Here is a 57,671-nt window from a genome sequence, read left to right as displayed (position 1 = left end):
ATGTCAACGGCAAGCGCGAGGCCATGGGCCGCTACATAGCCGGAAAGAAGAACGGCCTCTGGGACCATTTCAACCAGGAAGGGATGCTTGAGTCGCGGGGCAACTACACCAACGACCGGAAGACCGGCAAGTGGTCATTCTTCGACAAGACCGGCAAGGTATCAGAGAAGAACTTCGACTAATCTATAATGAAACTGGTACTCATAGGGCCGCCCGGCTCGGGCAAGGGGACCCAGGCGCTGAAGCTGAAGGAACGCTACGGTATACCCCATCTCTCCTCAGGGGATATTCTCCGCGCCCAGGTAGCCGCCGGCACTGAATTCGGGAAAAAGATAAAGGTATACATGGACCGGGGCGAGATCGGCCCTGCGGAGCTCATCACCGAGGTGATCCTCCACCACCTGGCCGAAACCTGCCCCGATGGATTTATCCTGGACGGATTTCCCCGGACCCTGTACCAGGCCGAAAAGCTCGGCGCGTCCCACAGCGTCGACGCTGCCCTCTTCATCGACGTGTCAGAGCCCGAGATCGCGTCGCGCATAACCGGCCGCCGCACCTGCAAATCCTGCGGCGCTATCTATCATATGAAAACAAAACCGTCCAGGGCCGAAGGCCTGTGCGACGCCTGCGGCGGCCCCCTCTTCCACAGGGCCGACGACAACGAGGAGACGGTTTTGAACCGCATCCGCGTATACAAGACTGAAACAAGGCCTGTCCTCGATTTTTACCGTGGCTCCGGCCTGCTCAGAACCATAAACGGCGAGCGGGAGGCGGAGGAGATATTCGCAGATATTGTCGAGCTGCTGGGATAATCCAAATCATCTTTTACTTCAACCCTTTGTGAGCCCTCACCCGCCCCTCCGGGGCACGCCGAGCGCTTTTTGGCCGTCCTGGCCGCGCTCGGCACTGCGACCTCCTGTCGGGAGCCTCTCCCATTAAGCTTGGGAAAAAGGAGAGGGTTTTCGTAAGAATATATATACTAATGCTCCCCCTCTCCTTTCTTAACTTTTTAATGGGAGAGGGGGCCGGGGGGTGAGGGCATATAACCCGCGGAGCGCGGGTGAGGATCCTACAGAAAATCCGCCAGCTCCAGCACGAACCGCTCCGAATCCTCCCACCCGAGGCACGCGTCGGTAATCGACTTGCCGAACTCGTTGCCCGACGGGTCCTGGGCGCCCTCAAGGAGATAGCTCTCCACCATGAAGCCCTTCACCATCTTCCTCAAGAGCTCGGAATACTTCACGCTCCTCATCACCTCCATGATGATGCGCGGCTGCTCCCGGTACTTTTTGCCCGAGTTGGAATGGTTGGCGTCGATGATGATCGACGGGTTCTCCAGGGACCGGTCCAGGTACATTTCCGTAAGGACGATAAGGTCCTCGTAGTGATAATTGGGGAAATGGTTGCCGTAGCGGTCCACGGAGCCGCGCACCACGCCGTGGGCCAGGGGATTGCCGCTGGTGGCGACCTCCCATCCGTTATAGACGAAGGTATGGGCCTGCTGGGCGGCGTAGATCGAGTCTATCATGACACGCAGGTCCCCCGACGTGGGGTTCTTCAGGCCCACCGGGACGTCCAGGCCGCTCACGGTGAGGCGGTGCTCCTGGTTTTCCACGGAGCGGGCGCCCACGGCCACGTAAGACAGGATATCCGCCAGGTACGGGTAATTGCCCGGGTAGAGCATCTCGTCCGCCGCAGGCAGATGCGATACGGACAGGGCCTTGATGTGCATTTCGCGTATCGCCAGCAGGCCCTTGGTCATGTCCGGCTTCTCGCGGTGATCCGGCTGGTGAAGCATTCCCTTGTAGCCCTTGCCGGTGGTGCGCGGCTTGTTGGTGTAGATGCGCGGCATCAGCACCAGCTTCTCCTTAACGCGCTCCTGGAGCCTCGACAGCCTGGATACGTACTCGTACACCGCTTCCGCGTGGTGGGCGGAGCAGGGTCCTATCAGCAGGAGCATGCGGCTGTCGCCGCCGGTAAATATGTCGCGTATCACTTCATCGCGCTTTTTCTTGACGTCCCGAAGGTCCACCGGAAGGGGGTTGCTTTCCAGGATCTCACCGGGCGACGGATACTTTCGAATGTAATTCAGACTCATCTTGTTTCCTCCTTGTAAAAAGAACGGGGCCACCCCGAGCCTGTCAAAGGTGACCCCTCTGCCGCGGGCTATGCTTCGACATGCTCAGCATGACCGCGTATGGTATTATGTTCTCACATGCCGAGCATAACGGTTTTCCTAACTAAAATACTCCACTGCGTTCTTAAATATGATAAAACCGTCCGACTCCTCCGGAATATCCTTTCCCTCCCGCGTAAATTGTTCGCGTATACAGGTCCAGTCGTCGCGCTGGGTAAAAAACATCCCCCGCTCGGGGTGCGGCATCATTCCCATGATCCTCCCGGTGCGGTCGCAGATCGAGGCTATATCATTCAGGGAGCCGTTGGGATTATAGGGAAATTCTCCCGCAGCGGGGCCGCCTCCGGGCTTCACGTAGCGCATGGTGACCAGCCCGTCCTTTTCGATGCGCCGCAGCGTTTCCTCCGGCGCGAAGAAATTGCCCTCGCCGTGGGCCACCGGGATGTGGAGCCGTCCGATGCCGCGCGTGAACACCGAGGGCGAGCCCTTCTCAACGGCCAGGTCCACCCACCGACACTGGTAGCGGAAAGTCCTGTTGTGCTCCAGGGCCGCCTCCGCGTCGCCGGTGAAACCGTCCAGGGCGGGGATCAGGCCGATGTTGGTCATGACCTGGAACCCGTTGCATATGCCCAGGATAAGGGTGTCGCGATCGGCGAACCTCCGCAGCTCCTCCATCAGGTTGTTCTTGATCCTGTTGCCCAGGGCCTTCCCGCTGCCGGTGTCGTCGCCGTAGGAAAATCCGCCGGGGAAGGCAAAGACCTGGAACCGGTCAAGGAGGGCGCGGTTCTCGATCAGGTCATTGACATGCACGATGTCCGCGTCGGCCCCGGCCTTTCTGAACGCAAATGCGGTCTCGTCATCGCAGTTGATGCCGTATCCGGTTAATACTAATACTCTTGGCTTTGCCATAAAATATTTTTCCATCTCCGCGCCCCCTCCGGGGGACGGGGGGCTAAAAATCCTTGAACAATCCCTTGTATGCCGCCATGAGCGACTCAATATCGGTTCGGATAATCGTATTCTTTTTTAACCCGGCAATTTCAATGACAGGCTTTTCCATGACAGCTCCGATCAGGCCCAGGGGCAGACCGGTGAAAAGCCCCTCGAATTCTTTCTTTTTTTCAGGATCGACCGAAACCAGGACCCTCCCCTGCGACTCGGAGTACAGCACCGTATCGTTCCTGCCGGCATCCGACGGCACCGCGGAAAGGTCCGCAGAAAGGCCGAGCATCCCGGCAAGGGCGGATTTCGCCAGCGCCAGGCCCAGGCCGCCCCGCTCCACGCTCAGGCACGATGACACGAGGCCTCCGCCGATGGCCTTTTCCAGGGCCCGGTAAGTATCGATAAAGCCCTCCGCCGGGACCTCCGGCACCGAATCGCCGATATAACCCCGGCCGGACAATTTCTCGCCGCGGTAGGCAAGGTATTCGCTTCCGCCCATCTCGTCCCTGGTCATCCCGATGATATAGACCAGGTCGCCGGGAAACTTGAAGTCCATGGTCTGGCACTTCCGAATGTCGTCGACCACGCCGATGGACGAGACCAGCAGCGTGGGCGGAATGGATATCAGTTTCTCGTTGAAGTTCTCGTCGTATCCGCGGAAATCGTTGAACATGCTGTCCTTACCGGAAATGAAGGGCGTCCGGTAGGCGACGGCAAAATCGCGGCACGCCCGGGCCGCCTCGCGGAGCTGGCCGAGGCGCTCCGGGTTGTTGGAATCGCACCAGCAGAAATTGTCCAGGATGGCCAGCTTCTCCATGCGCCCGCCGGCAGAAACGGCGTTTCGAACCGCCGTGTCGATCGAACAGGCCGCCATCCAGTAGGTGTCGATGTCACTGTAGGAGGGGTAGAGCCCCTGGGAGAGCACCACGCCACGGTATGAATCGAGGACGGGCCGTATCACGGTGGCGTTACCGTTGACCCCGCCCCGTCCCTGGAGCGGCTTTATCACCGAGTTGGCCTGAACTTCGTGGTCGTACTGCGTCGAAATGAAGGCAAAGCCGGCGGTGTTGAGCCGCCCCGCCATGTCGCGGAATATACCGGACATCTCCCCCGGATCCGAAAAGGCCGGATAGGGATGTTTTTCTTTCGTATAGGATGATGTGAGCTTTTTCCTGGGGAGGCCGTCATGAAGGAACGACATGTCCAGGTCGAATATGACCTTGCCGTCGTACCGGACGACGCCCCGATTTCCCTCCCTGAAGGTGCCGATCGCGGTGGCCTCGACGCCGCGGCGTCCCATGAGGCCGATGAACTCGTCGAGCCTGTCCAGGGGAATGGACGCGGTCATCCGCTCCTGCGACTCGCTCACCCAGATCTGCCAGGGAGCCAGGCCCGGGTACTTGAGGGGCACCTTCTCGAGGTCCACCTCAAAGCCGCCGCATTCCCGGGCCATCTCCGCCACGGAGCAGGAAAGTCCGCCGGCGCCGTTGTCGGTTATGGAATGGTACAGGCCCCGGTCGCGGGCTTCCTTCACGATCGCGTCGGAGAGCTTTTTCTGGGTGATGGGGTCACCGATCTGCACGGCTGTGGCCGGGCTCCCCGACGAGAGGGCCTCGGACGAGAAGGTCGCGCCGTGGATGCCGTCGCGGCCCACGCGGCCCCCGATCATGACGATGGCGTCCCCCGCCATGGCCTTCTTGGAGCAGGACGATATACCGTTAACGGTCTTCGGCATGAGCCCCACGGTGCCGACAAAAACCAGGGGCTTCCCCTTGTAGCGCTCGTCGAAATAGACGAAGCCCTGGGGCGTCGGTATCCCCGAGGTGTTGCCGCCGGCGTTCACGCCATGAATCACCCCTTCCATGATGCGCCGGGGCGAGAGCATCCTGCTTGCCCGGTCCCTGCTCTTGTACAAAGGCCTGGTATCGAAGGGATCGGCATAGCAGAAGCCGTAACGGTTGGCCACGGGCCGCGATCCCATGCCGAAGCCGATGGAGTCGCGGTTGACACCCACGATGCCGGTAATGGCTCCGCCGAAGGGGTCCAGTGCACTGGGGCTGTTGTGCGTCTCCACCTTGTCCGATATTATATAATTCTCGTCAAACTCGATGCCGCCGGCATTGTCCGTGAACACTGACACGCAGAAATCCTTATCGCCGAGATCGCGGCGGATCCTCACGGTCGCCTCCCGGATGTAGCTGCGGAATATCCCTTCAGGCATATCATCGTCCATTTCAGCTGCAAAGATGGTATGCTTGCAGTGCTCGCTCCAGGTCTGGGCGATCGACTCGAGCTCGATGTCTGTGGGATTTCTCTTTTCGGTCCCGGAGAAGTACTCGCGGATCGCGTTCATGGAGGCCATGTCCAGGGCCAGGGGCCCGCGCCGGGACCCGTCACGCTCCCTGATCCCGTCACGCGCGATCTTCCGGAGCTCATCATCGGAGACGCCGAGGTCCACCTCGTCGGCGTCGGGCCGCTCGTGGATGCTCACCACGGGCAGTTCCCTGCCCATGCCGGACTGGCGCATGTAGTCGGCCGAGGAAAGCAGCTTCCTCCTCTGTATGAGGGGGTTGTACAGCTCCGTGCTTATGCTTGCCACGTCGCTTTCCGAAAGGCCGCCGGAAAAGAAATAGGTGATCGTGGAAAAGACCGACTTATCGATGTCAAGATGGACCTTTAACAGGTCTTCGATGGATTCGCGCACGGTATGGGCTATATTGTCGGTGACGCCGGGAAGGAAGCCGATTTCAACGGCATAGTCGAATCCTTCGGGCGTATAGGGCCTGTTCACCAGGAAATCCTGTATGACCGGCTGGACCAGGAGACGCGCCACAGCCGCCGCATGGCCGTCGTCGATGGCGGCGTTGATGAGATAGTTATCGGATATGTGGACGGCGGTGATGGGAAACCCGAGGCCGGCCAGCTTTTTACGCACGACCTCGCAACGGGGATCGCTGGTCCTGTGAAAAACTTCAATGCGGTACGTGGCGCTTATCATTCATAATCCTCGGATGTGGAACTGCTAAAGGATGAGCCCCGAATTGTCCAGAAATATTTTTTTTTAACAGCCGCCACGCCGCCTTCGGCGGCGCGGCGGCTGTCAGGGACAATAAAAAAGGGCCCGGAGGCCCTTTTTTTTAGTCATACTTAACAGGCAAGCGTACGCTTAATCGGCGTCAGCCGGATAAAGATTGTCGATTTCTTTCGCGTATTTGGACTCGATTATCCGCCGCTTGACCTTCTGGGTGGGAGTGAGCTCTCCTGTCTGCTGTGTCCACTCCGCGTCGAGGAGCTTGAATTTCCGGATCTGCTCCACCCGGGCGTACTGCTTGGTGTATTTCTCTATCTCGCCGGCGATGAGGTTCCGCACCTCTTCCCGCTCGATCAGGTCCTTATGACCGGTGGCATCGAGGCCGTTTTTCTTCGCCCACTTCGTGAGGGTGTCGAAGGCCGGGATGACCAGAGCCGTCAGGTACTTCCTCCGATCGCCGATGACCGCTACCTGCTCGATGAACTGGGAGGTCTTCAGGCTATTCTCGATGTTCTGCGGTGAGATGTTCTTTCCGCCCGCGGTTACGATGATGTCCTTGATCCTTCCCGTTATCTTCATGAAGCCCTCGTCATCGATGGCCGCGATGTCGCCGGTTCTGAAATAGCCGTCCTTGGTGAACACTTCCTTGGTCGCGGCCGGATTCTTGTAATAGCCCTTCATGACCTGCGGGCCCTTGATAAGGAGCTCGCCGTCATCGGCGATCTTGACCTTGGTCTGCGGTATCGCGTGTCCGACGGTTCCGGGTTTTATATTACCGGGCCGGTTGAAATGGGTTACCGGGGTCGTTTCCGTGAGGCCGAATCCCTCCAGGATCGTCACGCCCATGCCTATGAAGAATTCCGCATCAGACACCGACAGGGGGCCGCCGCCGGAAATGGCAAAGCGGAGCTTGTTAAGACCGATGGCCTCCTGGAGTTTTGAGAACACGAGCTTATTCGCCAGGTTAAACCGCTTCGCGAAAAGACCTGTGCGCGGTATATTCTTGCACTGGTACGGAAGGTTTTTGGCAGCGGTGGCCATGGCCCAGTTGAAGATGGCTTTTTTCAGGCCCGATCCGTCGGCGACCTTGGCCAGGATGCCGGCATGAACCTTTTCGTAAATCCGCGGTACACTGATGATGATCGTGGGCCGCACTTCCTGGAAGTTCTCCATCAGCTTGGAAATATCTTCGGCGAAGGCAACCTTCGAGCCGACAGTGACCGGAATGTAATAACCGGCCGTCATCTCCAAAGAGTGCGACAGAGGCAGGAATGACAGAAAAACATCATCAGGAGTTATAAAATCTTTCACCTCATTGTAGATAATCGACGCGTTGGAGACGAAATTGGAATGCATCAGCATGACGCCCTTGGGGTTCCCGGTGGTTCCCGAGGTGTATATCAGTGTCGAAACATCATCCGGCTTGATCGCCGCCAGGCGCTTGTCGAATTCTTTCTTGTTCTTGTATCCCTGGCCGATCTTATAGGCCTCGTTGATATTCAGGACGTCTTTTATCTTCTTGTTAATATCATCGAACACGATGACCTGCTTCAGCTTTTTGAGCTTCGGCTTTACCTTGAGGATCCTGTTCAGGTGGTCTTCGGTGCCCACAAAACACGCCCGGGAATCGGAATTATCGATTATATACAGGCACTCCTCCGACGAGTTGGTCGCGTAAATGGGAACGCTGATCGCGCCGATGGAAAGCGTTGCCTGGCTTGCCACCCACCATTCCCACCGGTTCGGCGAGAAGAGAGCGATCTTGTCGCCTTTTTTCACGCCAATGGAAAGCAGGTAATACGCGAGATCATGGATCATGCGGTTCATATCGGTCCATGATATGTCCACGTACCTGCCGCCCTTCTTATAAGCGACGCAGGCCTTATTGCCGAGCTTTTCAGCCTGATTCTGAAAAATCGCCGGCATACAGGTTTCTTTTAACTTTGCCATGAAGACCCCCTTTTTTTATTGTAAATTAGACATGCAAAAAAATATGAACGGCAAAAGAAACAGGTTCTTTTGCTACCGTTGCACCGCAACTTTTATCATTGATATCAGCATTTAAAAAAGCAATTATACAAAGCGGCCCTGATAATCTGCGCAATAATTATGTTTCAGCGCCCTAAGCGCAACAATGCATATTCAACAGTATCTTATCAGATGTTCATATTTTGACATGCGCTAAAGAACCATTGAGAGAATTGGTTCCTTGTTGATTTTTTCTGCCATTAATAATTTAAAATGTCAACTTAAATTAATCATAAAATCCCAATTTTGCTGACACATTGTACAAATTATTGCAAAGCCCATTCAATGGACAACAGCCATGGCGGTCTGCGGGAGCCGCTTCCCGCCCCCCTGTCGCATCCTGTGATAACAACGAGGCGCCCCGGAGATGGTTACCGCACCAATAATATACCCCTCAGCAAGCTAAGGGGTATTTAGCAGCATAATGTTGTGCGCTCACATATAGGCGGAACCTGGCTCCGGATTTTGAAAGCGCTGCGATCAAATCAACCGTTACACCGCTTTTGCCGATCTAAAATACTTGACAGCTTCTATCGTAATCAACACCATACCTATAATTCTATCAGGAACGTTTTTTTATTTCCAGGAGCAATCCCTTGGCCACTACCAGGAATCCGAAGCCGGAAAAAACGGAAAACCCGGCTGAAAAAAAGAAAAAACCAGCCCCGAAGAAAAAGGCTGTCGCAAAAAAATCACCAAAAAAAACCGATACGGCGCAGGCGCCGGTCGTGACCGAAAGCGTTAAAGCTCCGGAATCACAGCCCAACCAGGTCATCAACCCCCTGACGCAGATAAAAGAAGCGGTTAAAAGCCATCCCGTCATAACCGCGGGAACCGTGGGCATGTCGACCCTTGAGCGCGTTATACATTTTTTCGCCAGGCATGACGACTCCGATAAAAAGGTCCTGAAATCTGAAACCGACGAAGAACCCGACGAAGTCGATCCTGAAGCCCTTAATCGCGGCGACATCCCCATGAGCTTCGTCGATCACCTGGACGAGATCAGGTCCAGGATACTGATAACCCTCATAACATTCATCATCCTAACCGTGGCGGCCTTCGTTTTTTCCGATGAACTGCTCTACGTCATCAATAAGCCCTTTATCGATACCGGCCTGAAGCTCAACGTTTTCAAGCTCGCCGAAGGCTTCATGATGCGACTCAAGGTTTCGGCCATCGCGGCATTCATCGTGACTCTGCCCTTCCTCATTTTCCAGGTTTGGCGATTCATCCTTCCCGCCATAACGAAGAAGGACCGCATGTTTTCGCGCGTGGCCCTCATAGCGTCCATCCTGCTGTTTTATTCCGGCGTGTCGTTCGTGTATTTTCTCCTGATGCCCTTTACGGTCAAGATGCTCCTCAGCTTCGTCGCCAAGGACATCACCAGCGTCATCGGGGCCAGCGAGTATATCAGCTTCGTGTTCCTGTTCTGCTTCTTCATGGGGGTGATATTCGAGTTCCCCATACTGATCATGATTCTCACCCGTATCGGCATGATAACGCCCTATCTTCTCTCAAATAACAGAAAATGGGCCATCGTCGTCATTTTTATCCTCTCCGCCGTGGTAACGCCGACAACGGACATTTTGACCCAAGCCCTTGTCGCGATACCCCTGTATTTCCTTTTCGAAGCGTCAATCGTGGTTTCAAAAATGACCGCCGTCCGCAAAAAGAAAAAGGAGCTCGAGAGCGAAAATTAATCTTGACCTGTTCACCTGATGGATGAAAAATATAATGGGCCCGCGGCGGTATCCCGGCCGCGCCCCCGCAATAAATGTTACGAGGTGCAGCGATGACAATCAAGTATATCAACAATCTGGACATCAAGGGAAAGCGCGTCATGGTCCGCGTTGACTACAACGTCCCCTATGACAAGAGCATGAATATCAAAGATGACACGCGGATAACCGCGACCCTGCCGACCATCAACCATTGCCTCAAGGCCGGCTGCAAGATCATACTTGTCTCCCACCTGGGAAGGCCCAAGGGCAAGCCGGTCCCCGAGATGAGCCTGAAGCCCGTTGCCGAGCGCCTGAACAAGATCCTTGGCAAGAAGGTGCTCTTCATAGAAACGCCGCTCGGCGACGAGGTCAAGAAAATCATCGACGGCCTCAAAGACGGCGACATAGCCCTTCTGGAGAACATACGGTTCTATCCCGGCGAAGAGAAGAACGACCAGGAGCTTGGCAAACAGCTCGCCTCCCTCTGCGACGTCTACATCGACGACGCCTTCGCGGCCGCCCACCGCGGCCACTCTTCCAACGACGCCATCACGAATTATGTCAAGGAATGCGCGGCCGGGTTCCTCCTTGAAAACGAGATCGAATATTTTAAAAAGGCCATGGGCAATCCCCAGCGGCCCCTGGGCGCGATCATCGGCGGCGCCAAGGTGTCGACGAAGCTCGACGCGCTGAAGAACATCGTCTCGAAAGTCAACTACATCATCATCGGCGGCGGCATGGCCTTCACCTTCATGAAGGCCAAAGGCATGAACGTGGGGAAGTCACTCCTCGAGGCCGACCTGGTGGATTCGGCGAAGGAGATCATGGACGAGGCGGCCAAGAAGGGCGTGGAGATACTCCTGCCGGTGGACATTATCGCCGCGCCGGAATTCGACAACAATTCGCCCAGCGCCGTGGTGCCAGCCGACAAGATACCTGACAACATGATGGGACTCGATGTCGGGCCCGCGTCGGTCAAGCTCTTCAATGAAAAGATAAAGTCTTCGAAGACGGTCATCTGGAACGGCCCCATGGGCGCCTTCGAGATGCCCAATTTCGCCGGCGGCACCAATGCCGTGGCCAAGGCCCTGGCCGAATCGGGGTGCCTGAGCATCGTCGGCGGCGGCGACAGCGTATCCGCGGTCAACCAGTCCGGCGTGGCCGACAAGATATCGTACATCTCCACCGGCGGCGGCGCCTGGCTGGAGCTGCTAGAGGGAAAGACACTGCCGGGTATAGCGGCGCTGGATAAGTAAAGATATACACTCCTCCCCCTCGATGGGGAGGATATGTGGGGGTGTCTAACATAAATTCACCCTCACCCGCGCTCCGCGCACCCTCTCCCATGAAGCTCAAAATAAAGTAGAGGGTTTCCGCATTAAAGATTTTCATCTTAGTCCCCCCTCTCCTTTCTTCAATTCTTAATGGGAGAGGGGCCGGGGGTGAGGGGACCTTATAGCACAACAACTTCCTTTTGGGAGCTTCCCATCATGGAAGGGGAAATAACGTATCATTCTAAAATGGTAACAAAAACTAAAATCTTCGGGATGCCTCTCATCGCCCTCGGCATGAAAGAGCGCGGATTCATCTCCATCGGCATGTATGCCCGCGGGTTCATCGCCATTGGCTGGGTAGGAAAGGGCTTTATTACCATCGCCCAGTTCGGATTCGGCGCCATCGCCTTCACCCAGTTCGGATTCGGCATCATTTCCGTTTCGCAGTTCGGATTCGGCGCGGTGTCCATGGCACAGTTCGGCCTGGGCCTGATCCTTGCCGTGGGCCAGGGCGTCCTCGGTTTCATCGCCAATGGCCTGAACGCGAAGGGCTACTACGCCCTGTCCGGTCCCGGGGTCTTTGGCCGGTTTCCGGAGCTCTATTCCATTGTCATGGCGGATCCCCTTCCCTTTTATATATGGTCCGGCGCATGGGCCGCCGTATTCGCCTTTCTATGGTCCCAGCGGGATAAGTTCGCCCTTGGCATGGCGGCGGGCGACCTGTTCAGGAACCGTCGCAGGCACCGGGTTGACCGGATCAGGGCCAGGGCCGTATCAGCCATCACTGACCAGGAAGAGCTCCTGAACATCGTCATGAAGGACCCTTCCGATACGGTGAAAATGGCGGCGCTGAAGAACATCGCCGATCCCTCGGCAATGGCGCTGATTGCGAAATCCACGATGAGCGAGGAGGTCGCGGGCTATGTCATAGGAAAGATCGATGACAGGGAAACGCTCCTTGATATCGCGCGGTCGGCGGCGACGGCCGCGGTAAAAATTGGCGCTGTCAGCAGGATCGCCAGGTCCGACCCTGACCGTCTCGTGGAGCTGGCCTGCTCCGAGAAGGACCCGCAGGTGATCCAGGAGATAATAAACCCCATAAAAAACCGCGCGTCCCTGGAAAAAATCATCCATAGCGCAGCCGCTCCACAGGCGAAGATAGCGGCGATCAACAACATCGGGAAGCCTGACCATGAATTTCTTTTCGGCATTGTCAAGGCCGAGAAGGACGCTGCCGTGTCCAAGGCGGCCGTGTCCCTGATCAATGCCCCGGACATTCTCGCGGAGATCGTTCGCGGCGATTACGATTCGGCGGTGAAAAAAGCCGCCGTTGAGCGGATCGAAGACAAGAAGGTCCTCAGGGAGCTGGCGGACGCCGGCGTTCCCGATGATATCAGGGAAGCGATCAAACGCCGCCTTAAGGCAATTAGGCCGCAGTATTATTCTCTCAAGGTCGAGATCAGCTGCCCCTTCTGCAGCCAGCCGGTCTTTGTCAACGGGCCAGCAAAAAAAGCGAAATGCCAGTCATGCCTGCGAGATACAGGCCTTCCCGGACCGCTGTGGGAGAAAATCGCGCGCTCCGATTTCGGCACGATTGAATATATGGACCAGCTGAGCCTCATCGTCGAAAAGGCGGGCATCAAGGCCCCGCTCTGCAACTCCTGCGGCGCCTCCCTTGATACGGATGACATAGAAACCGGCGCGCGGACCATGCCGCCCTGCCCCTCCTGCAAGACGTCCCAGTCCACCTTCCCCCTGCCGGAATGGCTTCCATGGTCACAAAACGCGGAGCAGGTATTCTGCGCCGACGAAGAGGGAGTCCCTTCCCCGCCCATAAAGGGAATCAAGCCGGTTGCCATATCCTGCATCAAGTGCGGGGCGCCCCTCGAGATAACAGTGGAAACGCCGCGGAACGCGACCTGCCAATACTGCAACACGGTCCAGTACCTGCCGGACCCGCTCTGGCTTTCCCTCCACCCGGTGAAGATCAAGCAGGCCTGGTACGTCCGCTGCAATTACCGCGAGCGAGCCGGGCGGGAAGCCTGATCGCGCCGGCCGCTCCCTCAGTTGACGTCAAGAACGGCAAGGGTAATATCGTCTGCAAAGATCTTCGAGCCAGTAAAGCGACGGAGCTCATCGAGAAGGAGGCCGCAGAAATCCGCCGGCTCCAAATCGGTGTGGGCCACGATAAAATCCTTCAGCCGGGAAATCCCGAACATCACCCCCCTGCCGCTGAAGCATTCGGTGACGCCGTCGGTATAGAGCACCAGGCGGTCGCCCCGGCAGAGAGTAACCTCTACTTCGCATATCCCGGGATCATCCACCCATCCCAGCGGCTTGCCGGGTGATTGAATCTCCTCCACGACATTGTCGCCGCGCCGGTACAGGAGCGGCGGGAAATGGCCGGCCCTGGCGCAGCGCATCACCCGCTCCTGGCGGTTAACGATGCAATACACGGCTGTGACATAGTTGTTGTGGACCGTTGACCGGAGAACCGCCTTGTTCAATCGGCCAAGGACCTCGGCCGGGTAGCCGCCGGGGCGCTCGTACCGGAAGGCCATTTTCGTGATGGTCGCCAGAAACGCGCTCGAGAGGCCGTGGCCTGAAACATCGGCCACGAAGATGTCCACCGCGTCATCGGTCACATGGTAATCATAAAAATCCCCGCCCACCTTTTCCATGGGTATATACACGGCATGGATGGAATATTCCGGTATCACCGGCAGGTCCCCGGGAAGCAGGCGCATCTGCAGGGCGCGGGCAATCTCGAGCTCGTCCTCCACCCTGGCGCGTTCCTTCCGGAAATTGTCTATGATGATCTTGATCATGAAGCCGGTCACGAGGATCCACGCGGTGCAGTTGATGATAAAATCTATCCACCGCTCCTGGGGGCTGCGATAGTGCTTGAGTGGTATGACGCAAAAGCTCTCGACAAGCGTCAGGACCGCGATGACCACCGGCACCATCAGGAAAAAAACGATACGGCGCCGCCCCTCCAGCGACAGAAGTATGAAGAGCGTTATGAACTGGTAAAAGAGATGCACATACCCTACGGTCCCGTAGCCGGTGAACCAAATGATCGAAAGGGCCACGGTCCCGGTTATGATGAGGAAATACACGTTGGTGATGCTATGAAAACGCGAGAGGTAATACAGGTAAAACCCGGAAACGGTGATAAACAGGATCGTCGCCACGTGGAATGGCCCGATATCCAGTATGAATATCAGGGGCATGATTAATATCGTCGTCAGGGGTGTAAAAAACGTGAGGGCGTTGTAAATCCTGTTTTCAAGCCTTGTCTTGTTCGGATCACCGATAATCGTTGCAAGCGTAAGCTTCATTCCATGAAGCATATCCGATTATCGCGATCTGTCAATCGCTATTTTGACCGGCCCAATGGGCCCGCCTTCGTAAATGTTCGCCCGCTGCGATAGTCACGCTCCATGGGAAGAGCCTCGGGTTTCCAGGATGCTGAAAACGGTGATCGATACGATGATAATGGCCCCGCCGGCAACGGCCCATTCCCCGGGGCGTTCGCCCAGGGCAATGAATACCCAGAGAGGATTAAGTATCGGCTCAATGACCGGGATGAGTATCGCGTCCAGGGCCGGAACGTGCCTGATGGCGCGGGAATAGAGAAGGTATGAGAGGCCGAGCTGGAACACGCCGAGCAGCGCCAGGGATATGATGCCGGGCATCGGCGGCAGGGGCGCTGACATGCGGGGCGCGCAGACAAGGACCGTGAGGAGGTTGCCCAGAAGGATCGATTCGGTGGGAGAACCGTGCTTCTGCATGCGCAGGCATATTATCATGAACGCCATGGTGACGCCGCTGGCCAGGGCGAGCATGTTCCCCCGGAAGCCGTCGGGCGTAAGCCGGTCGAAAAAGAACAGGACTATTCCCGCCATGGCTACGACGACCATGATGCCGGCCCGCCGGGAAACCCTTTCCTTCAGGATCAGGGCGCCCAGCAGCGCCACATACACGGGGCACACGTACTGCAGCACGATGGCGTTGGCGGCCGTCGTCATCTTGTTGGCCAAGACGAAAAGTATGACCGTGGCCGAGTAGAAAACGGCGCCGCCGATCAGCGGAAAGGACCACGCGAGGCGGGGACGGCGCAGGTACGCCATCACCACCATGGCGGCGATGGCGCTGCGGGTCCCGGCTATGGCGAAGGGGTCCCAGTCGACGGATTTGATAAGCAATCCGCCTGTGCTCCAGAGAACGGCCGCCGCGATCAGCATCGAGACCGCCCTGCCGCGGGAACTGTCAGCGGGCCTAACTGTAAGCATTTGATCCAGCCATTTCTTTTGATCCCCACATTCTCCAAACAGAAAAGCAATAATGGATATTACCGCTGGCCGGCGCAAGGAGTTTTTTAATTTGTCGAGGCACGGGCGTTGTAACCGGACAATCCCGGCGGATAAATTTATTCCTTGATTATTTTCACCCTTCCGGAACAATGTGAAATAATGTGCCGGGCTATAGATTGAAGGATCCCATGCAACGCCTTCACGGCTCAACCGCCACGGCGGATTCAAGGCCCGGCAGAATCATACAGTGACCCGGAGAAGATAGATGCCTGCTAAAAAATCATCCACGAAGCTCATAGTCGTCGTCCCCGCCTACAACGAGGCGGAGCGCATCGGCGACACGATCAAGGCGCTGCGGGCCATCAGCGGAAAAATGAAGAAGCAGGAAATTGATTTTCAGGTATACGTGGTGGATGACGGATCGAAAGACGATACGCGCGCCATTTCCCAGGCGGCCGGCGCGAACCGCATCCTCCGCCATAAGATCAACCAGGGCCTCGGGGCGGCCATCCGCACCGGCCTCACGGCCGCCGAAAAGGACGGCGCCGATATCGTTATCAAGTTCGACGCCGACCTCCAGCACGATCCCAATGACATATTCGACCTCATCAAGCCGATCCTCGAGGACTCGGCCGACGTGGTCTACGGCAATCGGTTCAATCGCATCGAGTACCGCATGCCCATGGTTCGCCATATCGGCAACAAGGTCTTCACCGGCCTCATGCGCTTCCTCACGGGATGGCCGCTGAAAGACAGCCAGCCCGGCATTTTCGCCATCAACCGTGATTACCTGAGTGTATTCAGCCTTCCCGGCGACTACAATTACACGCAGCAGATCCTTCTCGATTCGTACCACAAGGGGATGCGCTTCGCCCACGTGGACGTCAGCTTCAGGAAGCGCGTCACCGGGAAATCCTTCATATCCCTCAAGTACCCCTTCAAGGTGGGGTTCCAGATCCTCATGGTGCTGGTCATCGTCGAGCCGATGAAGATATTCGGGACCATCGGCCTTCTGTTCCTGTCCACCGGGCTCATCGTTTTTCTCGCGGAGCTGGTCCTCTACATCCTGGGGTACAACCTGAAGCCGGTCGTTCACGTCAACGCGGTGCTGGGGTGCCTCTTCATGGGGCTGCAGACCTTCTTCTTCGGCCTCCTGGCGGAGATCATAAAAAAAATAAGCCGCAACCGGTGACGCGCGGCAGACCCATGGAAGACAACAGGCCGGCCCCATCAACTCCCGATGAGATAATACGCGAGCGAAAGCGGCGGATTTTCAGCGTCAAGACCCTGGTCTTCCTCGCCTTGTCTCTCTTCCTGGTGTGGTTTCTCCTCCGGAAAATCGATTACCGGCGGACCTTCGAGACCTTTCTCCTGGCGCGCATCGACCTGGTTTTATACTCCTGTGTTGCCTACACCTTTGCCAATATCTTCAAGACCCTGCGTTATTCCCTGCTGCTGAAAAGCCTGGGCCTCGGATTTTTCGATCACTTCACCGTTTCGAGCTACCAGAACTTCTTCAACCAGATACTGCCGGCTCGCACCGGAGAGCTCACTTTCGTGTATTACCTGAAAAAATTCAGCAGCGCCCCTCTTAGCACGGGGCTTCACATCCTCCTCCTGACCCGCATTTTCGACTTCATCGTGGTTTCGGCCTTCTTCGTGGGCTCGCTCTTTTTATACTACGGCAGGCAGACGTCGGGCAACCTCCTCATGGCGGGAATTCTCTTTTTCATTTTCTCCGTGGTCATGCTGTTCAATCTTAAATGGGTGGTCATCCTCTGCGCAAAGGTTTTTTCCGTAACGGTGCGCACCCTCCGCATCGGGTCAGCCGGGATCGTTAAAAGGATCGAATCGAAAATCGACCCCATTGTCGAGGAATTCTCCCGGTTCGAGACGATGCGGCACATTCCCGGCCTGGCCCTGTCAAGCCTGCTCGTGTGGACCGCGCTGTATCTTTTTTCCTATCTCACCCTCCGGGCCTTTGGCGTCGACATCGGCCTCCTCCTCTCGGTCGCCGGTTCCACCGGGGGAGTTCTCGCCAACGTCCTGCCCGTCAACAGCTTCGGGAGCTTCGGAACCCTCGAGGCGGGCTGGACCGCCGGGTTCGTCCTCGTCGGCGTGTCCGCCCAGGACGCCATCACCACCGGCTTCGGCTATCACATCATAAACTTCATCGTGAGCGCGATACTGGCGCTATTGTGCCTTGCGGGGCAGAAGGTCAGAAAAAAATGACATATGTCCGCCCGATAGGCGCTTGCGCGCCTATCGGGCGGAGGGCGGACATAAAAAAGGCCCCTGCGCTCGGCAGGGGCCTCCGTTCATTCGATATTACGATGCTTCGGGCTATTCCGCGGCCTCTTCCTGGGCGGCCTTGATGTTTATCTGGGCGATCCCCAGCTTCGCCAGCGGAATCGCGAAGGGCGAGCAGGAAACGTAGTTCAGGCCGGCGTCCATGCAGAACTGGATGTTTTCCGGAGCCGCGCCATGCTCGCCGCAGAGACCCAGCTTGATGTCAGGCCGCGACAGCCTGCCCCGCAGGGCGGCTATCCCGATGAGCTCCTTGACCTCTTCGCCGAGATACTTGAAGAGATTGGACTTCATCAGGTCGAAGAGGGAATAGCTCGGGAAGAATGAGTTGGAATCGTCACGCGACAGGCCGTAGGTGGTCTGGGTAAGGTCGTTCGTGCCGAAGCTGAAGAACTCGGCGTACTGGGCGATCTCGCCGGCGCCCAGGGCGGCGGCGGGAAGCTCGATCATGGTCCCGACCTTGTACTCGAGGTCCTCGATGCCGTATTCTTCGACTACCTCGTTCTTGATGTCCCGTATCCCCTTGACCTCTTTACCCTCGATCTTCTTTCCGTTCTTGATGAACTTGATCTCTTCCTTGCTCATGACTATGGGGATCATGATCTCGGGCTCGACCTTGTGGCCTTCCTTGCGCAGCATGCAGGCGGCCTCAAAAATGGCGCGGCACTGCATCTCGTATATTTCCGGGAAGGTTACGGCGACACGGCAGCCGCGGTGTCCCAGCATCGGGTTCATCTCGCCAAGCTCCTCGCACCGGGCCTCGATGTCGGCCCCCTTGATGCCCTTCTCCCGCCCCTGCATGTACTGGATAAAGATCTTCATGCTCTCCTCGTTGCGCGGCAGGAACTCGTGAAGCGGCGCGTCCAGGAGGCGGATCGTCACCGGCTGGCCCTCCATGATCTTGAAGAGGTCATAGAAGTCGGACCGCTGCATGGGAAGCAGCGCCTTCAGCACCTTCCGGCGCTCCTCCTCGTTTTCGGCTATGATCATTTCGCGGAACTTCATGATCCGCTTCTCGTTGAAGAACATGTGCTCGGTGCGGCAGAGGCCGATCCCCTTTGCCATGAAGTCCTTGGCTACCAGGGCGTCGCGGGGCTGGTCCGCGTTGGCGCGCACGTTGAACGCGCCTATCTGCTTTTCAACGATTTCCATGAACTCGAAGAGACCGTTGCTCTTCCAGTCCGGCTCGATCAGGTCCACCTTGCCCATGAACAGGGTCGGCGCCTCATAATAGGGAACGTTCATGGATACGTAATCGCCTTCATTGACGGTCTTCCCGCCCAGGGTGAAGCTGTTACCCTTGATTTTCATCTCGGGCTGGACCATGGCGACCTTGCCGAGGCTTCGGGCCACGACCGGCGCGTGGGAGGAAAAACCGCCCTCGCAGGTGATGACGCCCTGGGCGACCTCGATGGCCTTGACGTCCTCGGCGAAGGAAGCCGGCATGACAAGGATGAGCTTGGTATCGCCGCCTTTCATGATGGCCTTCTTATGCTCCTCCAGGAGCTTGGGTGTCGAAAAGAATACCCGGCCGATGGCGGCTCCGGTGGATCCCGAAATGCCGCCCTTGATAAATTTCGTCCCCTTGATCGACCGCGGATCGATGACGGGGTGCAGGAGCTCGTTGAGCTGGTTCGGCTTGATCCGCTCAATCGTATAGGTATCTGAGACTATTTTGCGCTTGGTCAGGTCAAGGAGCGCCTTGATCTGCGACTGGGTCGATTTATCGTCGACCTCCTTCTGCTCCACCAGCCAGAAGTCACCCTCTTCAATGGTGAACTTTATCTCGCGGATCTCCTTGAAGTTATCCTCGATCTTACGCGCGATTTCAGTGAAATGCGTGAAGTGCTTTTTCTCTATCTTGTTGATTTCCTTGGCCTTGCCTTCCTGGATGTCAAATTCGCTCTGGCCGAATTCTCCCTGTATCTCCGGATCGCCGGTGATGATGTTCCTGGTGTAGTAATTGCCGGCATAGGAGTTGTCCCCCCAGTTCCCGTACACCATCACCTGCACCATGATCGACAGGGAATTGTCGACGTCAATGGCGGAGTCGCAGTACCTCGACGAGGCGCCCTTGATGATAAGGCTCAGCTGATCGTACACGTCTTCGCTGAACTTGTCGCCGAAGAGCTTCTGGTAGGCTTCGATGGCCTTTTTGGTCTCATCGAGGCTTGCCTTTTTCGAGATCTTCCCCTCTATCAGCTTCAGCTCCTTTTCGTCGATTTCGTAAATCTTCCGGGCCATATTCCTGAGGAGGAACAGGTATTCGCCATAGGCAAACTCCTTCCCGGTGAATTTGCCGAAGGCCTCCACCGTCGTGGCGTTCATACCTATGTTGTGTATCGATGGGAAATGGGGCACGTTCAGGTCCGAGCTGAGGACCGCCTTCAGCATGAGGGGCTTGTCTGCATCGCCGTATTTCTTTTTCATGTCTTTTTCAAGCTGGCCGATGTAGGTGCTCAAAATCTCTTTCACGTTGATCTGGGGCAATTTCTGCGTGAGGACCGAATCGATGATGAAGCCGGGCGCGATCGGGAGGCCCATCTTGGCAAGATCAACGGCCCGTCTGCCGCGAATGCCGAGCCGCTGCCGGACCTTTTCATCGACTTCTTTGAGGTTTTTATTAAAGTATACTATATTTTCCATTTTGAATCTCCTCTGAATTTGTAGATGATTTCACAAGCCTTAGAAAAGCCTCAGCACCTGTCCCACGCCGATCTTCAGGAACTGCTCGAACCTCGGGCTGGCTCCCTCGTAGAGGTATTTCTGGAGCTTTGACACTCCCTTGATGTTTTCCCCGGCGACCTGGAAGAATATGGTATCGCCATGTTTCACCTTACCCCACTTGAACAGGGAGTTTATGTCATTGACCAGCTCGCTTCCATGGAATATGTATACCTTGAGGCTAGGGAAGGACGTGGTGTAGCTCTCGACGATCTTTTTCCACGCCTCGACGTTGCCGTTATGGAAGAGCTCATTGGAGACTTCCACCGCGTATTTCGGCGTGATATTTGCAACCCCCTTCCCCGGCTCTTCGGCCCTCTTCTCTTTTTTGACGACGGGCTTTGCCTGGACAACGGTCTGGTCGATGAAGGCCTTGTTGATGAAAACATCCTTTCCGGACAGCATTTCCTCAAACGTGTTGATCGCAGCCTCTTCGATCTTCTTATTTTCCTCTTTTAGGAATTTAACATATATAACCATCAGCTGATCATTGTGAAGCTCCCTGACGCGCTCCCAGTTTTCGGGGTTCTTCGGGTTGATCAGGAAAGTCTTTCCACCGGGGTTGTAATAGACGCACACGATGTCAAGGGCAGTCCATTTCGCCGTTTCATCCGCTATTTTCTGAAACTCGGTGACCGGTTCGACTATGTTGTATGAATCATAGGTGTAGCCGTATTTATCCCGTATTACGGAACCAACGATCGGCAATATCTGATCTTCCGTGATCTCATTGGCATCGAGTCCGCTGTTTATTACGTCAGCAAGGTTTCTATTGGTCTCAATTTCATCGACTACTTCGGTCACTTTGTAGAAGTGCCGGAGGGCCTTGTTGAAATTTGCTTTGGAAGCCAATGCGAAATAGGTGCTCTCCATGGTTGTACTCCCTTATTACGAGTTTTGCTGGGGAAGAAATACCGGTTCCGAAGCGATAATCGTATCCCTACGGCACGAAGAAGGATACAGGCGCCAAGGAGCCTCAGTATTTTTAAATCCCCGTATGTTGATAATATAAAATTAACATTATTAATTGCAAGCACTTTGTACGGGTGAAACGCAATAAATAGGCCGTTACATCCGGACATATCCGCAATTATATTTAAATTTATGTATACAATAAAAGAGGCCGGCTCATCAGAGCCGGCCTCCCGGTAGTACCCTATGTTCTTGTTTGCATCTTACAGTTCTTTCAGCCCCGATTTTTTCGCAGGAGATGCGGTTTTCGATTTCGGCGACAGGCTTACCGTGCCGCTGATTTCACCGGGCTGAGCAGCTTTATATGCCTCTTCAATAACGCTCTCGCTGCTATCAGCAGTTGCGAAGGACTGATCGATATCTTCGCGCTGTGTGGACCGGCGCCGCGTGTACTGTGCGAAGGCGGCATCGGTGAATCCCTTCGATACGCCGTACAGGAATTCATTCAGCACGTTCGCCATACCTTTCAGCATGTACTGCTTTCTCTTGATCGTCGCGATGTCGATGTCGAGGATCAGGCCCGGCTGAATGTGGTGCGGATTCACGCGGTAGGTGAACTCGTTGAACCGCTTGGTCAGGAAATTGATCCGCTCGTCCAGGATAACGCGCTCTACCGGGTTCTGGAACCCATGCATCTTCGAGAGCATGTCTGTGAGATAGTTCAGCTTGTTCTTCAGGTTGACGATCCTGTTCTCATAGGTCCGGTTGTTCTTCTCAACGAAGGAGTCTTCCGGATACATCTCGCCGATTTCGTTCCAGAGTATATTTTCCGGGTCCTCTTCGCGCTCTTTCTTGGCCCGTTTCCACTCTTTGGACATGATCCTGGCTGACAGGTCATCGAAGTCTTTCAGGGAACGGAACCGCTTCTTGGACTCGTAATAGCCGTGGCAAACGTCCCACAGCATCTTGATCTCCGTGGAGAAGGAATCCATCTGCTTGTCGTATTCTTTCTTCTCGACCTTGAGCTGATTCTGATCATAGTATGCAAGCCGCATCGCGTACCGCTCATCCGGAAGGATCGACGTATCGGTATCCTCATATTCACGGATATGGCATACACGGGCGTTCTTCATGTTGTTGCACACCTGGTAGCCGAGCTTGCTGGTGTCGAGGATCGAGGTGATATTGTTGATGGCCGTGTTGTAGCCCCGGTTCCGGACGTTCTCCTCGTCGATGATGAACTTGATGTTTTCCCTGATGTTGAGGGGATCGAAGTCTTCCACATCGATCTCGGCCCTGAGACCCTCGATCTTGTCGAGGAACTTCTTGGCGAGGATGGTGTAGCGTTTCGATTTCTCGTCGTCTTTTTCGTCATCGGTGAAGTTCTCGATCCGCTTGATCTTTTCAAACATTTTTTCGCTTCCGGTAAGCTCGCGCTTGCCCTGGTCGACCAGCTCGTCGTTGAAGGCCTGCACCTGGCGGTCAATCAGGTCCTGAACGTGCTTCTGGATGGCGTCTTTAAGGAGGTTTTCAACTGTCACCTGATAGTGATACATCGGGCTGATGAGCTCGCTTTCAAGTACGTTGATCGAAAGCTTTACATCATATACATACTTGGGCCGATATTCATTGTCTTTGAAGACGCATTTCAATATTGCGTATGCGTTCTGGCCGCGGACGAAGGCGCCGATGTCGGTTTTCTGGCGGAGTATAGAGTTGGTCTCGGTCTCAAGGTCGTTGACGCCCCGCTGAATATGACCCTGAAGGTGGCCATACATGTTAATCATGGACTTTTCAATTTCACCGGTGTGGAACTTGTCCGGTCCGGCGATCTTGTCCATGAGCTCGATCACTTCCCTCGGCGTATACCGGGCAAGGCCGCGGAGCTCTTCCTTGTCGACGAAGTCCCGGACCTTTTTCATGAACTCGTCTTCCATGGTTACCGTGTAGCGGTTGAACATGTTGACGTAGGTCTGGTTTATGTAGTTATATAATTTTTCCTTTAAACCGCCCATGACATCCATTTTCACCAATACATCCTCGGGCAGTCTCGTCAGGACCTGATTGATGACCCGATCCGTGGTCTCGTTTACAATCAGTCTTTGTTCTGCAATTTTATCACGGCCTTCCTGCGCGTATGATTCGTGGGAACCAACGGCATTGGGGATGGTCGGGTGAAACTTGTTTGGACTTTTGGGAAATTGTGTAAAACCCATTTATTATTCCTCCTTAATTTCGCAACGCTTTTAATTCATGCTTTATGTGCGTCTATTCAAATGTAATTATATATATTGATCAAATTGTAATATAATAGTATTGAAGAATATTCTGTCAAGATTTATTTCTAAAAATTCTTCAACACGTACGCTAAACAATATCGTCCCGTTATGTTCTTTCTATAATAAATATTTTCTCAAGTCACCTGTCAGGACGCGAAATACTTGAAAGTATAATTGCCCACCTTAAAGATATCGCCGTCTTGCAACAGTCCGTCCGCCTGGCGGTTCACCATCTCGACCCTGGAGCTCTCACTGTCAACCAGTTTCATCCGTACGGTCCCCTCATGCCTGACGGCCTTGATCATTATGGGCTTTTTGATGCTGATATCCCTGACGTTTACGAGGCACCCGAGTCCCTTGCCGATCATTATTTCCCGGGAAGGCTTGCGCGCCAGGTCAAAGCGCTGCATGTAGGGCTCTATGATCTCATTGTTCCAGTACTCGAGCCTGCCCACGACCTTGAGATCCGCCAGCCTCTTCACGAAGAAAAGTATGGCCAGCACGAGAAGAATGCAGGCGCCGGCAATAATGATCGGGATAAGGACGCTCCTTCCTTCAGCTTCTCTTTTCTTTTCGTCCTGGATCAGCTCCTCTTTTCCCTTTTCCGGCTCTCCCGTCTGTATAACCTTCACGTTGTCCGATATGAGGCCAAGATCCTTCTCCATCTTTTTCGCGGCTTCGCTTTTCATTGCCGGAGAGAAGCTCAGCACGTATACCCACAACTTGGACTTCTTGCCGTATTTCTTGGCGAATTCCACGAAATCAAATTTTTTATCTCCCGGTGGGGGATCGTCGATGGCGTCCGTCATTATGACGATCTCGGTCTGACGTCCGTCTTTCTTGTCGATATTTTCAGCCGACTCGAGGACTTTTGTTATCATTTTAAAGGTATAGGTCCAGAGGCCGGTCGCCTCGGTCATGGTGATGTACTTCTTGAGGATATCCCTGTCATTGTCATCATCGATTATGACCGTCGGATATATCTTCACATCTGTATCGAAGGTCACGAAGGTTACCCGGTCGCCGTCCTCCACACGGTCGATATAATCGCTGATGGAGCGCTTGACATCGTTCAGGATGTCCTTTCCGCCGGCTCGGCCGATCATGCTCATTGAAGTGTCAAGGACAAGGATGAGATCTTTGCTTTGCCTCGCCAGGCAATTCACAGCCGCCAGTGTAAACTGGGCCGCCAGTAACAGCACAATGAGCGGCGCTATAGCTTTACATGATTTTCGTCCCAAAATAGTTCTCCTCATGTTATTTTAGGTACTTCCAGATTCATCAACACCCGGTTATCCCCATGGGATATTACTATTGGGGGAAAACAACAAGCGTCTAATGATTAAGTATTCCGGGCAAATGGACTTCCCCATCGAATAGGTCAATAATAATATGAATATTTGAATATATGTCAAGAATATTAATCGAATTATACAAAATTTAATCTCAATAGGGAGCTGTTTTTATCCAGAATTTTTAACTGGCGGTATATCAATATAGCCTTATTGCAGGCATATTATGTCAAATAACAAGACAAAAACATAAGAAAACCACCGGTCTGTTATATTTTGTCTTATAAAGCAAAGCAGCGCCCGGAAAAAAGCCCTCCCACGAGGGCTCAGACTGTTTTTTGTAATGCTATGTGCAGCCTTAAAATTCGTTATAGATCACTTCTTTTTTGACATAATTACGGAAATCTATGGCGCGGTCTTTTTTCATGTCAAGGTATTCATTCATGAGGATAAAAAACCACATGAAGGTATCTTCGTTTGTTTCCAGGGCGATAAAGCTTCTTTTCTCACGCCAGTTTTTAACAACAATCCCCTTGTGCAGCACCATGAGTATATCCAGCTCGTACTTGTACTCGATGTTCTTGGAAAGATAATAATTAATGATGTCGTTTTTCAGTTCCTGGAACTCGTATTTTGTCGAGGAGACGATGACAAAGGAGGGTATATGCATGGCCTCATCCTCCTCGGAGCCCGCGGCGAAGGTGTTCAGCTTTTTTGCCGTTGCTATCTTGCCCATCGCCTCCACCAGGGAGTCCTTGTTCAGGGTCTGGACCACGTGGATCAGGCCGTATAGCAGCTCGCAGGGAACATATCCTCCCATGATATTAACGATATCAGGGCAATACTCGTTATATATCACCAGGTCCGCGCCGTCCGGCGAAAAGCCGGCGGAATCAATGGGCTTCACGGGACCCACCTTTAAATGCGAGGGGATGATGCGCGACAGGCTCTCCTGCAGGTGACGCAGGTCGATGGCGCCCTTCGACGATCCCTTGCCTTTTACCGGCGCTTCCTCGTCGGCCGCTTTTTTCTTGATCAGCTTTTTATCAAAATCCTTGAAATATTTCAACAACATTGCCACCACCTCGGTTACGTTACTATTGATGCGGCGGAGCCGCCGATGATTGATGAACGATATGCGTGAACGACAATGGCCCGGGAGGGGTTCACCGTCAAATATGATGAGATACGCCATGCGCTCAATGATGTCAATGATTAAATTCAAGAATTGTCCCGAATAGCTTTATGAGAGCTCATATATGGGGTCGGGCTATCCCGCTCGTCCGCCTCGTATAAGCAGAGCCAAATGCGACTTCCTGTCGCGGCTCTGCACTCGGACATCCTGTCCAGCGCACCAGTTGACTCGGCGGAGTCGGCGACGTCATCCGCTATCCTGGTCGCATATTACTGCCAGGATGGCAGGAATGCCGCGAAGGGCACGGATGCCCGGGAGCGGCCTCGCTGGGATAGCCACGACCCCTAATTTAATAAATTAACATTAGGTGACAAAAAAGCTTTTCCACGATTTTCATCATTTTAATTACGTATTAATATAATGTTTCGGTGAACCACGTTTTTTCAGAAATAATGAAAAAAAATTTGTTGATAAATAAAGCCGTGATTACCTTATAGAAAGCCGCCTGCGCTGTTGGTGATAGGAATTATATTTTTTTGAACCTAAAGCTTTTTAGGGATCCCAATATTTGGATGTAGCGGTCACGCCCCTCCGGGGAAGGCTAAACCATCCGTGCGGGAACCCACCTGGTATCAGGTTCAAAAAGCTTTCCTACACGGCAGCGCGGGTTTTTTTATCTTCTCCGACCCCGAATTATTATTGCCATGGGCCACATCATTATACTATTTTGATTTCAATTATAGATGTGTCGCCGTGCCAGATTCATCGAAATGAAAGCTTGCGAATAAATTATTGATTACCAAGGACCATGATTGTGAGACGGTATCTCTTCACGGTTGTAACCATTATCGCGCTGCTGGTCGCCTCCTGCGCGGGCGCGGCTCAGCGGAGCGACAGGAGCGCCGCGGACCTTGAATCGGAGCTGGCCGTTCTTAAGAAACGGGCCGCCATGCTGGAAAAAAGAAACTCCCTCATCGAGGCGGAAAACGCCGATCATAAAGAGACCATCAGGCGGCTCAGGAACGACTACGCCGTGCTTAAAAGCCAGTCCGACGGGAAGATCAAGGATCTCACGGAGATGAACGCGCGCATGAAGGCGGAATTCCTGGAGACCTCCAATCGGCTTGCCGACGAGTACAGGAAGAAGGAGAAGGCGCTGATCGACAGGCTCGTCCAGGCCGAGCAGGAATGGGCAGCCATGGAAAAGAAGCTGAATGAAGCCATCGCCGGCCTCGAAAAGAAGCTCGCCGAAAGAAGCGAGGAGCTGACGCGGAAGGAGGCATCCCTCGGGACCCTCCAGGCAGCGGCGGACCAGATGAAATCCGAGCTTGCCAAAAAGGAGGGGGAGATAGCCCAGGGCGAGAAAAAGAGCAGGGAGCTTCTCTCGGAAATCGAAAAAATGAAAACCCTCCTGGATAAAAACGACGCCGCGCTGAAAGATCGGGAATCCTCGATAAGCTCTCAACGGAAGGAAATAGAATCGCTGAGCTCATCCCTGAAAGAAAAAGGATCGGAGATTAAAGACCTGAAATCAAAGCTGGACTCCCTGGAATCGAAAAAGTCGGACCGGAAATGAACGGTATCCATGGCAGCCTTATCCCACAGATATGACACGGCGGTCATGAAACGCAGGAGATGGATGACCGGCGCGTTGCTCCTTGCCGGGGCGACCCTCTGCTTCGCCCTTCCCCGCCCCGCCGCGCCCGCCGAGCCGGTAACGCTCCTTCTCACATCCAACCTCGAGGGACGCTTCATCCCGGACATAGACGGCCAGGAGACGCGGGACCCGATGCTCCTCCTCGGCCAGTCCATCGTCATGGAAACCCGCAGGACAAAGGCGCTCTACTTCGACCTGGGAAACTCCTTCTATCCCGGCGTGCTGTCGAAGCATAATTACGGCGGCTCCATGATGGACTTCTTTTCCCACCTCCGGTGCCGGTCGACCCTCGTTTCGTCCATGGACCTCCGCGTCGGCGTGTCCAGCCTCGAGTTCCTCCAGGGCCGCGGCGCCACCGCCCTCCTCTCCGCGAACATCCTGAGGGACAGATCGCCCCTCTTCACGCCCTATATCATCCAGGAGCTGCAGGGACGGCGCGTGGCCTTCGTGGGACTTTCTTCGAAGAAGATACTCATCGATATCGCCGAAAAGAACGTGTACCGGATCTCCATCGAGGACGAGATCAAGGCGCTCGGCGGCGTCGTCGCGGACCTGGAAAAACAATCCGTGACCGACATCATCCTCGTCTCCGGCCTCGGGTACCGTGACAATATGAGGATCCTCAGCGCCTTCCCCGCCGTCAGGCTCGTGCTCTCCGGCGGGGACCACCGCGGCGTGCTAACCGGCGGCAGCGTCGTGCGCCTCGACCTTGCCGACCGGCGCTCCATCATCACCGTGCCGCCCGACATGGGGTACTGTCTCCTGAGGCTTTCCCTGGAGGGCGGCATCACCGTATCGGACGTCCAGTTCAAAAAACCGGCGCACCACGCCGTTGACGACGAGGGGTATAACGATTTCCTGGGCAGGCTTACGCAGTGGAAAAAACAGTTCGCCGCCGAACAGGACATGGCCCTGTCCAGGATCGACAGGCCGGTCCGCCTCGACCAGAAGCGGACGGCCCATCTCCTCCAGGATTTCTCCGAGGCCGAGGTGGCGGTTGTGAAGAACAACACGGTAAGCCCCATGGACCTGGCCAACGATACGAGGCTGGTGGACGTGATTTCCGCGGTCCACGACAACTACGCGGTCTACACCTACCGGCTCTCCGGGGAGGACATTACCGCGATCCGGCGCCTCCTGGAGCGCTATACCGTGACCGGCTTCGAGGACCGCCTGATCCAGGGATACATCGTCATGCCGCGGAGGAAATACCGGGTGGTGTCGACCCAGACTGTCTTCGAAGAGATCGAGAAGGCGCTCCAGAAAAACATCCCCTTCAAGAACACCTGGAAAACGATCCCCGACATCATCATCGGCGACCTGAGGGGCCGCAAGGCCCTCCTGAATGAAAACTTCCTCTACCTCGACCGGCGCTTCAGGCACATGATCGACCTCTATTTTTCCGCCTACTACGAGGCGTCGCGAATCATAGTGGACAGGACCGTGAAGATCCCCGTGGGCGAGACGTCGAAATCATACACCAAGTGGGGCGTCGAGGGCAGGATCGACTTCATCTTCTACAACCGGCACCACATGATCACGGTGACGCCCTACATCAATTTTCTGCGCCAGGACAGGGACTATCTCAAGAACCTGGTGCGGGGCACCGTCGCGTACATGCCCAACGTCCACCGCATCGTCAATCCCTACGTCAAGAGCCAGCTCGACACGGTGCTCATGCCGGTACGGGGCGCCACGATGCCCTCCAAGGTGTCGGACTATGACACGCTGAACCAGTTCATACAGTACCGGAAGCTCCTCCGGCCGGTCACCATCAGGGAGACCGTTGGCATGAACATCCGGACAAAATTCCTCACCGGCACCTTCGGGTGCGGTATCGAAAAATACATCCACGAGCCGGTGAGGCCGGTGGTGTTCGGTTTCGAAATGCTGGTGAACATGAGGTACGAGTTCCTGAAAAATCTCACCTACAACCTGAAGCTCGACCTGTTCCTGTCGCTGATCGGCGCCAAGGGCAAGAACAAGGAAAGCAACTATTTCCGCAACGAGCTTGAGAACGCCGTCACCATCAGGATGAACGACATGATCGGCGTATCCCTCAAGCACCGGTGGTATTTCTATCAAAATATGAGCGACAAGCGGCGCTACTCCAACTCGCAGATCATCACCTCCTGCGACGTGAGGACGGATTTCAAGATCTAAACATCACCCGCTTGATCACTCTCGCGCTGTTTTCCACTACCGCACCCGGCAGGAGCACCGATTCCGCAATAACTGCTCCATCGCCGACAACGCATTCTCCTCCAATAACAGACCTTGTTATCGAGCAATTATTGCCGATGCGCGCCGTCGGAGCGATGGCGCGAGGCCCCAGGCCGGTGGCGCTTGTAACGGCGTTTCTGAAGCCTTCGTCCATATTGAGCAGCGCCATGTTGGCCAGGCGGTATGACTCCATGGAGCCGATATCGTGCCACGGGCCGCTGTGATCATGACATCCCAGGGCTTCCTGCTTCACCAGGTCAATGAAGCCGTTTTCGACGATATCGGAAAAGCCATGCTTGAGATATTTGAATATCTCCGGCGTGAACGCCGCGATGCCGAGAAAGTCATGGCCAGGCCTTTCCTCGACCGGAAGGATCTTACGCAGGTTGACGACGCGGCCGTCCCGGACCGTGACGCGACTGTCCGGCCCCGCGCTTCCGCTCACCAGAAGGAAGCCGTCCATCCGCGAAGCATTAAAGGATGATATGAATGACCGCAGGTCAATGGGCGCGATGATATCGCTGTTAATATAAAGAAAGGGTCCGTGTTTAAAATGTTCCCGGCAGTTCTCGAGGCCGCCGCCGGTGCCCAGGATGGTTTCTTCTATTGAGAAGACGATATTCAGCCCGAAGTTGTTGTTCCGGCGGAAGAAATCGACGATTTGCTCCCGGTGATAATGGACGTTGCAGACAACGTCGGTTATACCTGCGTTTTTAACGAGGGAAAGGGCATAGCAGATGGCCGGGACATTCATCACCGGCACCAGGGGCTTGGGCATGGCGTCGGTGATGGGGCGGAGGCGCTCGCCGAAACCGGCTGCGAGAAGAAACGCTTTCATAACGTTATAAAATCCCGGACCGAGGAAAGATGTCAAGAAGAGTATTAATTTAGCCGCGGTGTCATCCTCTCCCCTTTAAGAATTGCCGAAAATGCCTTCGGGTCCCTCACGCAACCGCGGTCCTCGGGCATTCAGACTTATGAATGTATCGCAGAATTTTTATGCATCAGCCTCCCGTATAGAAGCCGGTCTGTTCCCCCGTAGAATCCAGAAGATCATCCCGCTTAATATCGCGGCGAAAAAGCACCAGACTGAAGTGACAACCTGTATATAAAAGACCACTGACACCACGCAGGCCAGGAACATGCATACTCCTAGCCAGCGAATTCTATTTATACTTGAAACAAACAATGGTACGATGGTAACCGTCACATAAATGAGAAATGCCGGTATCTCGAACATTTTGGGGAACGTACCGTCATAGTTTATGTGGCAGTCAACGAGCTGGGGATTAACAGGGAAAATCAATAAGCAACACGAGTAATACAACGCCAGGAGTGCACCCAATGCCACCACTATGCGCAAAATTGTTTTCCTTTTTCTGTTCTCTTCCATCAGGGATATTGATAAAGGGATCATTATCGGCCAAACAATATCAGAAAATAAAAGAAAGGCATAGGTGCTGATTTTTAAACTAATGAAAGTATCGGGCTGCGTAAATGCGATCCATACGAATCCTTCGGCAAACTGCTGAATTGCAAAAAGAAAGGGAATACTTGCAAATAACCTTTGCGAGGGTTTATGTACCTCTTTAGTTGTTGCGACTCCGGCAACAGTTAGTACCGCGCCCGCCGTAAAACTGGCGCTTGCTGAGAAACACATAATTTTCATCCTCCTTGGTGCGATCAATGCAAATCGGTCTAAATTATTAAAAATGATTGCGTTCGTCAAATCCGTGTCAATCATATTTCGAGCATTCAGTAGAGACCATTTAATCGAATGAATTCTACCCCTTTATCACTAAGCCCCTTTAGAAATGCGGATGCTTTAATAGTCCTATATTCTCAAGGCATTAATAAACTCCAAAATATAGTTGCTTAATTATCCAACGTTGCTCATCATCTACAGGTGAATCGGCACCACGCACCGCCATGAAAAAAACATCAAAATACAACGTCCATCCCTTCTTTATCGATCTGGCCAGGATGTTCAGCTCGGTAAGCATCATGGGACCGCCGATGAGCGATAAACTGGTCGCAATGATCTCCCACCTGTTTACCCTGGAAGAAGCACGTGTCTGCAGGCACCTGTCATTCATGTATCCGAAAAGCGCGTCGCGAATCGCGCGGAAATCTGGCATTCATCCCCGCGCGATCATCCCGCTCCTTGAAGGAATGACCAGTAAAAGAATAATCATCACCATAGCCGGCAGATACATGCTCTATCCTCTGATACCCGGCACGTTCGAGCATATTTTAAGGACCGGTGAAGGCGGCGAGTGGCATGCCGCATACGCGGAGCATATCAACGGCCTGGTCGATTCAGGCTATCTGCGGGACTATTTCAGCAGGCCGGTCAACGCCATACGGAATATACCCGTACGGCAGGAAGCGCATGGGGGGAGCGTCATCGCCGACAGCGACCTCGTGTCGGAAATGATCGATGCACACCGTCATTTCGCGGTTTTCCACGCCTGCCCCTGCAGACACTCGATGCGCCTGACCGGCCATGAATGCAAACGGGCATCGGCGGATGAAGGATGCCTCACCTTCGGCGACTACTCTCTGGGCATTGCAAAGGAGGGGAACGGCCGCATTGTCATGAAGGAAGAGATGATCGATATCGTCGCCGAGAGAAGATCGAAGAACCTGGTTTTTTTCACTTCCAATGTCCTCCCGCATTTTCCAACGGCCATCTGCACCTGCTGCGACTGCTGCTGCCGCGCACTGAAGATCCATAACAGTTTCAGCCGGTACCTGGTGGCGCCGCCGTGCGCGGTCGCTGTCGTTGACAGGCAATTGTGTAATAACTGCGGAAGGTGCGTCGCCGTCTGCAACACCGGCGCGCACTCCCTTGAAAACAGACTGCATCGTTATGACCGCGCGCTCTGCGTCGGGTGCGGCAATTGTATCGCTTCGTGCAATCGGAGGGCCATCGGCCTGGAGGAAAACGCGTCATATCGTCCTCCCGCCCCGAATTACGTCAAGCTGGTCATGAACATGCTGCCGCCTGTGGTACTGATGGGCGTTAAAGTTAAATTGAAGAGATTTTTCTCACGAAGCTGACTGCATAAATGTAATTGATCCTCCGCGCTTCATGGTTGGAGCGTCGGCTCCCGGCGGATTTCGACGAGTATTGCCTGCCGGCTTCCGGAACCGGCGTAGAAAATTCCTGGATGTTACCGGCGCCATTCTTTAATGAACACCTCCCCGTCGCGCCTGCCCAGGTCATAGGTCGTCTGCAGTCCCTCCGGAGAGGTATAGTCCCATTTCGTAATGGGTATCGGCTCCGAAGGCTGGACATAGGTGCGGCCCGGGATATTGATTATTTTTTCCGGGGCGTACTGCCTTGTGAGCATGAGCAGCGCTTCTCCCTGGAAATCCCGGAGGGCCATGATCGGCACATTGTCCACAAGGCCGCCGTCAAGGACCGTCCCGCCGTTTCTGAACATGATCGGCACGAAGGGAGGTGTGCAGGAAGACTGGAGAATAAGGTCCGCCAGGTCATCGGGCGTTTTACATTCGCTTACCGATACAACCTCCGGAATGAATCCGAGCTTCATGGACCACGATGAATGCACCGGAAAAACGATCTTCTTTTCTATTGAATATGTCATAAATCCGACAAAGGTCGCGGACCTCGGCCCGAGCCACTTCGGGGGCCTTGCCAGGAGGATTTTTATATCATGGTCATTCTTCAATTTTTTCAGGGCCTGCTCATCCATGAACCTCAGGACCGTATCCCTGTACATATCATAATGGGGGAATGAAGGTTTGCCGGTGAAGAGATTGCGCGGATAAAAATTCTTTTCATTGTTCCCGGTTATTTCCTTAAAATATTCCAGGCATTCCGTGGCCTTTCCCGCATAGACCATGCAGGCCATTGCCGCTCCGGCGCTGACACCGGCCACTACCGTTGGCTTTATATTGAGCTCAGGCGCCGCAATCTCGAGGAAACCCACCTGCCAGAGGCATCGGGTCCCTCCCCCGGCGAAAACAACCGCGTCGAAGGACGATTGTTTTGCATTCCTTGATTTATCAGTCTTTTTATACCCGGTTTTTTTTCCTGAATTCGCTGGCATTGTCGTTACCTGAGAAATTGTATCCCCCAAAAACCCCTTACATGAAATAATTACTCGAGTCAGGCGTTTTATAATATGAAAAAATTACAACGAATTTGATATCTCATTTTTTCGACCTGATAAGTGTTATATTGCATTGTTCAGCTCAAAAACGAGCAAAACATGGTGCGCTGATCAGGATGATCGAGTGCAGAGCCGCGACAGGAGGTCGCGAATAGGCTCTGCTTTTGCGTAAAGCGAGGATGGTCGCCGACGTGTTTTTGACATCCTATCAACGTCGGCACTGCCAACCTCCAGTTGGCAGCAGATGGACCTTCCGCAGCAAAATAACCGATTATCAAAAACTAACATACGAAACTAGTAAAAAATGAGATGTCAAATTCGCTTATATCATATTTAATAATAAAAACGCCTGACTCAAATAATTACGAATTCAGGCATTGTAAAACAATCAATCCTTTTTTACTTATAAGCACTGAAAATTATCATCACCCTCAGGGCACAATAAAGGCCCGTTTCAGGGACTCCACTTCCGCAGTCCTCTTTTCTTCGGACCATCCCAGCTCCGCGGCGGCGATCCCGGAAACCGCCTCGATCACCGCGCCTCCGGGATCCCCCAGGCATCCCATTCCGGTGCGGCGGAAAAAGATATCCTTCAGCGTTTTCGCCATTTCGTTCCTGATGGCGAATGCCGCCTGGGCCATGATCTCGCCATCCTCGTTGACAGACCTGGCCAAATCCCCTGCAGACCGCGCGATATCCAGAACAGCCTCGTAATCCCTGCCGTAATGGCGTATGAGGAAATCAATGGTATTCTCCCCGAATTCCCCCCGGGCCTGTTTCTCGCCGGAAATAAACTCCTCGATGCTGGGGATATCGCACCCGTAGAGATATTCCCGGTGGGATAGGCTGGGCTTAGCGGATTTTTTCGCCTTTTTAGCCGCCAGCGCGAAAATCTGCCGGGCAAATTCCCGGCTGGTCGTGTATTTGCCGCCCGCCGCGGATATGAGGCCGTGAATGCCATCCTTTTCATGGTCGTGCATCTCGGAGCGCCGCGACGCGTTATAGGTGTCGTCTGTCTCTGTCTCTGCCAGGGGACGGAGCCCCCCGTAGGAAAAGAGCACATCGTTCTTCGTGAGCGGCTTCTTCAGGGCGGCCGCACTGTTTATCACGTCAAGGAATTTCTCCACGCTTTCCCCGCTCACCTTCCAGTCGTCAACGCTCCCGTAATAGGGCGTTTCCGTGGGACCGATCAGGCTGTGGTTTCGCCAGGGAGCGAAGCTGAAGTGCCCGTGATCTCCCACGTAGAGGACCATGGTGTCCGTCAGCTTCCGCGTCACCAGGTAGATGCCTTCGGAGCGCATTTTGGGCAATGGCGTTTTTGTTTTACTGTTCCCGTTCAGGAGCTGCTGGGTCCAGGGACCGGTGGCGTTCACCGTGACAGAGGCCTTCAGCTTCATGGTTTTGCCCGTGATCCTATCCAGAACCACGGCCCCGACGACGGTATCATTCTCGATCATCAGCTCCTTTATTTCTGCGTAGTTGGCGATTTTCGCCCCATGGGACGCCGCGGACTTGATGAAGGCGAGGGTCAGCCTCTCCGGGCTCAGGCAGAGGCAATCATAATACAGCACCGCGCTTTTAATCTCCTTTTCGCCGCTTTCAGGCATGTTAGCGATCGCCTCGTCCCGCGACATGGACCGGAATCCCGGCATGCGCTTGCTCCGGTCCCATACCCGGTTCCGGTCGAACGAGAGAAGGTCGTAGACGAAAAGCCCCGCCTTTACGACCAGGCCGGCGTTTGGCAATATGATGGGAAAAGGGTACACCAGGTTGGGGGCAATGTTGGAAAGGATGCGCCGTTCCTTCAGGGACTCCCGAACAAGTCCCACCTCAAGCTGCTGCAGGTAGCGGAGCCCGCCATGGATGAGCTTGCCCGTGGCGGCCGAGGTGGCCCCTCCGAAATCGTCTTTTTCCACGAGGGCCACCGAGTACCCCCGGCTTGCCGCTTCGTAGGCCAGGGTCGCCCCGGTGATGCCGCCTCCCATGATGAGGCAGTCAAAGGCCTCATCTTTATGATGTTCCGTGAATCTGTTCAATGTAATAGTGTTCATCATCCTATCCTCGATATGATAGCGCGGATTTCCGTCCTGAGCCTGTCCCGCTCGCTGTCAATGTCCCACAGTCCCAGGCGCAGCAGCAATATGGAGAGCCTCCACGCGTTAATCTCCTCCATGGTCATGCCTGTCATTTTTCTATACTCTTTCAGATAGCCGCGGAGTATATAGTTACGGACAATATTATAGAAGATCAATTTCAGCTTCGGGGTTCCCGGCCACAGCTCCGCGTCGTGCATGAGAAAATAGGTGTACGCCACATCGGCGGCGGGATTTCCCCGCGCCGCGGTCATCCAGTCGATAATGACGTATGAATCTCCCTGCACGAGGACATTTTCCGGATGAAAGTCCATGTGAAGGATGGCCGAACCGCCCGGGAGGGCGTCAATGAGCGCGCCGGCCCTCCCCTTTTCCTCTTCACCGAGGAAGTCGAGGGGTTTGAGGTCAAGCATAGACTTCGCAAAGGACCTGATCTCTTTCAGGGACTCGCTCTTTTTCCCGTGTAGCCCGGCATGGAGCTCCGCCAGCTTCCGGGGCAGGGAAAAAAAGGCAGGCAGGCTCTTTTCAGATAACCTGGTAAGGGATACGCCTTCCACCCTGTCGAGGACTATGCCGACGCGGTTCTCAATGGGCACCTTTTCGTAGCACCTCATGCCGCATACGCCCCGTCTGTCCGCCTCGCAGGTATTTTGGAATTCACTCTCAATCTCCGAGGGAGAGAAACCGGCGAAAAAAAGCTTTATCACTTTCCCGGGCTGCCAGGGATAAATCTCTGCGGAACGCCCTATGGCGATGGGTTCGGAAAGTTGAGAGAGGGTTTTTGGCTTTTCCATGTAATTCAGCTCCTCCAGGCGCGGTATCTTAATAAAAGTAACATCTGTTACTTTTATTAAGATACCAATACCGGCAAAAAAAGTCAATAGGGCGGATGAAAATATTGACTTTTTTTCAACATATGTTACTGTAACATTTGTTGATTAAATATCCCCAGGGAAGCGAAAGAATGCCCAGGACAGCGGCGACGCCGGAAAAAATCGAACAGATACGAAACGATATGATCAATGAAGCCATATCCCTTATCAACGAGGCCGGCTTCGCCAATTTCAGCATGCGCAAGCTGGGGAGCAGGCTCGACGTGACGGCCAAAACCATTTACAATTATTTCACCGACAAGGACGAGCTCTATCTCCATATCCTCACCAGGGGCTTCGAGATGCTGCGGCGGTCCATGGAAGAGGCCGCGGCGCCGTTCAGTGACCCTTCCCGGCGGCTGCAGGCCATGGCCCATGCCTATGTGCGGTTCGGCATCGGGAATCCCTATTATTACAACGTCCTCTTCAACCTCGACCTTCCCCGGTTCATCGACTACAGGGGCACAAAGCATGAAAAGCTGGCCGATTTCGAGAACCGAACGGCCCTCGCAATAGCCGCGATGACAAAACAGACCATCGATACGATCACGAAGAGGCGATCCCGCGGAGAATCCCGGGAAGCGCTGTACTACCTGATGAAGCTCTGGAGCATTCTCCATGGCATCGTTTCCCTCAATAACAGCAGGGTCACCATGGAGGTGGGAGATTTCGAAAAGGTCATAGCCAGGATGGTCGATGACGCGGTGAAGAGCCTCTTCTCAAGGCAATCTGAAAAAAAGCGCTAGTTCAGTGACCGAATATCCGGAACAACCATGATCTCTCGCGGTGGCGCTGAGACGCGGAGATATGGTGAACATTACGCGGCGACCCCATGCCTCAACGAGAACATGCGATTCCACTTCAAATTTAACTTGCGTTTTCAATGAATGATCTCATATTATCTCTACTATAATCCTGTGGCTCTGGAGGTGAAAAAATGTGGGATGCATCGAAGTGCGATCTCTGCGGCGATTGCCTGGTGAAGTGCCGATACGTCGATTACGACAGGGAGCGGGCCGTCAGCGAGATAACGCTTCTTAAAGAAGGGAAACCTGCCGGCATCCTGGATACCTGCGTCACCTGCAACGCCTGCTTCCAGTACTGCCCCACCGGGGCCGACCCTGCCAGCCTCATCTACAGGATGCAGGAGAGGTTCGGGAGCCCCATTGCCGTGAGCTTCAAGGCCTTTACCGATTCAGTGAAAAGAACGTTTGAAAAAGGAAGCAGCGACTTCCAGGTGATCGAGGGCGACCCGGGCAGGCCCGCCCTCTCATTCGACTCCTTTACGTTCAACCAGTTCCCGGAAGGCACCCTCGACAGCAGGATGTTCAAGGGCATGACCGTGGTCAGGGGAAGAAAGTATGTATCCCTGGTCGGCATGGCCCACATGGGCGGCGAGAGCCTGGCGGAACGATACGGCCGGAAGGTAATCGACGCGTTCGCGGAGCTGGGCAAAGACATCGTTTACGTCCATAACGAGGGATACATCCTTGCGCACATCAAGGCCAGGGAGCTCGGTATCGACGTGCCCTACCGCTACACGCACCTGTTCGAATACATGCGCGACTATCTTAAAAATAACCGGGACGACATCAGAAGGCTGAACAGGAGAGTTGCCTACCAGCCGAACTGCGCCGTCCGGTGGCTGCCGCAGCAGGACGCCTGGCTCGACGAGATATTCGGGCTCATTGGCGTGGAGCGCGTATCAAGAAAATACCAGGGCGTGGACGCCCTCTGCTGCGGGGGCCCCGCCCTTTTCGTGAACAGGGAACTCGCCATGGCCATGCAAAACGACAATATCCGGGACGCCATCGACAGCCATGCCGAGGCGCTGATTACCATCTGCCCCATGTGCGAAGCCGTGCTGCGGGAGCCGACAGCCAAGGCCGGCCTGCCCAAGATATTTATCACCGACCTGTGCCGCATGGCCCTGGGAGAGATATCGTGGCCCGCGGGCTGAACCGTGGCGCATCGTAGACAGCTCTTTAATATTTCATTATAGCGTTGAATTCCCATCCAAGGAGAGTGAATGAAATGAATAACCATGAACTTAAAAGCATAGCGCATTCGATTCTTTCAATCTTCATGACCATGATAGTGCCGTTGCTTTTGCCGGGAGCCGTTAAAGCCGAAAAAATAGACCACCGTATCGATTACGGGAAGTACCTGCAGATGACGACAACGGCACAGAGCGGCCTGAAAATGAGAGAGGAGCCGTCAATGCGCGGTAAAGAAATAACGACCATACCCGTTAATACAACAGTCTATCTTGAAAATGTCACCGATAAAAGTATGGACCTGTCCGGGGTTAAAGGCCATTGGGTTGAGGTCCTCTGGAAAGAAAAATCGGTCCGCGGCTATGTGTTTTCCGGGTTCTTAAAAAAGAAAAGTGTACCCGGTTTCAGATTCATGGACCAGTACCGCCTGATTTACTCCGGATATTACGCTGAAGGGGAAGAAGCCGTAATCGATATCGGCGGCGGCATATGCCCGGATGATATAAAACAAGGCGGCAACAGCCTTGAATTCTCAGAATCCCTTCCTCCCGCGTTCTCCCTGAAATTCACACTATCGGGAACAGGTCAAAAAATCGCCTTTGGAAAAGACGGCTGCGGCGAGAAATGCTATCGACTCACAATTAAAATATCGAAGTATGCATCGAAAAAAGTCAACGAGGAGCTAAGAACGGATATCACGGGAAGCATCGTGTCTATGAAATCCATTAAACCAAATGAATGCCGTTCGTACATTATCGAATGACCGGCATCCATATCACAGGAGGACAGGAGAATGAAAAAAATCGGAGTCATAGCCCTGATACTTATAAGCGTCTCCCTTCATGGCCGCGCCCTGGGCCAGATGAAATATACCCGCCTGTCCTATGGTGAAACCTATGAGGAATCCTCCTACGGTTTTATCAATAGCGCCGCGGGAAAAAACAGGGGGCTGGCCCCGGCGAAGATACTCCAATCCGCGGAAAAGCTTGAAAGGGGCGGCAATTTCAAAGAAGCGGTGAATGAATACGCGGCGGCCCTTCCCAACAACCCCTCGTTATCGGCAAGATTCAAATCCTACATGGGACTGGGGCGCTGTTTCAGGGAGCTGAAGGAACATGACAGGAGCGTTAAGTGCTTCACCAACGCCGAAGGCCTCCTTTCGAAAAACAGGGGAGAGCTTTATTCGTCAGATGACGAAGTAATGGGCAACCTCCAGGATAATCTTGTCGCAGTTTACAGGGAAATCAGCATCAGCTACCTCAGGTGGAACAAGTTCGCCAGCGCCATCGCATACCTGTGGCAGTCCCGGCGCATCGGCGGCGAACCCTATTCGCTGAGGGAAAACACCAGCCCCCCGCCCCTGGCCGATGGAGCCCAGAAAAAACTCCTTGATTATCCCCTGTATAAATTTCTTGCCAGGGACGCGAAAGCGATCGAGACCACGCCGGCCAGAACGAGATATTTCAGGAAAATGAAGGAAGGAGATCCTGATTTCAAGAATTTCAGGGCCGGCGACGCCATGAATGGCCTCTTTTTTGTCAGGCCCGTACCGGACGTCGAGATCGGGAAACCGGCGGAAAACGGGAACATTTACCAGGTCGAGTATGACGGGCGGGGCAACATAATCCGCATTGTCTACAACGATAACAGGGAATCAGCGTATGCATCGGATTTCGACCGTGCACTCTACTACCGCGACGGGCGGCCGGTATCATCCATGACCGAATCAAACACCTACAATTACGGCTATTGCAAGGTCGAGTATGACGGCAGAGGGAAAATAAAGTATCTCTGCTTTATCACCATATCGACACAGGTGGGGCATCACGGCTTCATGCCGCGGGTGGAATTATTTGTTTTCGAGTGATACCGTCAGTTCGGGTCCCGGCCCAGGTATCCGCCGAAAACGTACCCGTCGCTCCCCTTGTAGCGCACCTTGTACCAGTAGTTGTTAATGCCGTCGATGGTCTCCCGCGATCCGGGCATCATCATGATATAGTCGACCCTCTCGTTGTGGGGGACCAGGATGAAGTTGTCCGATTTCCGGCTCGGCTGCGCCCTGAGCCAGAGGCCGCTTTTAGCCTTCACGAACCCGTATCCCATGCTGGCCAGCCCGGCGTTCCGGAGGTACATGTTCAGCTCCCGCTTGTTGATGCGGTCCTGCGCCCAGGACAGGGCGTTCGCGCCAAACTCGTTGCGCTGGTGGATGTTGGCGCCCCTTTCGAGCAGGTACTTCACCAGCTCGGGCTGGTCATAGTCGACGGCGAACATGAGGACCGATTCCTGTGCGTGGTTGACCGAATTGATGTCGGCGCCGGCGTCCAGGAGCGTTTTGATCCTGTCGACCTTCACCTTGCACGACACGGCCTTGTTGATGAGGGGCAGCCCGTTTTCCGCGTAGCGCACGTTCGCCCCTTTCCTGATCAGCTCGGCGATCACCTTGTCGTTCCCCTGGGAACAGACGGCGTTCCAGAGCTCTTTTGTGAGCGCGGCCGATTTATCCTTTCCCTGGGTACCGGCGCAGCCGGCGGCGCACAGGACGCCCGCCAGGAGTATGGCCGTTACTGCTTCCTTGATTGTTCCTTGCATAGCGCTACCCCCCGGTTCAAATTGGTACATCATCCTTACCTTATTCGAACAGTCATTGTCCAGCATTTTTTGATCGCAGAGCGCCCAAACCCAGGGGTAGCGGTCGCAAATTGTGAGGTATGGGTCATTGATCCTCGCGGTCAGGAACATGTATGATTCGCATAGAAGGAAGGGGATAGTCGTTGGGGCTTACCTGCCGTTCAGGTAATTGCGGAGTATGCGCCAGGCACCGCCGAGCTTTTCCTGCCGCCCTGCGTAATCGCCCAGGTAGTCCGCCGTGGGCCTGAAATAGCGCTCGTACCGGGAGTTCCCTTTCACGGAAACCTGGTACCCGAAGGTGCCCAGGGCCTTGACGTTGCGCTGGAAGGCCATGAGGTCGAAGTAGTAGTTGAACTCGTCGCGGCCCATGGCGTGGATGTCCATCTCCTTTCCTCCCTCGTAGTAGTAGTTCTTCAGATATTCGAAGACGCCTTCGTTGAGCGTGATGTAGGAGTCCCTGAGCAGGGACACCAGGTCATACTGGGGGAGCCCCATGCGCGCGTCCTGGAAATCGATGATATAGGGGATATCGTTGAAGACGATGAGGTTCCGGGAATGGTAGTCGCGGTGGGCCAGGACGAAATGCTCGGGACAGTCCAGGGACCCGGCTATGGACAGGAACTCTGAACGGAGGGTTTCCCGGTCATGGCCGGAAAGGGGCGCCCGGTAATAACCGCCGAGGGCATGTTCGATAAAAAAATCGAATTCGAACATGAGCTTTTCCACGTTAAAAGAAAGGGAGAAGGGCGCGGAGCCCTTCTCCCGTATCATCTGAATCGAAAAGAGGTTTTCAACGCAAGTCTGATAGATACGCCGCATCGCGTCCTCGTCGTAGAGGGGATAGCAATACTCGAGAAGATCGTCGCCGAGGTCCTGGATAAGCAGGAGCCCCGGCCCGTTGTCCACGGCGCGGATCTCGGGCACCGGCACCGAATCTTTCAGAAGATCGTATACCACCATGAAGGGGTATTGGGTCTCCGCCACGCCGGCGAACGCCGGATCTTGACAGAGGACCCAGGTGTGGCCGTTCATCCGGACCCGCCAGTACCGGCGGGTGGAGGCGTCGCCGGCCAGGGGCTCCAGGGAGGAGAATCCGCCCAGGGCCCCTTTGAGAAAGGACCGGATCGATTCATCTGCCCCGATATCCATCACCGCTCTCATGGCCTCCTACTCGACGCCGCGGCGCAGGAAGGCCGGGATGTCCAGATCCTCGGTCTGGTAATCCCGCGCGCGCTTCCGCTCGTAGTCGAGGGTGAAGGTCTGCATGGCAGGGGTCGGCCGCTTCTCCGGCGCCTTCTGGCTCCCCTCGATGAGGGTGAGGGAGGTGCCGTTGCGCAGCTCGGAGTGCTGGGGACCGCCGCGGTTGATCATGTTGCGGCGCCGGTCGAAGCCGGTGGCGATGACGGTGACGCGCACCCTGTCCGAAAGGGCCGGGTCGATGGTGGTGCCGAAGATGATGTTAGCCTCCGGGTCCACCTGGCGGGTGATGACGTCGGTGACCTCGTTCACCTCGTGGAGGGAGAGGTCGTTGCCGCCGGCGATGTTGATGAGGACCGCCTTGGCCCCCTCGATGCTGGTCTCCTCCAGGAGCGGGCTGTTGATGGCCTGCTGGGTAGCCTCCAGGGCCTTGTTCTCGCCCGTGCCGATGCCCACGCCCATGAGGGCGTCGCCGGTCTCCTTCATGACGGTGCACACGTCGGCGAAGTCGACATTGACCAGGCCGGTGACCATGATCAGGTCCGCGATTCCCTGCACGCCCTGCCGTAAAATGTCGTCGGCGAGCTTGAAGGCGTCCTCGATGGGAGTGCGACGGTCGATGATTTTAAGTAAAAGATCATTGTGGATGGTGATGAGGGTGTCGACCTTCTCCTTCAGGTTGGCGATGCCCGTTTCCGCCTGGGAGAGGCGCTTCTTCCCTTCCACCCTGAAGGGCTTGGTGACCACGCCCACCACCAGTGCGGAGAGCTCCTTGGCCACTTCGGCCACGATGGGCGCGGCGCCGGTTCCGGTGCCGCCCCCCATGCCGGCGGTGATAAAGACCATGTCGGCTCCCTTGAGGGCCTTGTGAAGCTTGTCCCGGTCCTCGTTGGCCGCCTCGCGGCCGACCGACGGGTCGGCTCCCGCGCCGAGGCCCCGGGTGAGCTTCGTCCCGATCTGGATCTTCACCTGGGCCAGGCTGTCCCTGAGCTGCTGCGCGTCGGTGTTGGCGACGATGAACTCGACTCCTTCCATGCCGGTGGCGATCATCCTGTTGACCGCGTTGCACCCCGCTCCGCCTACGCCGACGACCTTGATGACTGTGCTGAGAGGCCTTTCTTCTTCAAGTTTAAACATGTAAGTCCCCCTTCGATTCTGTATTATGTCTCATTGTATTATATTTTTTCGCCGAAGCGATTGATAAAATTATTGGCCTTGTAGAAGTCGCGGTTGCGCAACCGCGACTTCTGTAATGCCACACATCCCTTATCCTACAAATACTCTTCCAGCCATTTCTTGAGCCTGCCGAAGACGCTGCCCCCCTTCTCGGGGACGAGCTTCCCCGCCCTCAACTGGTTCATCCTGAGACCGTATCGCAAAAGGCCCACGGCGCCGGCGAACTGCGGCGTCGCCACCCGGTCCGCCAGGCCCGCGATGTCCCGGGGCGATCCGATCCGCACCGGCATGTTGAAGACGCGCTCGGCGGCCTCGATGGACCCGTCGAGCATGCTCCCGCCGCCGGTCAGGACGATCCCGGCGGAGAGCATCTCCTTCTTGCCGGAGACCGTGAGCTCCCGGTCGACCATCTCCATCATCTCCGCGACCCTCGGCTCGATGATCTGCGTGAGCTCCTGGCGGAGGAGCTTTCGCGGCGGCCGTCCGCCCACGGAGGGGACTTCCACCACCTCGGACGGGTCGACCAGGTCGAGGACCGCGCAGCCGTATTTCTTCTTGATGAGCTCCGCGGACTCGATGGGGGTCCGCAGGCCGATTGATATGTCGTTGGTGACGTGGATCCCGCCGATGGAAAGGACCGTCGAGTAGGCCACGCCGCCCTCCATGTACACCACGATGTCTATGGTGCCGCCGCCGATGTCCAGCAGGGCGACCCCCAGCTCCATCTCGTCACGGGAAAGGACCGCGTCAGCGGCCGCCAGCGGATTGAAGACGATGTCCCGGTACTGGAACCCGGCCTTTTCGACGGCCTTGACCATGTTCTGTATCCCCGATGTCTGGCCCGTGACGATGTGCACTTCCGCCTCGAGGCGCACGCCGGTCATGCCGATGGGGTCCTTGATGCCGATCTGGTCGTCCACGGCGAATTCCTTGGAAAGCACGTGTATGATCTCGCGGTCCACCGGTATCACCACCGCCTGGGCCGCCTCGATGACCCGCTTCACGTCATGGGTCGCGATGGTCCGGTTCCGGCTCGATACCGCGACCACGCCGCGGGAATTCTGCCCCTTGACGTGCTGGCCGCTGATGCCGATGATGCAGTCGGTCACCTCGTAGCCGGCCATGAGCTCGCCCTCGTCGATGGCCTTCACGATGGCGGAGGTGGTGTTGTCGATGTTCACGATGACGCCGTTCTTGAGCCCCTTGGACGGCGTCACGCCCACGCCGATCACCTCGACCTGGTTGTTCTGGTTCATGGTGCCGATGACCGCGCAGGTCTTCGTCGTTCCTATGTCCAGCCCTACAAGTATGTCTTCCATGCCGCGCTCCTCTGTCTCACCTGACAACGACCGCGCCGCCGGTCATGTCGATCTCGTCCGGGTACCGCTCCGCGTGGTCGCAGTAACCGGCGATATAGTTCAGCCTGGTAAATTCCATGATATCCGGCTTCAGGATGAAACCGGTCTTTCTTCCCCGCAATACTACCCTGACGCTGTTTTCATTGCAATACATTTCTGATAATTCCCGGTACAGTGACGTATTTTGTTCGCGCACCCGGTCGAGGATCGACAGGATATTCATGAGCCGCGCTGAGGGAACGCCGCGCTCCATGTCTTCGCCGGCCACATACACGAAGGGGACCCGGCCGGAGTGGGCCGCGTTGCGCGATATGACCGCGCGGTTCACGTCCAGCTCGTAGAAATAAACCCTTCCTCCCTTCAACGCCGCAATCACCAGCGCCGGCCTCTTTTCCTCGACCGTCACGACGAGCCTCTGCCCGCTTTCATGGACGCTGTAGGACGCCAGGAAGGCGTTCTTCTCCAGGGCCTTTTCAAGGGAATCGACGTCAACGGCGATGCCGCCCTTCACGGCCTTGAGCCTGGCGCCGCGGACAACCTCGTACTTCGAGAGGAGCCTCAGGCCCTTGAACTCGATGGCCCTGACCGTGCGGATGTCGGCGCCGCGGCCCGCCCCGCAGCCCAGTATCAGCGCGGCAATGATCGCCGCAATGTATGGTGCCGTGCCCCTCATTGGATCAGTGCGCCCTCTTCTTGATTTCTTCCATGATGCGCGTTCCCGCTTTATAGATATCTCCGGCTCCCAGGGTCAGGACGATGTCCTCGTCCCGGACCATGGAGGCCACGCATCCCGGTATTTCCTCGAAGCGCTGCACGATCTCCACCGTGCGCCCCTCGTGCTTCACCACCGCCTCCTGGATGAGCCGCGACGACACGCCGTCGATGGGCGCCTCCCCGGCGGGATAGATCTCCGTGAGGAGGAGCAGGTCCGCGTTGGCGAAGCACTGGCCGAACTCGTCCCAGAGGAGCTGCGTGCGGGTGTACCGGTGCGGCTGGAACACCACTACGGTGCGCCGCCCCAGCTTCTTCACCGCTTCCAGGGTGGCCCGGATCTCCGTGGGATGGTGGCCGTAATCGTCATAGACGCGGACGCCGGCGGCCTCGCCGACGAGCTCGAGGCGTCGCCCCACGCCGCGGAACCCGGCGAGGCCCTCCCGGATGGCGTCGGCCGACAGGCCCAGCTCCAGGGCCACTGCGATGACCGACAGGGAGTTGACCGCGTTGTGGCTCCCCAGCTGGTTGATGGAAAACTCGCCCATCGGCTCGTTCCGGTAGAGGCAGCGGTAGCGGGTCATGCCGTTCTCCATGCGGATGTCCACCGCCCGGAAATCCGCGTCCTCGGAGAGGCCGTAGGTGTAATAGGGCCTCTCCACCTTCGGGAGGATCTCCCGCACGGTGTTGTCGTCTATGCAGAGGACCGAGTAGCCGTAAAAGGGAATGGTGTTGATGTATGTCAGGAAGGCATCCTTCAGCCCCTGGAAATACTTGTAGTAGTCGAGATGGTCCGCGTCGATGTTGGAGACGATGCCGATGCAGGGCAGGAGCTTCAGGAAGGAGCCGTCCGATTCGTCGGCCTCGAACACGATGTAGTCGCCCTCGCCCGTCCTCGCGTTGGTGTTGAAGTTCAGGACCTTGCCCCCCACCACTGCCGTGGGGTTCATGCCGCAGTGGAAGAGCACGTAGGAGAGCATGGAGGTGATGGTGGTCTTGCCGTGGGTACCGGCGACGCCGATGCCGTACTTCATCCGCACCAGCTCCGCCAGCATCTCCGACCGGTGGATCACCGGGATCCTCCTCTTCCGGGCCTCGATCAGCTCCGGGTTGCTCTGGCTGATGGCGCTGGAGGTGACCACCACGTGGTAATCGCTGATGTTGGACGGGAAATGGCCGATGAACACCGTGGCGCCGAGGGAGGCGAGCCGCCGGGTCTGTTCCGACTCGTTCAGGTCGGATCCGGACACCTCGTATCCCATGTTGATCAGGATCTCGGCGATGCCGCTCATGCCGATGCCGCCGATCCCTATGAAATGCATTTTTTTAGATTTACGAAACATGTTTCACAATTTCCTTCACGATCGTCTCCGCGGCATTCACCATGGCCGCATCCAGGGCCTTTTTCGACATGCGTTCCAGGGCCCGGGGATTGTTCATCAGGTCGTGGAGCACCGGCATCACCTTTTCAGGCACCGCGTCGGCGTTGGTGACCTTGACCGCGGCCCCGGCCTGGACGAACTCGTCGGCATTCTTGTCCTGGTGGTTGTCCGCGGCGAAGGGATAGGGTATCTGGATCGATGGCACGCCCATCGCCGCCAGCTCCATCATGACCCCGGCGCCCGACCGGGAGATGGCCACGTCGGCGGCCCGGTAGGCCAGGCCCACCTTATCGATAAAGGGCGACAGGTACACCGAGCCCTCTTCTATTTCAGTGTTGATCTTGTCCTTGTAGGTCTGGTATGAAAAATCGCCGGTGCTCCAGATGAAGCCGACGTTCTTGAGCTCATCGGAAAAATCCTTCTTCAGGCCGAAGACCAGCTCGTTGATGCGCACCGCCCCCTGGCTCCCGCCGATGACCAGCACCACTTTCCTGCTATGGCCGAGGTGGAAGGTCTTGCGCGCCTCCTCCTTCTTCGCGTCCACCAGCACCTTTTTCCGGATCGGGTTCCCGGCCAGCAGGTACTTATCCTTGAACTTCAGGTATTCGGTGGCGCCCCGAAAGGTCCCGAAGACCCGCACCGCGTGCTTTTCGAAGAACCGCGTCACCTTGCCCGGCACCGAGTTCTGCTCGCATACGAACAGGGGCACCTTGAAGAGCTTCGCGGCCATCAGGGCCGGCGCCGACACGTACCCGCCCATGCCGATGATGGCGCGTACGTTGTTCTTCCTTACGATCTTCCGCACCGAGAGGATGGCGGCGCCGAAAAGGACCGGGAACAGGAGGAGCTTCCCGGGGTTCTTCGAGAAGGACGGCGCCCGGTAGAGGCGGAGGTCATCCGCCGCGATATCATTAAGGGAGGAAAACCGAGCGTCGCGCTTCCCCGAAAGGAAGAGAGCCCGGACGCCGGCGTCCTGAAACGCCTCGTACAGGGCGATGCCGGGGCTGATATGCCCGCCGGTGCCGCCCGCCACTATAAGTACGCTTATATCATTCATGCTGTTCACTGCCATACCTCTTCAAATAGTTTCATGTCCTGCTTCAGGGCCCCGCGGTAGCGGGACACGTTCAGCAGTATTCCCGCCGCGATCATGTTGGAAAGGAGCGACGACCCGCCGTAACTGATAAAGGGCATCGGGATGCCCTTGGTCGGCAGGGCGCCGGTGACCACGCCCATGTTGATGAAGGCCTGCACCACGATCATGAGCGAAAGCCCCACGGCAAGGAGCCTGCCGAAATTGTCCTGCGCCTCCGTCGAAACGACGATCCCGCGCCAGAGCACCGCCGCGAAGAGGAGCACGATGAGCACCGTGCCCAGGAGCCCCGCTTCCTCGCCGATGACGGCGTAGATGAAATCGGTATGGGGCTCCGGGAGCCGGGAAAGCTTCTGGGTCCCGTTCCCCAGGCCCACGCCGAAGAACCCGCCCTTCTTGAAAGCTATGAAGGACTGTATTATATGGTAACCGATGCCGTAGCGGTACGCCCAGGGGTCCAGATAAGCGACGACCCGGTCTTTCCGGTACTGCACCAGGTATATCATCAGGTAGAACATCGGGATGCTCAGGATAAAGAGCGTGAAGAGGTAGGTGAAGGGGAATCCCGACACGAAAAGGATGAACACCGACACGATAAGGATATCTATGGCGGTGCCGAAATCGGGCTGCACGATGATCATCAGGAAAATGACTGATACGATGATGACCGGGATCAGGAGCCGCACGAAGTTGTCTTCAGCCTCTGAGGAAAAGACCTTTGCCAGGTAGATGACCACGCAGATCTTCACGAATTCTGCCGGCTGGAACGCGGCCGGGCCGATTCCGAGCCACCGCACCGACCCCTTGGCGCTGTGCCCGATGCCGGGTATCAGCACCAGGGTGAGCATTACGAAGGAGGCGAGCAGCATCACCTTGGTGTGCTTCATGTAGAGGCGGTAATCGATCCGCATGAATACAAGCATGAAGATGAAGCCGATGACGAACCAGAGGAGCTGCTTCTTTAGAAAATAATACGGGTCGCCGAAGACCTTGAGGGCGTACACGGCGCTGGCGCTGTAGCTCATGGCGATGCCGATCCCGGTGAGGGACAGTATCACCACGAAGAGGATCATGTCCGGCTCTCTCAGGCGCCGTATGTCTATGACTGATTTCAGGTCCACGATAAGGCCCCGCTCTCCAGGCGGCGGAAGGATTTGGCGAACTCCATTCCCCGCTCCTCGTAATTTTTGAACATGTCAAAGGATGCGCAGGCCGGCGAAAGAAGCACCACGTCGCCCTCCCTGCTCTCCCGCATCGCCTTCACCACCGCGTCATCCAGCGACTCGGCGAAAACGTGGCGGAAGCCGCCCAGTATCTTCGCAAAATATTCCTTTGATTCGCCGATCAGCACAATTGACCGTATCTTCCCCTCCAGGCCGATCTTCAACCGGGAATAATCATCGCCCTTGGTCCTGCCCCCCAGTATGAGGACGCCCATGCCGGGGAAGCTCCGGAGGGCCGTGAGGACCGCGTTGACCGTGGTGGCCTTGGAATCGTTGATGAATTCCCTCCCCTGGAACACGCCGATCCGCTCCAGGCGGTGCTCAAGCCCCGGGAAGGAATAGACCGCTTCGGCGATGGCGTCGAAGTCGGCCTCTTTTCCCCGCTTGGCCAGGACCGCTCGGGCCGCGAGGATCGCCACCATGGCGTTCTGCACGTTATGGAGCCCCAGGACCTTCATCCGGCCGGTCTCGAGAACCTTCCGGCCGTCGTCCCTGAGGTAGACCGCGCCGTCGCGGTAGAAGATGTCGGCGTCCCCTGTCTCAATGGAAAAGGAAAGGACCCTGGACTTCACCCGTGAGGAGCTGCGGGAGCTCATTACATCGTCCCTGTTATAAATGAAATAATCGCCGCCGTCCTGGTTCATGGCGATCCTCATCTTGGCTTCGAGATACTCTTCCATGCCGTCATAGCGGTCAAGGTGGTCCGGCGTCACGTTCAAAAGGGCGGCCACGTCCGGCCTGAAGTCCACGATGGTCTCCAGCTGGAACGACGAGAGCTCAGCCACCACCACCGATTCATCGTTCGTTTTATCGACGAAGGAGACCAGGGGTATGCCGATGTTCCCGCCCACGTGGGTGTCGATGCCGAGCTCATGGAACACGTGGCCGGTGAGGGCCGTGGTGGTGGATTTACCGTCCGTGCCGGTTATGCCGACGACGCTTCCCTTCATGTGCCTGAAGGCGAGCTCCACTTCCGCCATTACGGGGATGCCCCGCCTGCCCGCTTCCGCCACCAGGGGGATGGTCTTCGGCACGCCCGGCGACAGTATGACCGCGTCAAAGCCGCCGTCGAGCAGGGCCGGGTCCTGGGCGCCGGCGACGACCCGCACCGTGGGATCGAGCTTGCTGAGCACGTCGGAAAGGTCCGCCTCGCTCTTGCTGTCGGAGGCGACCACGGCGATCTCCCGGGCCGCGAGGAAGTTTGAAACCGCCAAACCTGTGCGGTATCCCAGTCCGACCACGAGGGCCTTATGTATGTTGTTGTTGCCTTTCATTTTTTCTATTATCAGTATACTCTTTCTCAATACTCTCCTCCCTCGATGGGAGGGGATGGGGGAGGGTGACCTATCCATTCACCCCCACCCCTGCCCTCCCCCATCAAGGGGGAGGGAGTGCGGATCTACAATATCTTCAGCGAACTCATTCCTAAAATCGCCAGTATGATCCCGAGTATCCACATCCGCACCACCACCTTCTGCTCCGGCCACCCGGACAGCTCCAGGTGATGGTGAAAGGGCGCCATCTTGAAGACCCGCTTGCCCCTGATCTTGAAGGACGCCACCTGTATGATCACCGAGAGGACCTCCATGACGAAGACCCCGCCGACGATGAAGAGAAATATTTCTTTTTTGATCATGACCGCCACGATACCGACGATGCCGCCCAGGGCGAGGGAACCGGTGTCCCCCATGAAGACCGTGGCCGGGTTGCTGTTGAACCAGAGAAAGCCGATGGCCGCGCCCATGAGGGCGGCCAGGAACACCGTGAGCTCCGCCGCCTCCGGAACATAGGGAATCCTGAGATAGGCCGCGATCTTGGCGTGGCCCGCCAGGTACGCCATGATGCCGAGGCTCACGCCCACGGTCATGACCGAGCCGATGGCCAGGCCGTCAAGGCCGTCCGTCAGGTTGACGGCGTTGGTGGCGGAGACAATCACCACCGCGGCGAAAACCACCCAGAGGAGACCCAGGTCGGCGATTTCCTCGTTGATGAAGGGCACATAGAGGGTCGTCGCCTCGGCTTTATTCGAAGGAAGATAATAGATGACCAGTGCCACCGCCAGGGCGATAAGGACCTGGACCAGGAGCTTCATCCGGGCCGAGACCCCTTCTTTTCTTTTCAGTATCGATTTGATGTAATCGTCGGCGAAGCCGAGGCCGCCGAGAAGGACCGTCGCGACGATCAGGGTGACCAGGTAGACGCTGGAAAAATTACCCCACAGGGCGATCGAGATGAGGACCGCGCCAATGATGATAATGCCGCCCATGGTGGGCGTGCCGGCCTTCTTCTTGTGGCTCTCCGGTCCCAGGGTCCTGATCTCCTCGCCGAGCTTGAGCATCTGAAGCCAGCGGATCACCAGGCTTCCCAGGATGAGGACCAGGAGCAGCGCCGTGAGCGCCGCGTAGGCCGACCTGAAGGTGATGTACTGGAACAGCCTCAGGAAGCCCAGTTGTTCTTTCAGCGGCACTAAAAAATGATAAAACATTTCACTCCTCTCTTCCGGCCAGGGCGCTGACCACGTCTTCCATCTTCATCGACCGCGACCCCTTGACCAGAATAACGTCGTTTTCATCGGCAATGGTACGCACATAGCGGGACAATTCGTCCTTCGTTTCAAACCGCTGTATCCTGTCAGGATCAAAACCGGCCTGGCGGGCGCCCTCGGCGTAGCATCCGGCCATATCGCCCCAAACCAGGAGCATGTCAAATTTATTTTCTTTCACGGCGGCGCCGCACTCGGTATGGCAGCGCCGCGACGCCTCGCCCAGCTCCTTCATGTCGGACAGGACGGCGATCTTTCTCCGCTCCGGGAAGATCTCGGCGGTGGAGCGGAGGGCGTAGCGCAGGGACAGGGGATTGGCGTTGTAGCTGTCGTTGATCACGAGGAAGCCCCGGTCGATGATCTGGCTCCGGCCGTCGACGTTGACGAAGCCCGCCAGTGAATCCCTGACCGCCTCGGGCCCGATGCCGTACTGGGCGGCGACGGCCACGGCGGCCATGACGTTGTACACGTTGTGAATGCCGTAGAGCGGCACGGATATCTCGACGCCGCGGAACAGGACGGTCAGGCTGTCGTGGTAGAGGCGGTACGAATCGGGGCGGATATCGGCCCTGTCGGAAAGGCCGAAGCTCTTCACCACCAGGTCGCTCTTCCGGGCCCCGGCCATGACGATATCGAGACAGTCCATGTCGCGGTTCACCAGGAGGGTCGATCCGGGCCGCATGCCGTGCATGATCTCGGACTTGGCCGAGGCAACGTTCTCGACCGAGCCCAGGAACTCCAGGTGCCCCTCGCCCACGTTGGTGATGAGGGCCAGGTCGGGCCTGGCTATGTTCGAGAGGCGGTCGAGCTCGCCCGGGTGGTTCATCCCCATCTCTATCACGGCCATTTCATGGCCGGGCGCGAGACCCAGGAGGGTCATGGGCACGCCGATCTCGTTGTTATAGTTTTTCACGTTCTTGAGGCAGCTTTTCCGGGCGCTCAGGATGGCGTAGACCAGCTCCTTGGTGGTGGTCTTGCCGTTGGTGCCGGTGATGCCGATAACTATCGGGTCGATCTCGTCGCGGTGCCGGGCCCCTATCGATCCCAGGGCCCGCAGGGTGTCCTCGCACCGGATCTCGGCGATGCCGCGGCTCGACGCGATATCCGTGAAGCCCTCCTTCATGGTCAGGTAGGAGGAGATGCTCCTGTTCTCCGACAGGGGCCGGATGTAGTCGTGGCCGTCGAACTTCTCGCCCACCAGGGGGATGAAAAGTCCCTTCGCGCCGATCTCGCGGGAATCGGTGGAGATGGTCTCTATCGCGGTGGAGGGATCGCCGCTGGTGAGACGGCCCCGGGCCGCCTCCGCTATCCTGCCCGCTGTTGTCGCGCAGCTCACTATCACCTGACCGTCTCCTGCAAACACCGCGCGGCCACTTCCTTGTCGTCGAAGTGACGCTTCTCGGCGCCGATGATCTGGTAGTCCTCGTGGCCCTTGCCGGCGATGACGACGATATCGCCCTCGCGGGCCTCGTTCATGGCCCGGGCGATCGCTTCCTCCCGGTCCGGTATGATTTCATGGTTGCTCCCCGAAAGGCCTGCTGTTATCTCGCCGATGATCAGGGCCGGGTCCTCGGTGCGGGGATTGTCGCTGGTGACGATGACTAGGTCGGAGTTCTCCTCGGCCGCCTTACCCATCAGGGGCCGCTTGGTCCGGTCGCGGTCCCCGCCGCAGCCGAACACGGTGATGACCCGGCCATGCTCCAGCTCGTTCACGGATTTCAGGAGCTTCTGGAGGGCGTCCACGGTATGGGCGTAATCGACGATGGCGATGAAGCCCTTGCCGGTCTTGAGGACGTCGAATCGGCCCGGAACGTTCTCAAGGTCCGCCAGGCCGGCGATGATGTCCGCGAAGGAGACGCCCATCTGGTGCGCCACGGCGAGCGCAGCCAGGGAATTGTAAAGCTGGAAGGTGCCCAGGAGCGCGAGGTCCACTGCCACCCCCGCCTCGGGACGGCCCAGGCGGTAGCTCAGGCCGTCCAGGGTGTTCCTGATGGTCCCTGCCAGGGGCATGTAATCCGACTCGGTCTCTATGCCGAAGCTCTTTACCGGGTAGGAGTAATGGTTCTTGATCATGCATATCTCGCGGCCGTAGGGATCGTCCGCGTTGACGATGGCGCAGCGCCCCTTCTTGTAGCTGTTCTCGAGGAGAGTGAAGAGCCTCTTCTTGGCGCTGAAATAATGCTCGAAATCGTGATGGAAGTCAAGGTGGTCCCTGGTGAGGTTGGTGAACACGGCGGCGTCGAAATCGATGTCATCGGCCCGCCGGAGCTCCAGCGCGTGGGACGACACTTCCATGACCACGGCGTCGACGCCGTCCTTCTTCATGCGATAGAGGATCTCCTGGAGGTCGCGCGATTCCGGCGTGGTGTTCGCCGCCGGGAATTCCCTGCCGCCCCACCGGTAGTTGATGGTTCCGATGACGCCGGGATTGAGGCCATGGCGCTTAAGGATCGACTCCAGCATGTAGGTGATGGAGGTCTTGCCGTTGGTGCCGGTGATGCCGATGGCCAGCATGGAGCGGGAGGGAAAGCCGAAGAAGGCGGCCGACAGTCGCGAAAGGGCCGTCCTGGTGTCGGAGGTTTCCATGACGCCGACGCCGCGATCCTTCAGCCAGCCGAAATCCCCGGCGCGGTCCTTCGCGACGCAGACGGCGGCGGCGCCGTTATCGACGGCGGTGTCGACGAAGCGGTGGCCGTCGCTGGTGAATCCCTCGACGGCGATGAAGAGGCTTCCCTTTTTGACCCTGCGCGAATCGTATTCCACCGACGACACGACGGTAGCGCCGCCCGCGGCAACTTCGGCAACGCCGCAGCTCTGGCCGGCCAGGTCGGCAATGGAGATTTTTATGTTGCCATTGTTATTGAGCATCGGCTTTATTCACCACGATCGTCTTGATATCGCCGGGAAGAATGGCGCGGTAACCGTTCTTCCGGGCGTGGTCCTCAACCGCGTCCATGGCGCGGCAGCGTTCGATTTCATACAGCAGGCGGTCCCGCTCCTTCACCAGCTGGCCCGCGCTGCGCGACAGCGACCTGTTTTTCATCTCGATCTGCACGACCTCGATGTTCTGCCACACATACAATATGACAAACAGGCTCATCGAGAATATTATGATAACGTACTTGATGACTGAGCCTCCATTATCTTTTCGCAGACCCGGAGACGGGCGCTCCGGGCCCGGCTGTTGCCTTCAATTTCGTCTACTTCAGGGCGAAGAGGTTTTTTCGTCAATAGTTTTACATCGGGCGTTTCCTCGCAGCGGCAGTCCCGCGGCTCCTCTGAGCAGGAGCAGCCCCGCGCCATGCGGCGGAATTTTTCCTTCACGATGCGGTCTTCCAGGGAGTGGAAGGAGATCGCCATGATCCTTCCGCCGGGAGAAAGGAGGCGGTGCGCCTGGTCCAGGCTCTTCCCGATGGCGGCGAGCTCGTCGTTCGCCGCGATCCGCAGGGCCTGGAACACCCGCGTCGCGGGGTGGATGTTCTTCACGTGGAATTTCTTCGGAATGGCGTGGAGCACTATCTCCGCCAGCTCGCCGCTGGTCTCCACGGGCCTGATTTTCCTCTCGCGCACGATGGCGGACGCTATCCTCCGCGACCACCGCTCCTCGCCGAAGCGGAAGATGATATCGGCCAGCGTTCTTTCGTCGGCGCTGTTCACAATGCCGTAGGCGCTCTCTGCGCTTTCATCCAACCTCATGTCAAGCCTTTCATCCTTCGCAAAGCCGAACCCCCGGCCGCTCTCCTCGTAGTGAAACGAGGAAATCCCGAAATCGTACAAGAAGTAATTCACCCGTCCCCTCAATTGGTCCAGATGCTTATACAGATCAGTAAAATTATCGTTAATGAAATTAATTCGGTTTCCATAACGCCCCAGCCTCTCCCGCGCCTTTTCGAGTATCTCGCTGTCCCTGTCGAAGGCCGTGACCGTGAGGTCCGCGAACCGCTCCAGGAACAACTCAGAATGACCCCCTTCCCCGGCCGTGCAGTCCACCAGCATTCCCGTTCCCCGGTGCGCCGAATCCTCGATGAAGCGGATGATCTCCCTCGGCATGACCGGAATATGAACGTACCGCACAGCCACCTCTGATATTATGTCGCATTGGAAAAAGCTTAAATCTTTATACGTAACCGGCGTCCCACACGCCGGATCGGTATCAAATCTATACGCCGAGGTCCACCGCAAGGGCGTTCAGCGAATCCTGATCGGGCCGTACGCCGTTGTAGATATCCGTGGACCAGATCTCGATCTTGTCGTTGAGACCCAGGATCGTGACCTCGCTCCTGATCTGCGCGTACTCAAGATGGCTGGCGGGGATGATGATCCTCCCCTGCTTGTCCAGCTCCTGGTCCCGCGCGCCGCCCATCAGATGGCGGACCCAGTTCCTGTTCGTGGGGTTTGACTGCGGAAGGGGCACCAGCTTCTCCCGCACGAAGCGCTCCCAATCCTCTTCCCTGAATGCCATGATGCACCGGTCGAAGCCGTAGGTGAGCACCAGCTTGTTGATGACGGCGTTCTCCCCGAAGGCCTTGCGGAGCTTCACCGGAATCGCGACCCTGCCTTTATCATCCAGGGTGGGATTGTATTCGCCCATAAACATAATTTAGATCACCACAACAAGGATATATTCAACATTAATCCCCACTTTTCCCCACAATGTGACATATGAGACATAATTTGTCAACAATAAAACAAAAAATACACACTTTTCCTGAATGTGTTGGAAGATAGGGGGTCAGAGCAAAATTTTTGGCGTGCAATGGATAAAAGACCGGGGTCAGTGCATCATATATATTCGGAACCGATAACTATCGGGCCGCAGGGGAGCTATCCCGGGGTCAGAGCAAAATTTGAACTGGCATCAGAATACTTATAGCAGCGATAGTTATCGGTGAGTGTTTACCCTGACCCCAATATAGGCCGATAGTTATCGGTATAAAATATTTAGAGGAAAATCTTAATTGTATCTTATCGTAAAATTGTCTATGAATAATATCCTAATAAATTATCCTTGACACATCTGTGCGAAAATATTTTTTGTTAAAAACATTATTTAAACAGTAATGCCAACATTGTGGAAAATGGGGCTCCGGAGGTATGCAAAGTCCCCATATAATATAAGTCTACCGCGGGTGTAGTTCAGTGGTAGAACTCCAGCCTTCCAAGCTGGTCACGTGGGTTCGATTCCCATCACCCGCTAATGAAAACGGCCCGTTTTGATTCAAGAACGGGCCGTTTTTTTATTCATTATAATCATAAACACAATCGCAACTGATCTCGAT

The 57,671-nt window shown here is 56.0% G+C and carries 45 protein-coding genes, 1 tRNA gene and 1 other RNA gene (1 of these 47 running past the window's edge); 16 read left to right on the top strand and 31 right to left on the bottom strand.

From position 1 onward, the window contains the following. Window positions 1–182, top strand: the final stretch of a protein-coding gene (locus KA369_19405) for a toxin-antitoxin system YwqK family antitoxin (protein ID MBP7738151.1). 520 nt of this gene lie to the left of the window's left edge; the window shows 182 of its 702 coding nt (coding positions 521–702); its start codon lies off the left edge, out of view; its stop codon occupies window positions 180–182. 6 nt (window positions 183–188) lie between these two features. Next, window positions 189–812 (top strand): nucleoside monophosphate kinase, encoded by a 624-nt coding sequence (locus KA369_19400; protein ID MBP7738150.1) that lies wholly within the window; start codon window positions 189–191, stop codon window positions 810–812. A 257-nt stretch (window positions 813–1,069) separates the two neighbouring features. Here KA369_19400 and KA369_19395 read toward each other — a convergent pair whose 3' ends face one another. The 4 genes from KA369_19395 to KA369_19380 form a co-directional block, all read right to left on the bottom strand. Continuing rightward, window positions 1,070–2,098: a 3-deoxy-7-phosphoheptulonate synthase gene (locus KA369_19395; protein MBP7738149.1), complete on the bottom strand. Its 1,029-nt coding sequence runs from the start codon at window positions 2,096–2,098 to the stop codon at window positions 1,070–1,072. A gap of 138 nt (window positions 2,099–2,236) precedes the next feature. Next, complete coding sequence (purQ, locus tag KA369_19390) at window positions 2,237–3,046, bottom strand: phosphoribosylformylglycinamidine synthase I (protein ID MBP7738148.1); 810 nt, start codon at window positions 3,044–3,046, stop codon at window positions 2,237–2,239. Window positions 3,047–3,089: 43 nt separating this feature from the next. Next, on the bottom strand, window positions 3,090–6,077 hold the full coding sequence (locus KA369_19385) for a phosphoribosylformylglycinamidine synthase (protein MBP7738147.1): 2,988 nt from the start codon (window positions 6,075–6,077) through the stop codon (window positions 3,090–3,092). Window positions 6,078–6,245: 168 nt separating this feature from the next. Beyond that, window positions 6,246–8,060, bottom strand: coding sequence for a long-chain fatty acid--CoA ligase (locus KA369_19380; protein ID MBP7738146.1), 1,815 nt, complete (start codon window positions 8,058–8,060; stop codon window positions 6,246–6,248). A 674-nt stretch (window positions 8,061–8,734) separates the two neighbouring features. Between KA369_19380 and tatC the strand changes: the two genes are divergently transcribed. From tatC to KA369_19365, 3 genes are all read left to right on the top strand, one after another. Beyond that, window positions 8,735–9,838: a twin-arginine translocase subunit TatC gene (gene tatC / locus KA369_19375; GenBank protein ID MBP7738145.1), complete on the top strand. Its 1,104-nt coding sequence runs from the start codon at window positions 8,735–8,737 to the stop codon at window positions 9,836–9,838. 92 nt (window positions 9,839–9,930) lie between these two features. Next, entirely contained in the window at window positions 9,931–11,115 is a 1,185-nt protein-coding gene (locus KA369_19370) for a phosphoglycerate kinase (GenBank protein MBP7738144.1), read from the top strand. Window positions 11,116–11,349: 234 nt separating this feature from the next. Continuing rightward, a complete protein-coding gene (locus tag KA369_19365) occupies window positions 11,350–13,179 on the top strand; it encodes a hypothetical protein (protein ID MBP7738143.1) in 1,830 nt (609 codons plus the stop codon). Window positions 13,180–13,196: 17 nt separating this feature from the next. On the opposite strand, the gene KA369_19360 is transcribed toward KA369_19365, so the two are convergent. Beyond that, window positions 13,197–14,474 (bottom strand): PP2C family protein-serine/threonine phosphatase, encoded by a 1,278-nt coding sequence (locus KA369_19360; GenBank protein ID MBP7738142.1) that lies wholly within the window; start codon window positions 14,472–14,474, stop codon window positions 13,197–13,199. Between the two features lie 93 nt (window positions 14,475–14,567). Continuing rightward, on the bottom strand, window positions 14,568–15,428 hold the full coding sequence (locus KA369_19355) for an EamA family transporter (GenBank protein ID MBP7738141.1): 861 nt from the start codon (window positions 15,426–15,428) through the stop codon (window positions 14,568–14,570). Between the two features lie 286 nt (window positions 15,429–15,714). Between KA369_19355 and KA369_19350 the strand changes: the two genes are divergently transcribed. Together KA369_19350 and KA369_19345 are read left to right on the top strand one after the other, a co-directional pair. Continuing rightward, a complete protein-coding gene (locus KA369_19350) occupies window positions 15,715–16,641 on the top strand; it encodes a glycosyltransferase family 2 protein (GenBank protein MBP7738140.1) in 927 nt (308 codons plus the stop codon). A 14-nt stretch (window positions 16,642–16,655) separates the two neighbouring features. Continuing rightward, a complete protein-coding gene (locus KA369_19345) occupies window positions 16,656–17,681 on the top strand; it encodes a flippase-like domain-containing protein (GenBank protein MBP7738139.1) in 1,026 nt (341 codons plus the stop codon). Window positions 17,682–17,792: 111 nt separating this feature from the next. On the opposite strand, the gene KA369_19340 is transcribed toward KA369_19345, so the two are convergent. From KA369_19340 to KA369_19320, 5 genes are all read right to left on the bottom strand, one after another. Next, entirely contained in the window at window positions 17,793–20,402 is a 2,610-nt protein-coding gene (locus tag KA369_19340; GenBank protein ID MBP7738138.1) for a pyruvate, phosphate dikinase, read from the bottom strand. Window positions 20,403–20,441: 39 nt separating this feature from the next. Beyond that, window positions 20,442–21,353, bottom strand: a complete 912-nt coding sequence (locus KA369_19335) for a hypothetical protein (protein ID MBP7738137.1) — start codon at window positions 21,351–21,353, stop codon at window positions 20,442–20,444. A gap of 302 nt (window positions 21,354–21,655) precedes the next feature. Beyond that, window positions 21,656–23,608: a cytochrome C oxidase subunit II gene (locus tag KA369_19330; protein ID MBP7738136.1), complete on the bottom strand. Its 1,953-nt coding sequence runs from the start codon at window positions 23,606–23,608 to the stop codon at window positions 21,656–21,658. A gap of 209 nt (window positions 23,609–23,817) precedes the next feature. Beyond that, window positions 23,818–24,912 carry a VWA domain-containing protein gene (locus tag KA369_19325; GenBank protein ID MBP7738135.1) on the bottom strand — a complete coding sequence of 365 codons (1,095 nt, stop codon included), beginning with the start codon at window positions 24,910–24,912 and terminating at the stop codon, window positions 23,818–23,820. A gap of 409 nt (window positions 24,913–25,321) precedes the next feature. Beyond that, complete coding sequence (locus KA369_19320) at window positions 25,322–26,188, bottom strand: hypothetical protein (GenBank protein MBP7738134.1); 867 nt, start codon at window positions 26,186–26,188, stop codon at window positions 25,322–25,324. 409 nt (window positions 26,189–26,597) lie between these two features. Between KA369_19320 and ssrS the strand changes: the two genes are divergently transcribed. From ssrS to KA369_19305, 3 genes are all read left to right on the top strand, one after another. Further along, a non-coding RNA gene (gene ssrS, locus KA369_19315) (6S RNA) lies at window positions 26,598–26,772 on the top strand. A 140-nt stretch (window positions 26,773–26,912) separates the two neighbouring features. Beyond that, window positions 26,913–27,674, top strand: a complete 762-nt coding sequence (locus KA369_19310) for a hypothetical protein (protein ID MBP7738133.1) — start codon at window positions 26,913–26,915, stop codon at window positions 27,672–27,674. 45 nt (window positions 27,675–27,719) lie between these two features. Beyond that, window positions 27,720–29,918 (top strand): hypothetical protein, encoded by a 2,199-nt coding sequence (locus KA369_19305; protein ID MBP7738132.1) that lies wholly within the window; start codon window positions 27,720–27,722, stop codon window positions 29,916–29,918. Here KA369_19305 and KA369_19300 read toward each other — a convergent pair. Together KA369_19300 and KA369_19295 are read right to left on the bottom strand one after the other, a co-directional pair. Continuing rightward, the gene (locus KA369_19300) at window positions 29,908–30,816 is read right to left on the bottom strand and encodes an NDP-sugar synthase (GenBank protein ID MBP7738131.1); all 909 of its coding nucleotides are present in this window, start codon (window positions 30,814–30,816) and stop codon (window positions 29,908–29,910) included. The genes KA369_19305 and KA369_19300 overlap by 11 nt on opposite strands. A gap of 159 nt (window positions 30,817–30,975) precedes the next feature. Further along, window positions 30,976–31,722 (bottom strand): hypothetical protein, encoded by a 747-nt coding sequence (locus tag KA369_19295; protein MBP7738130.1) that lies wholly within the window; start codon window positions 31,720–31,722, stop codon window positions 30,976–30,978. 185 nt (window positions 31,723–31,907) lie between these two features. Here KA369_19295 and KA369_19290 point away from each other — a divergent pair, with 185 nt between their 5' ends. Next, window positions 31,908–33,041, top strand: a complete 1,134-nt coding sequence (locus KA369_19290; GenBank protein MBP7738129.1) for a hypothetical protein — start codon at window positions 31,908–31,910, stop codon at window positions 33,039–33,041. Window positions 33,042–33,154: 113 nt separating this feature from the next. On the opposite strand, the gene KA369_19285 is transcribed toward KA369_19290, so the two are convergent. From KA369_19285 to KA369_19275, 3 genes are all read right to left on the bottom strand, one after another. Then, entirely contained in the window at window positions 33,155–34,057 is a 903-nt protein-coding gene (locus KA369_19285) for a patatin-like phospholipase family protein (GenBank protein ID MBP7738128.1), read from the bottom strand. Between the two features lie 494 nt (window positions 34,058–34,551). After that, window positions 34,552–36,171 carry a glycerol-3-phosphate dehydrogenase/oxidase gene (locus tag KA369_19280; protein ID MBP7738127.1) on the bottom strand — a complete coding sequence of 540 codons (1,620 nt, stop codon included), beginning with the start codon at window positions 36,169–36,171 and terminating at the stop codon, window positions 34,552–34,554. Beyond that, complete coding sequence (locus tag KA369_19275) at window positions 36,171–37,007, bottom strand: phosphotransferase (protein ID MBP7738126.1); 837 nt, start codon at window positions 37,005–37,007, stop codon at window positions 36,171–36,173. The genes KA369_19280 and KA369_19275 overlap by 1 nt, the downstream gene beginning before the upstream one ends. Window positions 37,008–37,177: 170 nt before the next feature. On the opposite strand from KA369_19275, the gene KA369_19270 reads away from it, so the two are divergent. The 4 genes from KA369_19270 (at window position 37,178) to KA369_19255 (ending at window position 40,949) form a co-directional block, all read left to right on the top strand. Further along, complete coding sequence (locus KA369_19270) at window positions 37,178–37,831, top strand: TetR/AcrR family transcriptional regulator (protein ID MBP7738125.1); 654 nt, start codon at window positions 37,178–37,180, stop codon at window positions 37,829–37,831. A 191-nt stretch (window positions 37,832–38,022) separates the two neighbouring features. Next, window positions 38,023–39,045: a (Fe-S)-binding protein gene (locus KA369_19265; GenBank protein ID MBP7738124.1), complete on the top strand. Its 1,023-nt coding sequence runs from the start codon at window positions 38,023–38,025 to the stop codon at window positions 39,043–39,045. A gap of 74 nt (window positions 39,046–39,119) precedes the next feature. Beyond that, window positions 39,120–39,845 (top strand): SH3 domain-containing protein, encoded by a 726-nt coding sequence (locus KA369_19260; GenBank protein MBP7738123.1) that lies wholly within the window; start codon window positions 39,120–39,122, stop codon window positions 39,843–39,845. A 30-nt stretch (window positions 39,846–39,875) separates the two neighbouring features. Beyond that, window positions 39,876–40,949, top strand: coding sequence for a hypothetical protein (locus KA369_19255; protein MBP7738122.1), 1,074 nt, complete (start codon window positions 39,876–39,878; stop codon window positions 40,947–40,949). 5 nt (window positions 40,950–40,954) lie between these two features. Here the strand turns inward: KA369_19255 and KA369_19250 are convergent, their stop codons facing one another. The 15 genes from KA369_19250 to mraZ form a co-directional block, all read right to left on the bottom strand. After that, complete coding sequence (locus KA369_19250; protein MBP7738121.1) at window positions 40,955–41,671, bottom strand: ankyrin repeat domain-containing protein; 717 nt, start codon at window positions 41,669–41,671, stop codon at window positions 40,955–40,957. Between the two features lie 189 nt (window positions 41,672–41,860). Then, complete coding sequence (locus KA369_19245) at window positions 41,861–42,859, bottom strand: phosphotransferase (GenBank protein ID MBP7738120.1); 999 nt, start codon at window positions 42,857–42,859, stop codon at window positions 41,861–41,863. 18 nt (window positions 42,860–42,877) lie between these two features. Beyond that, window positions 42,878–44,044 carry a cell division protein FtsZ gene (gene ftsZ, locus KA369_19240; protein MBP7738119.1) on the bottom strand — a complete coding sequence of 389 codons (1,167 nt, stop codon included), beginning with the start codon at window positions 44,042–44,044 and terminating at the stop codon, window positions 42,878–42,880. Window positions 44,045–44,178: 134 nt separating this feature from the next. Next, window positions 44,179–45,402, bottom strand: coding sequence for a cell division protein FtsA (gene ftsA, locus KA369_19235; protein MBP7738118.1), 1,224 nt, complete (start codon window positions 45,400–45,402; stop codon window positions 44,179–44,181). Window positions 45,403–45,418: 16 nt separating this feature from the next. Next, a complete protein-coding gene (locus tag KA369_19230) occupies window positions 45,419–46,114 on the bottom strand; it encodes a hypothetical protein (GenBank protein ID MBP7738117.1) in 696 nt (231 codons plus the stop codon). A 4-nt stretch (window positions 46,115–46,118) separates the two neighbouring features. Next, window positions 46,119–47,495: a UDP-N-acetylmuramate--L-alanine ligase gene (locus KA369_19225; GenBank protein ID MBP7738116.1), complete on the bottom strand. Its 1,377-nt coding sequence runs from the start codon at window positions 47,493–47,495 to the stop codon at window positions 46,119–46,121. Next, complete coding sequence (gene murG, locus KA369_19220) at window positions 47,485–48,591, bottom strand: undecaprenyldiphospho-muramoylpentapeptide beta-N-acetylglucosaminyltransferase (protein ID MBP7738115.1); 1,107 nt, start codon at window positions 48,589–48,591, stop codon at window positions 47,485–47,487. Before murG ends, KA369_19225 begins: the two co-directional genes overlap by 11 nt. A 5-nt stretch (window positions 48,592–48,596) precedes the next feature. Beyond that, window positions 48,597–49,748: a putative lipid II flippase FtsW gene (gene ftsW, locus KA369_19215; protein MBP7738114.1), complete on the bottom strand. Its 1,152-nt coding sequence runs from the start codon at window positions 49,746–49,748 to the stop codon at window positions 48,597–48,599. Then, window positions 49,739–51,154, bottom strand: a complete 1,416-nt coding sequence (murD, locus tag KA369_19210) for a UDP-N-acetylmuramoyl-L-alanine--D-glutamate ligase (GenBank protein MBP7738113.1) — start codon at window positions 51,152–51,154, stop codon at window positions 49,739–49,741. The genes ftsW and murD overlap by 10 nt, the downstream gene beginning before the upstream one ends. A gap of 95 nt (window positions 51,155–51,249) precedes the next feature. After that, complete coding sequence (locus KA369_19205; GenBank protein ID MBP7738112.1) at window positions 51,250–52,335, bottom strand: phospho-N-acetylmuramoyl-pentapeptide-transferase; 1,086 nt, start codon at window positions 52,333–52,335, stop codon at window positions 51,250–51,252. Between the two features lies 1 nt (window position 52,336). Beyond that, window positions 52,337–53,734 carry a UDP-N-acetylmuramoyl-tripeptide--D-alanyl-D-alanine ligase gene (locus KA369_19200; GenBank protein MBP7738111.1) on the bottom strand — a complete coding sequence of 466 codons (1,398 nt, stop codon included), beginning with the start codon at window positions 53,732–53,734 and terminating at the stop codon, window positions 52,337–52,339. Next, on the bottom strand, window positions 53,731–55,260 hold the full coding sequence (locus KA369_19195) for a UDP-N-acetylmuramoyl-L-alanyl-D-glutamate--2,6-diaminopimelate ligase (GenBank protein ID MBP7738110.1): 1,530 nt from the start codon (window positions 55,258–55,260) through the stop codon (window positions 53,731–53,733). The genes KA369_19200 and KA369_19195 overlap by 4 nt, the downstream gene beginning before the upstream one ends. Beyond that, entirely contained in the window at window positions 55,250–55,492 is a 243-nt protein-coding gene (locus KA369_19190; GenBank protein ID MBP7738109.1) for a hypothetical protein, read from the bottom strand. Before KA369_19190 ends, KA369_19195 begins: the two co-directional genes overlap by 11 nt. Before the next feature lie 8 nt (window positions 55,493–55,500). Then, the gene (rsmH, locus tag KA369_19185) at window positions 55,501–56,466 is read right to left on the bottom strand and encodes a 16S rRNA (cytosine(1402)-N(4))-methyltransferase RsmH (protein ID MBP7738108.1); all 966 of its coding nucleotides are present in this window, start codon (window positions 56,464–56,466) and stop codon (window positions 55,501–55,503) included. A gap of 85 nt (window positions 56,467–56,551) precedes the next feature. Then, window positions 56,552–56,989: a division/cell wall cluster transcriptional repressor MraZ gene (gene mraZ, locus KA369_19180; GenBank protein ID MBP7738107.1), complete on the bottom strand. Its 438-nt coding sequence runs from the start codon at window positions 56,987–56,989 to the stop codon at window positions 56,552–56,554. Window positions 56,990–57,517: 528 nt separating this feature from the next. Between mraZ and KA369_19175 the strand changes: the two genes are divergently transcribed. Further along, window positions 57,518–57,588, top strand: a tRNA-Gly gene (locus KA369_19175). Window positions 57,589–57,671: the final 83 nt, after the last annotated feature.

The sequence above is a fragment of the Spirochaetota bacterium genome (genome assembly GCA_017999915.1).
In the GTDB taxonomy this organism is placed as follows: Bacteria; Spirochaetota; UBA4802; order UBA4802; family UBA5550; genus RBG-16-49-21.
Note: the sequence above shows the minus strand (reverse complement) of the source record. Positions and strands in the feature narration are given on the sequence as shown.

Coding starts and splice junctions, on each gene's coding strand:
- KA369_19400 (MBP7738150.1), top strand. CDS start 189: ATGAAACTGGTACTCATAGGGCCGCCCGGCTCGGGCAAGGGGACCCAG.
- KA369_19395 (MBP7738149.1), bottom strand. CDS start 2,098: ATGAGTCTGAATTACATTCGAAAGTATCCGTCGCCCGGTGAGATCCTG.
- purQ (MBP7738148.1), bottom strand. CDS start 3,046: ATGGCAAAGCCAAGAGTATTAGTATTAACCGGATACGGCATCAACTGC.
- KA369_19385 (MBP7738147.1), bottom strand. CDS start 6,077: ATGATAAGCGCCACGTACCGCATTGAAGTTTTTCACAGGACCAGCGAT.
- KA369_19380 (MBP7738146.1), bottom strand. CDS start 8,060: ATGGCAAAGTTAAAAGAAACCTGTATGCCGGCGATTTTTCAGAATCAG.
- KA369_19370 (MBP7738144.1), top strand. CDS start 9,931: ATGACAATCAAGTATATCAACAATCTGGACATCAAGGGAAAGCGCGTC.
- KA369_19365 (MBP7738143.1), top strand. CDS start 11,350: ATGGAAGGGGAAATAACGTATCATTCTAAAATGGTAACAAAAACTAAA.
- KA369_19360 (MBP7738142.1), bottom strand. CDS start 14,474: ATGAAGCTTACGCTTGCAACGATTATCGGTGATCCGAACAAGACAAGG.
- KA369_19355 (MBP7738141.1), bottom strand. CDS start 15,428: ATGCTTACAGTTAGGCCCGCTGACAGTTCCCGCGGCAGGGCGGTCTCG.
- KA369_19350 (MBP7738140.1), top strand. CDS start 15,715: ATGCCTGCTAAAAAATCATCCACGAAGCTCATAGTCGTCGTCCCCGCC.
- KA369_19345 (MBP7738139.1), top strand. CDS start 16,656: ATGGAAGACAACAGGCCGGCCCCATCAACTCCCGATGAGATAATACGC.
- KA369_19340 (MBP7738138.1), bottom strand. CDS start 20,402: ATGGAAAATATAGTATACTTTAATAAAAACCTCAAAGAAGTCGATGAA.
- KA369_19335 (MBP7738137.1), bottom strand. CDS start 21,353: ATGGAGAGCACCTATTTCGCATTGGCTTCCAAAGCAAATTTCAACAAG.
- KA369_19330 (MBP7738136.1), bottom strand. CDS start 23,608: ATGGGTTTTACACAATTTCCCAAAAGTCCAAACAAGTTTCACCCGACC.
- KA369_19305 (MBP7738132.1), top strand. CDS start 27,720: ATGAAACGCAGGAGATGGATGACCGGCGCGTTGCTCCTTGCCGGGGCG.
- KA369_19300 (MBP7738131.1), bottom strand. CDS start 30,816: ATGAAAGCGTTTCTTCTCGCAGCCGGTTTCGGCGAGCGCCTCCGCCCC.
- KA369_19295 (MBP7738130.1), bottom strand. CDS start 31,722: ATGATTGACACGGATTTGACGAACGCAATCATTTTTAATAATTTAGAC.
- KA369_19290 (MBP7738129.1), top strand. CDS start 31,908: ATGAAAAAAACATCAAAATACAACGTCCATCCCTTCTTTATCGATCTG.
- KA369_19285 (MBP7738128.1), bottom strand. CDS start 34,057: ATGCCAGCGAATTCAGGAAAAAAAACCGGGTATAAAAAGACTGATAAA.
- KA369_19280 (MBP7738127.1), bottom strand. CDS start 36,171: ATGAACACTATTACATTGAACAGATTCACGGAACATCATAAAGATGAG.
- KA369_19275 (MBP7738126.1), bottom strand. CDS start 37,007: ATGGAAAAGCCAAAAACCCTCTCTCAACTTTCCGAACCCATCGCCATA.
- KA369_19270 (MBP7738125.1), top strand. CDS start 37,178: ATGCCCAGGACAGCGGCGACGCCGGAAAAAATCGAACAGATACGAAAC.
- KA369_19265 (MBP7738124.1), top strand. CDS start 38,023: ATGTGGGATGCATCGAAGTGCGATCTCTGCGGCGATTGCCTGGTGAAG.
- KA369_19260 (MBP7738123.1), top strand. CDS start 39,120: ATGAATAACCATGAACTTAAAAGCATAGCGCATTCGATTCTTTCAATC.
- KA369_19255 (MBP7738122.1), top strand. CDS start 39,876: ATGAAAAAAATCGGAGTCATAGCCCTGATACTTATAAGCGTCTCCCTT.
- KA369_19250 (MBP7738121.1), bottom strand. CDS start 41,671: ATGCAAGGAACAATCAAGGAAGCAGTAACGGCCATACTCCTGGCGGGC.
- KA369_19245 (MBP7738120.1), bottom strand. CDS start 42,859: ATGGATATCGGGGCAGATGAATCGATCCGGTCCTTTCTCAAAGGGGCC.
- ftsZ (MBP7738119.1), bottom strand. CDS start 44,044: ATGTTTAAACTTGAAGAAGAAAGGCCTCTCAGCACAGTCATCAAGGTC.
- ftsA (MBP7738118.1), bottom strand. CDS start 45,402: ATGGAAGACATACTTGTAGGGCTGGACATAGGAACGACGAAGACCTGC.
- KA369_19230 (MBP7738117.1), bottom strand. CDS start 46,114: ATGAGGGGCACGGCACCATACATTGCGGCGATCATTGCCGCGCTGATA.
- KA369_19225 (MBP7738116.1), bottom strand. CDS start 47,495: ATGTTTCGTAAATCTAAAAAAATGCATTTCATAGGGATCGGCGGCATC.
- murG (MBP7738115.1), bottom strand. CDS start 48,591: ATGAATGATATAAGCGTACTTATAGTGGCGGGCGGCACCGGCGGGCAT.
- KA369_19205 (MBP7738112.1), bottom strand. CDS start 52,335: ATGTTTTATCATTTTTTAGTGCCGCTGAAAGAACAACTGGGCTTCCTG.
- KA369_19195 (MBP7738110.1), bottom strand. CDS start 55,260: ATGCTCAATAACAATGGCAACATAAAAATCTCCATTGCCGACCTGGCC.
- KA369_19190 (MBP7738109.1), bottom strand. CDS start 55,492: ATGAGCCTGTTTGTCATATTGTATGTGTGGCAGAACATCGAGGTCGTG.
- mraZ (MBP7738107.1), bottom strand. CDS start 56,989: ATGTTTATGGGCGAATACAATCCCACCCTGGATGATAAAGGCAGGGTC.